At 62.4% G+C, this 49746-nt stretch carries 40 protein-coding genes and 3 pseudogenes; 19 read left to right on the top strand and 24 right to left on the bottom strand.

The window, feature by feature from the left end:
* Nucleotides 1–546 precede the first annotated feature (546 nt).
* The 3 genes from NDB2M1_RS17125 to NDB2M1_RS17135 all read right to left on the bottom strand — a co-directional run bounded on the left by NDB2M1_RS17125 (nucleotide 547) and on the right by NDB2M1_RS17135 (nucleotide 5274).
* Nucleotides 547–1542 (bottom strand): ArsA-related P-loop ATPase, encoded by a 996-nt coding sequence (locus NDB2M1_RS17125; protein WP_083554951.1) that lies wholly within the window; start codon nucleotides 1540–1542, stop codon nucleotides 547–549.
* 99 nt (nucleotides 1543–1641) lie between these two features.
* The gene (locus NDB2M1_RS17130; protein WP_072384083.1) at nucleotides 1642–4647 is read right to left on the bottom strand and encodes a Tn3 family transposase; all 3006 of its coding nucleotides are present in this window, start codon (nucleotides 4645–4647) and stop codon (nucleotides 1642–1644) included.
* 9 nt (nucleotides 4648–4656) lie between these two features.
* Nucleotides 4657–5274 (bottom strand): recombinase family protein, encoded by a 618-nt coding sequence (locus NDB2M1_RS17135; protein ID WP_015449304.1) that lies wholly within the window; start codon nucleotides 5272–5274, stop codon nucleotides 4657–4659.
* 186 nt (nucleotides 5275–5460) lie between these two features.
* On the opposite strand from NDB2M1_RS17135, the gene NDB2M1_RS17140 reads away from it, so the two are divergent.
* The 7 genes and pseudogenes from NDB2M1_RS17140 to NDB2M1_RS17175 all read left to right on the top strand — a co-directional run bounded on the left by NDB2M1_RS17140 (nucleotide 5461) and on the right by NDB2M1_RS17175 (nucleotide 12370).
* A complete protein-coding gene (locus tag NDB2M1_RS17140) occupies nucleotides 5461–5778 on the top strand; it encodes a BrnT family toxin (RefSeq protein ID WP_031290428.1) in 318 nt (105 codons plus the stop codon).
* A 37-nt stretch (nucleotides 5779–5815) separates the two neighbouring features.
* Nucleotides 5816–6043, top strand: a complete 228-nt coding sequence (locus NDB2M1_RS17145) for a BrnA antitoxin family protein (RefSeq protein WP_196490200.1) — start codon at nucleotides 5816–5818, stop codon at nucleotides 6041–6043.
* Between the two features lie 103 nt (nucleotides 6044–6146).
* Nucleotides 6147–6893 (top strand): annotated as a pseudogene (locus NDB2M1_RS17150) (IS110 family transposase); the annotation flags it as partial.
* Nucleotides 6894–7215: 322 nt separating this feature from the next.
* Nucleotides 7216–8129: pseudogene (locus NDB2M1_RS17160) on the top strand (integrase core domain-containing protein).
* A gap of 203 nt (nucleotides 8130–8332) precedes the next feature.
* A complete protein-coding gene (locus tag NDB2M1_RS22180; protein ID WP_143146822.1) occupies nucleotides 8333–8878 on the top strand; it encodes a hypothetical protein in 546 nt (181 codons plus the stop codon).
* A gap of 640 nt (nucleotides 8879–9518) precedes the next feature.
* Nucleotides 9519–11411: an FTR1 family protein gene (locus NDB2M1_RS17170; RefSeq protein WP_253185934.1), complete on the top strand. Its 1893-nt coding sequence runs from the start codon at nucleotides 9519–9521 to the stop codon at nucleotides 11409–11411.
* Entirely contained in the window at nucleotides 11408–12370 is a 963-nt protein-coding gene (locus NDB2M1_RS17175; protein WP_007015418.1) for an arsenic resistance protein, read from the top strand. Before NDB2M1_RS17170 ends, NDB2M1_RS17175 begins: the two co-directional genes overlap by 4 nt.
* 305 nt (nucleotides 12371–12675) lie before the next feature.
* Here NDB2M1_RS17175 and NDB2M1_RS17180 read toward each other — a convergent pair whose 3' ends face one another.
* The 14 genes from NDB2M1_RS17180 to NDB2M1_RS17250 form a co-directional block, all read right to left on the bottom strand.
* Nucleotides 12676–13209 carry a superoxide dismutase family protein gene (locus tag NDB2M1_RS17180; RefSeq protein WP_007015417.1) on the bottom strand — a complete coding sequence of 178 codons (534 nt, stop codon included), beginning with the start codon at nucleotides 13207–13209 and terminating at the stop codon, nucleotides 12676–12678.
* A gap of 112 nt (nucleotides 13210–13321) precedes the next feature.
* Nucleotides 13322–13891: a cytochrome b gene (locus NDB2M1_RS17185; protein WP_007015416.1), complete on the bottom strand. Its 570-nt coding sequence runs from the start codon at nucleotides 13889–13891 to the stop codon at nucleotides 13322–13324.
* A gap of 282 nt (nucleotides 13892–14173) precedes the next feature.
* Nucleotides 14174–14857: a ZIP family metal transporter gene (locus tag NDB2M1_RS17190; protein WP_039858502.1), complete on the bottom strand. Its 684-nt coding sequence runs from the start codon at nucleotides 14855–14857 to the stop codon at nucleotides 14174–14176.
* A gap of 10 nt (nucleotides 14858–14867) precedes the next feature.
* Nucleotides 14868–15275, bottom strand: a complete 408-nt coding sequence (locus tag NDB2M1_RS17195) for a hypothetical protein (RefSeq protein ID WP_235399129.1) — start codon at nucleotides 15273–15275, stop codon at nucleotides 14868–14870.
* Between the two features lie 84 nt (nucleotides 15276–15359).
* Complete coding sequence (locus NDB2M1_RS17200; protein ID WP_007015413.1) at nucleotides 15360–16778, bottom strand: TolC family outer membrane protein; 1419 nt, start codon at nucleotides 16776–16778, stop codon at nucleotides 15360–15362.
* Entirely contained in the window at nucleotides 16763–17512 is a 750-nt protein-coding gene (locus NDB2M1_RS17205; RefSeq protein ID WP_007015412.1) for an HAD-IIB family hydrolase, read from the bottom strand. Before NDB2M1_RS17205 ends, NDB2M1_RS17200 begins: the two co-directional genes overlap by 16 nt.
* 81 nt (nucleotides 17513–17593) lie before the next feature.
* Complete coding sequence (locus NDB2M1_RS17210) at nucleotides 17594–18094, bottom strand: hypothetical protein (RefSeq protein ID WP_007015411.1); 501 nt, start codon at nucleotides 18092–18094, stop codon at nucleotides 17594–17596.
* Nucleotides 18091–18546 (bottom strand): MgtC/SapB family protein, encoded by a 456-nt coding sequence (locus NDB2M1_RS17215; RefSeq protein ID WP_007015410.1) that lies wholly within the window; start codon nucleotides 18544–18546, stop codon nucleotides 18091–18093. Before NDB2M1_RS17215 ends, NDB2M1_RS17210 begins: the two co-directional genes overlap by 4 nt.
* A gap of 55 nt (nucleotides 18547–18601) precedes the next feature.
* Complete coding sequence (locus NDB2M1_RS17220) at nucleotides 18602–21106, bottom strand: heavy metal translocating P-type ATPase (protein ID WP_007015409.1); 2505 nt, start codon at nucleotides 21104–21106, stop codon at nucleotides 18602–18604.
* Nucleotides 21107–21838: 732 nt separating this feature from the next.
* Nucleotides 21839–22336 (bottom strand): SRPBCC family protein, encoded by a 498-nt coding sequence (locus NDB2M1_RS17230; RefSeq protein WP_039858486.1) that lies wholly within the window; start codon nucleotides 22334–22336, stop codon nucleotides 21839–21841.
* Between the two features lie 153 nt (nucleotides 22337–22489).
* Nucleotides 22490–22834: a DUF190 domain-containing protein gene (locus NDB2M1_RS17235; protein WP_039858483.1), complete on the bottom strand. Its 345-nt coding sequence runs from the start codon at nucleotides 22832–22834 to the stop codon at nucleotides 22490–22492.
* Entirely contained in the window at nucleotides 22831–26091 is a 3261-nt protein-coding gene (locus NDB2M1_RS17240) for an efflux RND transporter permease subunit (protein ID WP_007015405.1), read from the bottom strand. Before NDB2M1_RS17240 ends, NDB2M1_RS17235 begins: the two co-directional genes overlap by 4 nt.
* A gap of 3 nt (nucleotides 26092–26094) precedes the next feature.
* Nucleotides 26095–27258, bottom strand: coding sequence for an efflux RND transporter periplasmic adaptor subunit (locus NDB2M1_RS17245; protein ID WP_039858481.1), 1164 nt, complete (start codon nucleotides 27256–27258; stop codon nucleotides 26095–26097).
* A 97-nt stretch (nucleotides 27259–27355) separates the two neighbouring features.
* Nucleotides 27356–28624 (bottom strand): TolC family protein, encoded by a 1269-nt coding sequence (locus NDB2M1_RS17250; RefSeq protein WP_072384087.1) that lies wholly within the window; start codon nucleotides 28622–28624, stop codon nucleotides 27356–27358.
* Between the two features lie 963 nt (nucleotides 28625–29587).
* On the opposite strand from NDB2M1_RS17250, the gene NDB2M1_RS17260 reads away from it, so the two are divergent.
* On the top strand, nucleotides 29588–30850 hold the full coding sequence (locus tag NDB2M1_RS17260; RefSeq protein ID WP_072384088.1) for a mechanosensitive ion channel family protein: 1263 nt from the start codon (nucleotides 29588–29590) through the stop codon (nucleotides 30848–30850).
* Between the two features lie 48 nt (nucleotides 30851–30898).
* On the opposite strand, the gene NDB2M1_RS17265 is transcribed toward NDB2M1_RS17260, so the two are convergent.
* The gene (locus tag NDB2M1_RS17265; protein ID WP_200894525.1) at nucleotides 30899–31330 is read right to left on the bottom strand and encodes a hypothetical protein; all 432 of its coding nucleotides are present in this window, start codon (nucleotides 31328–31330) and stop codon (nucleotides 30899–30901) included.
* A gap of 220 nt (nucleotides 31331–31550) precedes the next feature.
* On the opposite strand from NDB2M1_RS17265, the gene NDB2M1_RS17270 reads away from it, so the two are divergent.
* The 8 genes from NDB2M1_RS17270 (at nucleotide 31551) to NDB2M1_RS17300 (ending at nucleotide 39824) form a co-directional block, all read left to right on the top strand.
* Nucleotides 31551–33308 carry a PHA/PHB synthase family protein gene (locus tag NDB2M1_RS17270; RefSeq protein ID WP_072384098.1) on the top strand — a complete coding sequence of 586 codons (1758 nt, stop codon included), beginning with the start codon at nucleotides 31551–31553 and terminating at the stop codon, nucleotides 33306–33308.
* Between the two features lie 3 nt (nucleotides 33309–33311).
* The gene (locus NDB2M1_RS17275) at nucleotides 33312–34730 is read left to right on the top strand and encodes a bifunctional enoyl-CoA hydratase/phosphate acetyltransferase (protein WP_072384089.1); all 1419 of its coding nucleotides are present in this window, start codon (nucleotides 33312–33314) and stop codon (nucleotides 34728–34730) included.
* The gene (locus NDB2M1_RS17280) at nucleotides 34727–35920 is read left to right on the top strand and encodes an acetate/propionate family kinase (protein WP_072384090.1); all 1194 of its coding nucleotides are present in this window, start codon (nucleotides 34727–34729) and stop codon (nucleotides 35918–35920) included. The genes NDB2M1_RS17275 and NDB2M1_RS17280 overlap by 4 nt, the downstream gene beginning before the upstream one ends.
* Nucleotides 35917–36075, top strand: coding sequence for a hypothetical protein (locus NDB2M1_RS22920; protein ID WP_206431254.1), 159 nt, complete (start codon nucleotides 35917–35919; stop codon nucleotides 36073–36075). Before NDB2M1_RS17280 ends, NDB2M1_RS22920 begins: the two co-directional genes overlap by 4 nt.
* A gap of 151 nt (nucleotides 36076–36226) precedes the next feature.
* Nucleotides 36227–37402 (top strand): hypothetical protein, encoded by a 1176-nt coding sequence (locus tag NDB2M1_RS17285; protein ID WP_072384099.1) that lies wholly within the window; start codon nucleotides 36227–36229, stop codon nucleotides 37400–37402.
* A gap of 20 nt (nucleotides 37403–37422) precedes the next feature.
* Complete coding sequence (locus NDB2M1_RS17290; RefSeq protein ID WP_072384091.1) at nucleotides 37423–38076, top strand: TerD family protein; 654 nt, start codon at nucleotides 37423–37425, stop codon at nucleotides 38074–38076.
* A 4-nt stretch (nucleotides 38077–38080) separates the two neighbouring features.
* The gene (locus tag NDB2M1_RS17295) at nucleotides 38081–39064 is read left to right on the top strand and encodes a hypothetical protein (protein ID WP_072384092.1); all 984 of its coding nucleotides are present in this window, start codon (nucleotides 38081–38083) and stop codon (nucleotides 39062–39064) included.
* Nucleotides 39065–39077: 13 nt separating this feature from the next.
* Nucleotides 39078–39824 carry a VWA domain-containing protein gene (locus NDB2M1_RS17300; protein WP_072384093.1) on the top strand — a complete coding sequence of 249 codons (747 nt, stop codon included), beginning with the start codon at nucleotides 39078–39080 and terminating at the stop codon, nucleotides 39822–39824.
* Nucleotides 39825–39941: 117 nt separating this feature from the next.
* On the opposite strand, the gene NDB2M1_RS17305 is transcribed toward NDB2M1_RS17300, so the two are convergent.
* Both NDB2M1_RS17305 and NDB2M1_RS17310 read right to left on the bottom strand, forming a co-directional pair.
* Complete coding sequence (locus NDB2M1_RS17305) at nucleotides 39942–41177, bottom strand: glycoside hydrolase family 130 protein (protein ID WP_072384100.1); 1236 nt, start codon at nucleotides 41175–41177, stop codon at nucleotides 39942–39944.
* Nucleotides 41178–42315: 1138 nt separating this feature from the next.
* Complete coding sequence (locus tag NDB2M1_RS17310) at nucleotides 42316–43617, bottom strand: NRAMP family divalent metal transporter (RefSeq protein ID WP_072384094.1); 1302 nt, start codon at nucleotides 43615–43617, stop codon at nucleotides 42316–42318.
* 410 nt (nucleotides 43618–44027) lie between these two features.
* On the opposite strand from NDB2M1_RS17310, the gene NDB2M1_RS17315 reads away from it, so the two are divergent.
* Nucleotides 44028–44777 (top strand): HAD-IIB family hydrolase, encoded by a 750-nt coding sequence (locus tag NDB2M1_RS17315; protein ID WP_072384095.1) that lies wholly within the window; start codon nucleotides 44028–44030, stop codon nucleotides 44775–44777.
* A gap of 62 nt (nucleotides 44778–44839) precedes the next feature.
* On the top strand, nucleotides 44840–45442 hold the full coding sequence (locus tag NDB2M1_RS17320) for a DedA family protein (protein WP_072384096.1): 603 nt from the start codon (nucleotides 44840–44842) through the stop codon (nucleotides 45440–45442).
* An 81-nt stretch (nucleotides 45443–45523) separates the two neighbouring features.
* On the opposite strand, the gene NDB2M1_RS17325 is transcribed toward NDB2M1_RS17320, so the two are convergent.
* From NDB2M1_RS17325 to NDB2M1_RS17335, 4 genes are all read right to left on the bottom strand, one after another.
* Nucleotides 45524–45949, bottom strand: a complete 426-nt coding sequence (locus tag NDB2M1_RS17325; RefSeq protein ID WP_072384097.1) for a flagellar hook-basal body complex protein FliE — start codon at nucleotides 45947–45949, stop codon at nucleotides 45524–45526.
* A gap of 1066 nt (nucleotides 45950–47015) precedes the next feature.
* On the bottom strand, nucleotides 47016–47141 hold the full coding sequence (locus tag NDB2M1_RS23335) for a hypothetical protein (protein WP_256374903.1): 126 nt from the start codon (nucleotides 47139–47141) through the stop codon (nucleotides 47016–47018).
* A gap of 80 nt (nucleotides 47142–47221) precedes the next feature.
* Nucleotides 47222–48772, bottom strand: a complete 1551-nt coding sequence (locus NDB2M1_RS17330; RefSeq protein WP_216234058.1) for a pyruvate kinase — start codon at nucleotides 48770–48772, stop codon at nucleotides 47222–47224.
* Nucleotides 48769–49374, bottom strand: a complete 606-nt coding sequence (locus tag NDB2M1_RS17335; RefSeq protein ID WP_039858464.1) for a cation efflux transmembrane domain-containing protein — start codon at nucleotides 49372–49374, stop codon at nucleotides 48769–48771. Before NDB2M1_RS17335 ends, NDB2M1_RS17330 begins: the two co-directional genes overlap by 4 nt.
* 118 nt (nucleotides 49375–49492) lie before the next feature.
* Here NDB2M1_RS17335 and NDB2M1_RS23190 point away from each other — a divergent pair.
* Nucleotides 49493–49746 (top strand): annotated as a pseudogene (locus NDB2M1_RS23190) (hypothetical protein); the annotation flags it as partial.

Consider the following 49746-nt stretch of genomic DNA (forward strand, 5'->3'; position numbering starts at 1 on the left):
ATGACGCTGGAAACCCTCGGCTCGGTGAGCCATAACCCCATTGTCAGCCTGCCAGCTCTGGCTGCCTGACCCGAACCTGATCCTACTGCGGATCGACGGTTCCTACACCACCCCGTGGGACACGACCGTAATGGCTGTGCTTGCTGGATCCAGGGAGCGTTTAGAAATTCGTTGGATGAGTCGTTTCTCAGGCCATTCTGTGTTGGGCTTTTGGTGATGTCGGAGATGTCGAGCCCGCGCTCCGACTCAATTCTAGATCGGGGTGGTCCGTCTCGCATATAGAGACTGACTTTTGTGCGGATTGGCCTGCTGCCAGTTTGATGGACACCGAGATGTGATGTTTCCACATACCGTTGTTCCACAATGCGACGAATGAAGTTCAGCCGCGAGTTCAAGCTTGAGGCGGCAAAGTTGAAACTGATGTGGCATTCCAACACTTCCTCAAGGCCGTGCTCGACAAGGCGCGGGCATAGCAAATTAGTATGCCAGCGACGGGGCGATCGCGATCCCCCTCGTAATGTGCGGACCGCGATCTGTGCGAGCAACTCAGAGGTCGCCGGTCGCCACCGCCAGCTTCATCGACTGCCTAACCAACGCCCGCAGGCGGGCTGCGCCCACAGGATCTTCGGCCAGCATCGGCACGATGGCATGACGCGTGGCAAGTCCGTTGCGGATCTTGGCGATCTCCGGCGCTTCGGTCGCAGCGCGCGCCGCCAGAACAGGATGGGTAGTTCCGGTCGCGGCGAGGCTCGCGTTGACGACCCAGGCCCAGGGATCAATCCCGGCGCGGCGAAGATCTTCCTGTAGACGTGCTGCTTCGAGCACCGGCGTAGTCTCGGGCAGGGTGACAATCAGAATCTTGGTCCGCTCTGGATCTTGCAGGCGCATCATCGGGGTGGTCATGTGGCTGGCATTCTCGCCCGCGTGCCGCATCACGTCTCGGTGATAAGACCCCGTGGCATCCAGAAGCAGCAGCGTATGCCCCGTCGGAGCGGTGTCCATAACCACGAACTTGCGGCCCGCCTCGCGGATCACTCTCGAGAAAGCCTGAAACACCGCGATCTCTTCAGTGCAGGGCGAACGCAGGTCTTCCTCCAGCATCGCGCGGCCCTGTGCATCCAGGCTCGCGCCCTTGGACGCCAGGATGTGGTCACGATAGGCTTGCGTCTCAGCCTCGGGGTCGATGCGGCTGACGGTCAAGTTGGGCACGTCACCGGCAAGCGTCTCGGTCAGATGGGCCGCCGGGTCAGTGGTGGTCAGCAGCACCTCGTGCCCACGCCCTGCAAGCTCTACTGCAACCGCGGCGGCAATGGTGGTCTTGCCGACCCCACCTTTGCCCATAGTCATGACCAGTCCCTTGCCGGACGCCTCGATCCCATCCACCAGCGCCGCAAACGTCGGCAATTCCGCTTCAATCGTGCGCACAGCGGCCGTCGAAAGGTCCACCGGCGCACCCATCCGGCGCAAGGCATCAAGCCCGACAAGGTTTTCAGGACGCAGCGCGAACCGGGTTTGCGGCAGGGCTGCGAGGCCAGCATCCATGCCCGCAATCGCGGCGCGGTCGCGAGCGATCAGCGCATTGGCCAGTGCATCACGGGGGTTGAGTAGCAACGGAACAGAAAACCTACATAAGGCGCGGCTTCAGGCATCGTCGATGCCCGTGACGCTGGGATCACGGAGCGGCCGCAGCTCGCCGCGCGCGACCATGTCGGGGATGGTGAAGGCGTAGCGCCCGAGCATGTTGATGTGTTGGGAGCCGAGCGGCGAGAGGCGCGCGACGTCCTCGTCGAGGATCACATGACCTTCGGTGCGGAGCTGGTTGAGCGCGGCGTCGATGTAGATCGTGTTCCAGAGCACGACCAGATTGACGACGAGCCCAAGCGCGCCGAGTTGATCTTCTTGCCCTTCGCGGTAACGCTGACGAAGCTCACCGCGCTTGCCGTGGAATACGGTGCGGGCGAGCTGGTGACGGCTCTCGCCCCGGTTGAGCTGGACCAGGATGCGTCGCCGGTAGGTTTCGTCATCGATGAACCGCAGCATGTAGAGCGACTTGATGAGGCGGCCAAGTTCCTGGAGCGCGCGCGCTAGCTTGGTCGGGCGATCGTTGGTCTGAAGGACACGGGTGAGCCCAGTCGCGCGCACGACGCCGAGTTTCAGCGATCCGGCCAGGCGCAGCAGGTCATCCCAGTGCTCGACGATCAGCTTGGTGTTGATCCTGTTCGACGCGAGGTCGTCCAGCACACCGTAATCGGCCTTTCCATCGACACGCCAGAACCGCGCGCCGCCGATATCGGCGATGCGCGGCGAGAACTGGAGCCCGAGGAGGTAGAAAACGCCGAAAATCGTGTCGGTATAGCCGGCCGTATCGGTCATGATTTCGCTTGGCCGCAATTCGGTTTCCTGGTCGAGCACGACCGCCAGCAGATGGAGGCTGTCGCGCAACGTACCGGGGACCGTCACGGCATTCAGCCCGGAAAAACGGTCGGAAACCAGATTGTACCAGGTGACGCCGCGTTCGCGCCCGAAATAGCGCGGGTTCGGGCCGGCGTGGATCGTGCGGACCGGCACGGTGAATCGCAGCCCATCGGCCGAGGCGACCTCGCCGCCGCCCCAGGCACGGGTCAGTGGAATCCTGTTATGCGCGGCGACCAGTAGCGCGTTGGCCGCCGTCAGCGTTTCGGCCCGCATGAAGTTCTGCTTCACCCAGCTCAGCCGCGACCGGCGCAAGGCGGGGACCTCCGAGCGGACAAGCGGCTCGAACCCGGTATTGGTTGCCTCCGCGACAAGCACTGCACAGATCGTGGTCGCTATATCCTCAGCGCGCGCATTGCCCTCACTGGCATGAGTGAACGCTGCCCCGAACCCCGTTCGCGCGTGCATCTCCAGGATCAGCTCGGGGAGATCGAGCCGCGGCAGTCGCGCATCGATCGCATTATGCAGGTTGGTGAGGCTCAATGGCTCGTCGATCTTATCGAGCGGTGCGATTGATAGGTCGGCGGCGCTCGCGGTCTTCGTAATTGTCACCGCATCGTTGTCCGGCACGCGCGCGGCTGTTTCGCGGTAGGCAAGATCGAGCCGCGCCGAAAGTTTGGCGATTTCCTCGTCGCCAGCGACCGCCACGCCGACCGTGCGGCATACCGTCGGTCGCGCCGCCTCCCAGCCAGCTCCCGTCAGTAGGCCCTTGCGAGGATCGGCATAGCGAAGTGAGCGAACGGGAAAGACGTCGCGGCGACGGATGGCGCGGCGTAGTCGGTCGAGCGTACAAAGCCGGTATCCGATCAGATCGAATGCACCGTCCGCGGTCTTCAGCTGGCGGGCCCAGGCCTTGGGTACGAAAGATGTTGGTACCGGTCCACGGCGCTTTTCACCCTGGTGAACTCTCCGCAGGTGATCGACCGCGTCCAACAGCGGCTGCCCCGCTGGCGCCGCCGCAAGATCGAGCCCAGCAAGCATCTTCGGCAGATAGCGCATCGTGCCAGCCTGCTGGCGCAACTCGACGAAGTAGCTCTCGTCGGTCGGCCGGGCGAGCAGGTTCACCTGCGCGACGGCCTCGGTCAGCGCTGCCCGGTCGACGAGCGCGAACACGGCTGCGCGGACCTCGGTGTCGCCGATACTGTCATCGAGCAGCACCGCCCCGACATCGCGAAGCCGGAGCGATGCGGCGTCGAGATCGCGCAGTGAGCGCATCCGCGCCTCCTTGGCGTTGATGCGCGCATTGGAGAACATCTTGGTCGACACGGCGTCGAACAGGTCGATGACATCGTCGCTGGCCGACGCTTCAAGCGTCCGGATGAAGGCAACCAGGGTCGCCGCGCGGCGATCGTCCGGCAACCGGGCGACGGCCTGCGCTTTCGCGGCGCCGGCAAATCGCGCTAATGCGGCGGCCTTGCCGGGCGGTACGCGGTCGAGTTCGGGCAAGCCTGTGGTGAATGTACGGATTTCGGTCAGTCGGTCGATGGCCCGGCTGATCTCAGGGCCGCTTTGCAGATATGGCCCATCACGGAGTCGATCGAGCGGGCTTTGCCGTCCATCTTCGGCAACAGCGACGAGCGTATCGAGCCGGGTACGTTGCTCTGACGTCAGCTTGTCGACCAGGCGGCGATGGACGTGCGCGGCGACTCGCGTGCGGACCCGTGCGATATCGCGCTCGAGGACGGACAATCCCGGTAACATCACCTTGAACTCGAGCAGCCATGTCGCGGCTGCGTCGAACAGGGCCGACGGTCGATCGGTGCCCGTCCAGCACAGCGCATACAGGAAACGATGCAATCGGAACGCGACGCCGGGATCGGAGAAGACTCGGTAGCCATAATGAATGCGGATGCGCGGGCCGTGCCGCCATCGTCCCTTGGTCGCGCAATATCGCGCCATTAGTTCGGCCGATCCGTCGATCGCCAGTTGGTCGCCAGCAAATCGCGTGACGGACGCAGGTATTTGCGCCGGATCTTCGAGAAAAGTGCCGAGCAGCCTCAACGAGCCAAGCTGCACCGCGACACCGAGCCGGTTGTGGTCGCCGCGGTGTGCGCCGATGAACGCCCGGTCCGCATCGTCGAGATGAAAGTGCCGCGCCAGCTGTTCCGAGGTCGGATCGCCTACGAAGCGACCATATCGCAGTGCCTGGTCGTCCGAGAGAAAGCTGACTGGCACCGCTTCACGCTATGCCGCTGCCGCGGATCTGGTCCCGCGCTTGGCCAACAGTTCGCTGGCCCGCTCTCGCGGCTGTCCTTTGGCGTCGACATAGGCATAGAGTGTCGACACCGATACTCCGAGCTGGACAGCGACGTCGCGCGCGGCATTGTCGCGGTCTGCCATCAACGCCATTGCGGCCTTCAACTTCTGTTTCGTCATCACCCGTGGCCGCCCGCCCGCGCGGCCACGGGCCCTGGCCGCAGCCAGCCCTGCCATCGTGCGCTCGTGGATCAGGTCGCGCTCGAACTCGGCCAGGGTTGCGAAGATGCCGAACACTAACCGGCCCGTGACGGTCGTCGTATCGATATCGCCGGTCAGCACCTTCAGGCCGACGCCGCGCTTCTGCAGATCTCCGACCAGCCCGACGACGTGAGGCAGCGACCGTCCAATTCGGTCGAGCTTCCAGACAACAAGAGCGTCGCCATCACGCATGATATCGATTGCCTTGTCGAGCCCAGGCCGTTCGGTCGTACGGCCCGAGCAAACGTCGTCGAAGATCCGGTTGCATCCGGCACGATCGAGCGCATCACGTTGCAGATCGAGATTCTGCTCGCCCGTCGACACCCGCATGTACCCGATCAGCATCGACGCCCGCTCCCTCTTGCATCAATCTATCGAACGATGGGTTTACCGGCTATAGGTTTCTGGACGGGTAGATGTGAGATTGAAGGCCGTCCAGTGGGTCGATCGCGTTCGTCGGACCGCTTCGCATCAAACCGGGGTTTGTTGTGACCGCATGGTTCAGCGTTGCATCTGGCCCTCGAGCAATGTATGCACGATAATGTCAATACAGGAAGTTTTGTGATATTTGAGTGGGACGACGACAAGGCCGCTGCCAACCTGCGCAAGCACCATGTCGCATTCGAGCTGGCTGAGCTGGTCTGGGATGATCCCGCCCATATCATCGTGTTTGATCGCTATGAAAACGACGAAGAACGCTGGCACGCGATTGGCTTGGTACGCGGCATATTGATCTTAACGGTCGTCCACACGCTCCCCACGGGTGACGATGAGAACAGCATACGTATTATCAGCGCCCGAAAAGCGACAGCCGATGAAAGGAAACGTTATGAAGCACAAGATGACTGAGGCTGACATAGCGGCCCAAATTGCGCAGCTAGTGGACATGCCTGACACTGACATCGACACGGCGGATATTCCCGAGGCACCGATTGAGAATTGGGCTTTGGCAAAGCGTCCCGGTCTTTACAAGCCGCGCAAAAAACCCGTTACCCTGCGGCTCGATACCGATGTGGTGAGCTGGTTCAAGGATCACGCGCAATCGGGGGGATACCAGACCGAAATAAACCGCGTGCTGCGCCGTTATGTCCATGACAACGCGGACCGGAGATAAGCGGCTGCTTGGCTTATGTAGGTTTTCTGTTCCGTTGCTACTCAAACCCCAAGTGGGGAATTTTCAAATGTCACTTCTGGGGCATTTTACTCCGCCATCAACAGCAGCCGATGCCGAGGCGATCTGCGAAGCAGTGACCAGACCAACGATGCGGTTCGTGGCGGTGAAGTCGGAAGAGCAGCAAGCTGCACTCATGCTGCACAAGACCCGCGACCTTCTGGTCCGGCAACGGACCATGCTGATCAACGCGTTGCGTGCGCACCTTGGCGAGTACGGGATCGTGAAGGCCCAAGGCCCTGCCGGCGTCAACTCGCTGCTGGCGCTGGTGCAGGAAGCGCAAGATGCCGTGCCGGTTCATGCGCAGTCGGCCCTGCGTAGCATCGTGGCTCAGTTCCATGCGCTTGGTCGCGAGATCGGACATCTCGAGAAGCAGATCCTTGACTGGCATCGCCGCGATGAGGTCAGCCAGCGCTTGGCGACGGTTCCCGGCATTGGACCGATTACAGCGTCGGCCATCGCAGCAACAGTACCAGATGCCTCGATCTTCAGATCAGGCCGCCAGTTCGCGGCCTGGTTGGGCCTTACACCGCGACCGCACAGCTCGGGCGGCAAGGAACGGCTTGGCGGCATCACCAAACAGGGTGATGGCTACCTTAGGCGGCTACTTGTCGTTGGAGCCACGGCCGTGATGCGAATGACCCGCAAGGACCGATCGAAGCAGCCGTGGCTGGCTAGACTGCTGGCGACCAAACCGGCGAAGATCGCCAGCGTGGCTCTGGCCAACAAGACCGCCCGGATCGCCTGGGTCATCATGAGCAGAGGAGAGGTATATCGATCGGCAGCTGCTTGAGCGCTGGGGAGTGAAAGGCAGCGCCCAAAGGCTGGTGCGGGGTGAATGAGTAGTGATGACAGACCGGTCAGACCGGGGATCGTGGAAACCCAAGGGGAGCAGGCGCTAACCAAGCGCGTTGACGTGATCAGGGAAACGATCCGCGGACTTCATCAGGGCCAGCAGCCATGCAGTGCTGCGCGAACAGGCCGGACACATGGATGCACCCGACCGGTGCTCATCAACACCCAAAAACCTCTTGCACCGCGGGGGCCGTCCACACATGCTCCCCTGAAATGTGACCGCTTTTTGGTAGAGTCCGCCGCGAAGGAGTCGGACGAAGATGAAGCGCAGCAGGTTCAACGAAGAGCAGATCATTGCGATCTTGAAGGAGCAGGAAGCGGGCATGGCAACGGCGGAGGTTTGCCGTCGCCACGGGATCAGCTCGGCAACGTTCTACAAGTGGAAGTCGAAGTTCGGCGGGTTGGAGGTGTCCGAGGCCCGGCGGCTGCGATCGCTCGAAGAGGAGAACTCCCGGCTGAAGAAGCTTTTGGCCGAGGCGATGCTCGACAACGCGGTGCTGAAGGATCTGGCATCAAAAAAATGGTGACGCCCGGCGCCAAGCGGGAGGCCGTCGCCCATGCCCGGGAGCATCACGGGGTGAGCGAGCGTCGGGCGTGTGCACTGGTTGGTGTGAACCGCAGGGTGATCCGTTACGAGCCGACGAGGCTGGACGACATGGCTCTGCGACAACGGCTCCGCGAGCTGGCGGCGGAACGTCGCCGGTTCGGCTATCGTCGCCTAGGCTATCTGCTGGCCGGTCATGGCCGCCTTGATGAAGCCGGCGGGCGCTACGCGCCCTTGTCTTCATCAAGGCAATCCGGTCCGTCGAGGGACCGCTTCCCAATGTGCTATGGCACCGAACTGACCTCGTCGGCCATCCTGCGCTGGTCGCAGGAGCGGCGGGTCGAGTGGCACTACATCGCACCGGGCAAGCCAATGCAGAACGGCTTCGTCGAGAGCTTCAATGGTCGCCTGCGCGACGAATGCCTCAACGAGACGCTGTTCACCTCGCTGGCCCATGCCCGGTTCGTGCTGGCTGCCTGGCGGCACGATTACAACACGGTCAGGCCGCACTCGAAACTGGGCGGGAAGACCCCCGCCGAGACCGCCGGCCAACGTGTCTGGGGGCATGCCCCCAGACACGTTGCCATCCCATCAAACACCCATCATGAAGGAGCCGGACTCTACCTCTGACTGGTAACAATCAGGGGAGCATGTCAAGATGGGTGCAGCCATTGCTGACAGGATTAATTATGCAAATTACTAACGATAAGTCCCCCGACGGGCGGGCGTTTGACTTGGGTTGGCATTCTGATCGACCGTTAAGTGTTTTCTTGGAGACTGCTCTTGTCGCGCCGCGACGAGGCGCAGTTCGTAAACTTTTGCGTCGTGCTCGCATGTCTCAGGCGCAGCGAACCGCCGACATTGCTTCTGCCCCCGATCGACTTGTCATGAGGGAGCACATTTTTCCGGAGGTCGCGCGTCGGGCTGGAAATATCCTATTCGTTGGTGTTCGTGCATATACGTGTGAATATCCGGCTCAATTTGAGGAACACGGCGGTGTTTGCTGGACGCTGGACAAGGATCCTCACGCATCCGTGTATGGCGTCGAGGGGCGACACGAGACAGGTTGCGTGACAAAGATTGGCGAACTGTTCCCTGATACCGTGTTCAGGACGATCGTTCTGACTGGAGTGCTTGGTTTCGGGGTAAACCGCTTTTCGGACCAGTTGCGCTCCTTGGCGGCTTGTGCTGGCGCATTGGAGCTCGATGGAACTCTGATTCTGGGCTGGAATGACCGGCGCGTTCATTCTTCCTTGCTGGAGGAGGCCGCGTGCAGATGGTTTGATTTTCGAAACTTCGCACATCTTCCGCCCCGAATTTGGGTGACAGGGTATGACCACAACTTTGCCTTCTTGCGGCGGCGAGGCAGCGGAATGTGAACTGAGCCGCGAATAGATTGCGCACCGACGAGGAGCATTGCTTCGAAGCGTCACCCTTCGTTCGATCCGTCAGGGAGGAGTTTTCCGTCTTGGTCACTACTTGGTGTCGCTCGACGGATGGGAGTCGGAATTCATTCGGTTTCGGCGCTCTGCCACCCGGGCGGGGAGAAGTTCGGTCGGCTCGGATAGGGCTGGGAAAACAGCGCTATAGATGATCGAGCGTTCTTCCCGGGGGCTTCCGACGAGGCCGGATTGCTCGCGCAGACTGAGATGGAATGAGATGCGCGATGCAGGCGCGCCGCCCAAGGCTCGGGCGATAGCACCGGCGCATCGACCGTCGGTGCCGGCAACGACCAAAAGTCGCACGCTCCGAAGGCGGGTCTGGTTCGAAATGGCAGTGAAAGCAGTGAGCGCTTGATCTTCGTCCATAGGCCATTCAATGGTTCAGTATTACTTGAAATGAAGCCGTCTGGACGAGCGGCGGGAACAGAGCGATCGGATGAGCAATAACCGCATCGCCGCGCGCGAACCCGCGATCGGCGCCGCTTCGTGGCGAAACAGGGAGCAGTCCTTTCTAGGTCTGCTAATGCGCTGCAGTCGCGACGCAATGCGACAAATCTTTTTGCTGTTTACGTTCCTGATGGCGGCATTTCCTTGCCTCAGTGCTCCGGCGTCGGCGCAGACGGCGCCCGCGCAAACCATCTGGCGGTTGCTTGACTATATCGCGGTCGATTATCCTGAAGCCGTCGAGAACGGAAAGGTGGTCAACCAAGCAGAGTTCGACGAGATGGTCGAGTTTTCGTCCACCGCGAGCAAGCTGATCGGCGAACTGCCCGCGTCATCCGCGAAGGCCGAACTTTCCCGACAGGCGGCCCGCCTCGAACGGATCGTCGCGTTTAAGTTGCCCGCACCGGCCATCGCTATGGCGGCGCGTGGCCTCGCCGCCGATCTCATCAAATCCTATCCGGTGCCCCTCGCCCCGACGCTTGCGCCGGACTTGGCGCGCGGCAAGGCGCTCTTTGCCGAACAATGCGCGAGTTGCCACGGCACCATCGGCAAGGGCGATGGTCCCCAGGCCGCGGGCCTCGATCCGCCCGCGATCGCCTTCACCGACGAAGTGCGCGCGCGCGAACGCAGCATCTTCGCGCTCTATCAGGTGATCGAGCAGGGCCTGGACGGTACCGGCATGGCAAGCTTCGCGAACCTGCCGCCGCAGGATCGCTGGGCGCTCGCTTTTTATGCCGGGTCGCTCGCCTATCCAGAAGAGCTGGTGGCAAGCGGTAAGGCGCTGTGGAATAGCGATGCCGATCTGCGCACACGTCTCGATCTCGAGAAGCTGGTCGGCACGACGCCGGCCGCGCTGGCTGCAGAAATCGGCGAGGACAAAGCCCAAGCGCTGATGTCCTATTTGCGGCGCCATCCCGAAGCGGTCGCTGCAGCGCAGGCGACTGGCACGCTGACGTTGGCGCGTGCGAAGCTGGATGAAGCGCTTGCAGCTTACGGACGCGGTGAGCGCAAGGCCGCGACCGATCTGGCGCTGTCGGCTTATCTCGATGGGTTCGAGCCGGTCGAGGCGGTGCTTTCTGCGCGTGACAATGCGCTGATGATCCGCATCGAGGGCGCGATGGCGGACCTACGCGCTGCGATCGCGCGCGGTGAGCCGGTCGATACGGTCAGGGGGCATGCCGCAACGCTCGACGATCTGTTCGAAGACGCGGAAGGCGCCTTGGCACCAGGCGAAGCCTCTGCAACGTCGAGTTTCGTGGCCGCCTTCACCATCCTCGTCCGCGAGGGGCTGGAAGCGATCCTGATCGTCATCGCCATGATAACGTTCCTCGCCAAGGCTGATCGGCGCGACGTGCTTCCCTATGTCCATGGCGGGTGGATCGCTGCGCTCTTCGCCGGGGCCGGCACCTGGGCAGCCGCAACCTGGCTCATTACCATCAGTGGGGCGAGCCGCGAACTGACTGAAGGCTTTGGTGGCGTCTTCGCGGCGTTGGTGCTGCTGTGGGTCGGCATCTGGATGCATGGCAAGAGCAACGCTGATGCCTGGCAACGCTATATCCGCGACAAGCTCGGCCGAGCCCTCAACCGGCGCTCGGCCTGGTTCCTGTTCGCCCTGGCTTTCATTGTCGTGTATCGCGAGGTGTTTGAGACGATCCTGTTCTACGCGGCAATTTGGAGCCAGGGGAATGGCGGCGCGGTCGTCGCCGGTGCGTTCGCCGCGATCGCGGTGCTGGCGGTCATCGCCTTCGTCATGCTGCGCCACAGCCGCACGCTGCCGATTGGCAAGTTCTTCGCCTATAGCTCGGCGCTGATCGCGGTGTTGGCGGTGGTGCTGATCGGCAAGGGTACTGGCGCGCTGCAGGAAGCGGGCTATCTGCCGATCACGCCTTGGCCCGGTTTCCCACGCAGCGACCTGCTCGGGATTTATTCGACGCGTGAAACGATCCTCGCGCAATTCGCTATGCTGGTGCTGCTCGCGCTCGGTTTCCTTTGGAACCGGCGTGCAGCGCAGGCGAGCGCCGCATGAGGCGAGAGGAACTGCGGGACCTGTTGGAGACGCGGCAGGTCGCGATGTATTTTGTGGCGGTCTGTCTCGCTGCAGTCGTCGCCGCGGTACTCAGCGGCACTGAGAGTCTGGAGCCAGCAATCAGTCCGGCGTTGGCACTCATGCTCTTCGTGACCTTCTTGCAGGTGCCGCTCGCCTCGTTGCGTGAGGCGTTCCGCAATGGCCGGTTCTTCGGGGCACTGCTTGCTGTCAATTTCGCGGCCATGCCCATCCTGGTGATGATCCTCGTTCAGTTTGCGCCGCCCGAGCCGCTTGTCCGGCTCGGGATCCTCATTGTGCTGCTCTGCCCGTGCATCGACTATGTCGTCACCTTCTCCCATCTCGGCCGCGCCGACGCCCGGCTGCTGTTAGCAGCGACGCCGGTACTCCTCGTCGTGCAGATGCTCTTGCTGCCGCTATGGCTCACCCTGTTCCTCGGGTCGCAGGCCGCAGACCTGATGCAGATGAGGCCGTTCGTTCACGCCTTCCTGTGGCTGATTGCCATACCGCTGGCCTTCGCCGTGCTCTGTCAGATGTGGGCGGCTCGCAGCGCAGCGGGCACCCGCGTTGCTGAAACGCTCGGGCTGCTCCCGGTGCCCGCGACGGCGCTCGTCCTGTTCATCGTCATCGCCGCCGTCGTTCCGCAACTCGGTCCGGCTGTGGCAACCGTGTTAGCGGTCGCGCCGCTTTACATCGCCTTTGCAGCGATGGCACCGCTGGTTGGCTGGGGCGTCGCGCGTCTCGTCAGGCTGGACGCGCCAGCGAGCCGCGCGGTCGCTTTCAGCGCAGCTACGCGCAATTCGCTTGTGGTATTACCGCTCGCGCTAGCTGTGCCCGGCGCGATACCGCTGCTGCCCGCCGTCATTGTCACTCAGACGCTTGTCGAGCTTGTTGCTTCGCTCATTTACATCAGGCTGATGCCGCTTCTGGGTAATAAATAGGATTCAATTGGAAATTGTCGTTCGTTTTCTCCACTTACTGGTTGATCTGCGCCGGAAGATATCAAGCTGAGCGCGGGTTGATTATGATCATATTATCCTACCTTCTAAATTTCACTCAAGTTGCGGGCCGGAAAGTTGCTGATTTTCTGGGTCGCCGCTTTTGCGGCGCGTAAACGCGTTATTCTCTCCATCCATTGGTCGCGCCGAACACGGCGTGGCTAAGGCGCACCTCGCCGAATTCGTTAAAAATCCGCCATGCGGTCGATCGGCGGACCGCACGCGTCCCGTGCTGGGTATGCTGGCGCTTACCGGATAACGGCACACGCAACGCGTGCGCCCGCCCCGCCGATCGGTTGCGTGACATGGTCATCGGGGCTGGCGTGAATAACCAGGGCGGACCCATCGGCATCGAGAAGGTTCGGCCGGGATGACGCTGCGTCCAGCGAGACAAGTGCCGAGAAGGCTTCGGCATTGACGGTGCCGTCCGCCGCCACATGAATATTCGGCAATTCCCCAAAGTCCGGCCCTTCCGGATTGAGAAGCCCGTGAGGTGTCTTGTGATCCTCGTGGTTGATATGCGCGCCCGATTTCTGGAAGCCTTGGTCGGAGCAATCGCCAGTCGCATGGAAATGCATGGCGTGCCAGCCAGGCGTCAGCCCGGACGCCGTCAGACGCAGAAGCACGCCACTGCGACCGTTGGTCAAGGTCACCTCTCCGATCTTGCCGCCGCCGGCCTGAACGATGTCGCTCTTGACGGCTTTCGGCGCGGAAGTTTGCGCAATCGCCGCGGTTGCCGTTGCGAGTCCCAGGATCGTCAAAGCCGCTATCCCATATTTCATCGCTCTATCTCCTTCCGCGTGAATTATTTACCCTCGTCCAATGGACTGCGGAGGGTCGCCGGTCAGTGCCCTTTCCGGACCCGGCCCAGACCGCTTGTCGCCGGAGGGATGGCTATGGGATATTCCTCGCCTTTTTGCGACCGACAAGAGGCAACATGCGATGCAGCACGAGGTCGCGATCTATGAAATGGTGTTTTAGAGCGCCCAACACATGTAAGGCGAGGACGACGTAGATCGCTTTAACCATGATCTTGTGCGAATCACCGAGCGCTCCTGCAACATCCTCGTCCTGCGGTAGTGGCAGGTTAGGGGCTGGCAGCACTCCATAGAGCGGGACTTCGGGCGTAGCGCCTGCTGACGCCGCAGCCCATCCCAGCAACGGGACACCGATCATCAGTACGTAGAAGACAATATGGGTGCCGCGCGCCAGCGCCCGTTCCCAAAACCACATATCTTGGGGGAAGGGCGGCCAGGGATGTGAGATCCGCCAACCCAGCCTGAACAGGCTCAACAGCAGCACCGTGATGCCGACAGACTTGTGGAGTTGGTAATAGCCGAGCTTTTGTGAAGGCGCCGCATCTTCCATCCAACCCCCGAACGTCGCATTGGCGAAGATGAGGATGAAGATCGTCCAATGGAGGATGATCGAAACAATGGAATAGCGAGATTTGGCTTCTTGCATCGATATGTCCCCGGCAGCCTCTGGCGAGGGTAGCATGAGTCCAAGCCCGTTGCTTGCAGCGCATGCTGACCGGTTACGCAGAAGCACTGTGAGCGCTTGTGCGGGCCGCAAGCCCAACGTGCTTCCGGCGCGCGCCGTGAGGTTAGCTTGGATCCCCAGACAATCACATCGCTGCTCTCGCCGGCAAACAGCAAACCAGATCATCCGGGCTAGACACGTGCGACCCAATGCTCGGCCATCACTCAATGATCTTTGCAAAGGCATCTTCTTTGGAAGGGACTTTTACATCAACTCATCGATCAGCAGCAAGCCAAGGAAGCCGACAAAGAACATCGCGCTAATGAGTGGACTGTCGGGTCGCTCGTGTGCTTCGACAAGCAACTCTTCGGTGACGAGGTAGAGCAGTGCCATCAGACCGAAACTCAGGAGGCCCACGATTACCGGCGTCGGTAACATGGCGACGGGCATGGCGACTGTGGTGCCTAGTGGCAAGAGCAGGCTGAGCCCGAATACGGTTGCGATCACGCGCAGTTTTGACGCGAGCGTCTCACTGAGTTCGGCCGTGACGGTGACACCGAGGAACAACACCTCCAGCGTCAGAGCAACGGTCAGAAGCACGCCAGCCTTCTGCCCAGCGATGAATGCCAGCCCGAGGACCAGGCCATCGACAAGAATGTCAATGCCGACAGCGCTGAGCATCGCCACCGGGCCTTTCGCGCGTCCTTCGAGCTCCTTTAGAAGCAACATAACGCCGACGCCGATCATGCCGCCGACGAGCGTGGCAAAGGGCGAGGCATCGTGTTTGATCTGCGGCAGGATTTCAGTCGCGGCCGCCGCGAACACCACGCCTGCGGCAAGATGCTGCATGGCGCTGACAAAGCTCGCGCTGGGCCTTCGCAACAGCGACAGGAGCGCCCCGGCCATAACGGCCGCGACCGGGATAATCGTATAGGCGATCGCTGGCATCAACACCCCCTCAGGCGCGAGCGCATTTGCGCGAGGGCTTACCCGGCTCGCGAACATCGATGTCCTTACCGGACACGGTAAGGGTCATGCCATTTCCGGCATAGGTGCTGTCGGGGGCGGGCGCTGTCAGCCGCGCTGACGGACCGGAAGACCCCTGCCTTACATTGATCGACAATTCGTCCTTGAGAAAATCCACATAAATGACGTCGCCACCGACGCACCGATAGGTATGGCTCGCAACGATCGGTGGCGGCATCGCGACGGGTGGAGCCTCCGCCTGGTTGTTGCTGGATGTGTCGGCCGTGTCGGTGCCGGAGCACCCGGCAAGCAAAGCGGCGCACGGCAATGCCAGCAGAATAAGGTTTCGCGCCCGCGCAGTCCGGCCCGGGAGGTCAGCTTCCTTGGAGGGGCATGTCATGGCAATCTCCTTTCGATGGTAGGTGCTTACGAGCGTGGGCATACCGATCCGACATGGGCAACAACGCCCGGTGCCGGACCGCGATCATTTGAAGCCCGGTTCGAACAGTGTGCCTCCAAAAAGGTTGAGGTCGCGCGCTTCGGCACGCCCCATCGCGGCCAGCAGTGTGAATCCGGCAACATATGCATCGCGTTCGGCGGTGACGAGCTGGACGCGGCTGTTGAGCAGTTCCTGCTCCGCGTTGAGCACGTCGAGAACATTGCGTGTGCCGACGCTGTTTTCCGCCCGAACCCCCTCCAGGGCGAGCGTGTTGGCCGCAATCGCGGTCTTGGACGACTGGATCACCGTCTGCGCGGCCAGATAGCGCGAATAGGCCGCGCGCGCTTCGGCAACGACGCGCCGTTCGATGAAGATGATTTGCTCGATCGCCTGGCTTTCGAGCGCGGTTGCGCGCCGCACCTGGGCGGCCGGCAGGCCGCCTTGATAGAGCGGGATCGTCGCTGAAAGCCCGATGGTCGCCGTCGTTTGGGCCTGCTGGAACACGCGTCCGGGGATGTTGCTCGCGAGCGTACCGAGATAATTGTTGTAGCCGCTGCTTCCCACAACCGAGAGCGTGGGCAAGCGCGAGGCCGCCGCTACACGGACATCGTAGCGCGCAGCCTTGGCATCGGCCTTCGCCGCGACAAGCTGCGGATTGTTTTCGACGGCAATGGCGACGGCATCGGCGGACGATCGTGGTAGACCCGGCAGCGCCGGCGGTGATTCCAGATCGCGTGCGGGCAGGCCGACGAAACGGAGATAATTTTCCAGGCTGGTATCGAGTTGCGCGAGCGCCGTTTCGAGCTGGCCTTGGGCCACGGCAAGACGTGCCTCCGATTGCGCGACATCGGTACGGGTCAGATCCCCGACCTCGAAGCGATCGTGCGTAGCCCGAAGGTTGGTTTCGAGGACAGCGACATTGCGACGGTTGAATCCTACGATCGCGTCATCGCGCATAACGTCCATGTAGACAGAGACGATTGCCGTGAAGAGATCGGCTTCGGTGAAGCGCAGGTTCGCACGGCCCGATTCCACGCGCGCATCGGCTGCACGGATCCCGTTCTTGACGCGGCCGCCCTGATAGAGCGGAAACGATACGTTGGCATTTGCGCTCGTGGCCCGCAAGGGCGCGGAGAAGCTATTGGCAGAACGCACGACAAATTCCTGATAGTCGGCGGTCGCGCTCAATGCCGGGCGCGCCGCCGCCTTCGCGATCGGCACACCTTCATCCGTGGCGCGCAAACCAGCCCGCGCCCCGGTCAGGCTGGGATTGGTGCGATAGGCATGGATCAACGCCTCGCGCAGGGTTTCGCCATGCGCGGGGCTCGCCGCGATAAGTGGTAGGGCAATCCAGGCGAATCTTGGGAATGAGTTCATAGCGTATCTCCATTTTTCTGAAAAGTAAGCAATCGCGCCGTCCTCGGCGCGGCGAGCGGCGGCAGCGAGGCTCAGCGCTTCAGACACGCGATGATCGCTGACATGACGGCCGCGGTCTCATCGACATCGCGCACTTTCACCACGTCCACGCCGGTCTGCGCGGCGGGATAGTCGTTGCCGCCCGGATAGATCGCATCGCCGAGGAACAGCATTCCCGCCAGCGGCACGCCGCTTTCCTCGCTTAGCCGCTTCAGGCCGTAGCCTTTGTCGACACCTTCGCGGGTCACATCGATCGACGTCGTGCCGCCAAGATTGACCGACAGGCCCGGCAGCGCCGCGCGCAGCGTCTCTTGAAGGGCGATGCGCTTGGCGCGGTCCGGGTCCCAGCTCTTCTTCGCGAGCAGTGGTGCGTTCTGGCCGAGGCCAGAGAAGGTAATCTGGCTTCCCCGATCTTCGACCCGAGCCCCCCAGGCCCGCTCATCGGCGACTCTCACTATTGACAGCGCGTGGTCAAAGGCAGCGCGGATCTTCGCCTTTTCCGCTTCATCGAACAACTCGGCATAGATTGTGCGCCACTCGCCGTTGATGAAGCGATAGAGCTTGGTGCCCGTGGTGGGCATCAGCCATAATCGATCACGCGCTGAGTCGGCCGGCAATCGCGAAGCGACTTGTCTATAGAATTGCGGCCAATCACCCCCCGAGATCACCGCGACATCCGCCAGCGCGAGCAGGCGGATGAGCAACGCTGCCATCTCGGCAGACAAGGGGCGTTTGCTTTCGGTAAGAGTGCCGTCGAGATCGAAGACGATCAGCCACTTCATGTCGCATCACCTGCTGGAGCGCGATCGGCGAGAAGGGGGTAGTGCATAGCTGACATCAGACTTTCTCTCGGCACAGATCCTTCATCGCAGCCACTGAATGACCGCCACTAAGATCAGGATGATTGCTGTGACGCCCACCACGACCAGCCTCTCCGCCCGCGGATCGCCGACATTCCTTATGCGCGCGGCGACCTGCCAGGCTGGCCGCAGCCGGACGCGCCAAGACCCCGCGACAATCCGGTCCAGTTCGGCGTCCGACAGACCGAAAAATGCTTTCACATCATCGCGCGCACGGCTTTTCAGGCCCATGACGCGCAGGATCGGATCGTCCCATGCGACGTCGATCGCACTCGGGCTGGAGAACAGCGGCCCTCGTTTGTCCTCGCCGGCCCAGGAGGGAGAGAGAAGCCCGATAATCTGGCGGGGATCGCGTTCCAGCAATACCGCCCAGCGGTCGAGCCGCACATGCCTATCCTCCTTGCGAACCTCGGGATCGGCCACACACCGATCGGCCCAAGCCCGATCGACCAGAACCCGCAGGCGCCGTTTCAGGCGGGCATCGGAGGACCAGATGTGCTTCACGGGCTGTCCGATGCGTCGATGTCGTCATGGGTTGCGCGCTTCAGCGGCCGCGAGCCGCGCAACGTCAGGAAGGTTGTCAGGCTAAGCACCAGCGCGATATCGTAAAGGCCGTAGCCCACCGCTGCCCCGAGAGCGCCGGTCGCCCACAGGCTGGCGGCAGTCGCCGTGCCAGACGCTTTCCCTTTATGCTTCAAGATCGCGCCACCACCGATGAAGCCGACGCCGGTAATCAAGCCCTCCAGCAGGCGCGCTTGTGCCGGCGAGGTGCGGCCGAGGATCGCGATCCCGACGAGCACGAAGCCGCAACTGGCGATCGCGACCAGCGGAAAGGTTCGAATGCCGGCGCTGCGTTCGTCCTTCTCGCGATCCCAACCAACGGGCAACGCGAGGGCATAGGCGATCGCCAGGCTGAAGATGTGCGTGAGGGATTCGGACCACGGTGGAAACGTCATTCGGCAGACCCCATCCGGATCGGGAATATGTCACAGGCTGCAGCCATGGATCTGTTCACCGTCGTCCCTCCGCATCGCGATAGGCGAGCAGTCGGAGAGCGTTGAACACCACGAGCAGCGTCGACCCTTCATGCACCGCCACTGCCGGGCCGATACCAAGTCCGAGAATGGTTGCCGGCACCAGGAGGGCGACCACACCCAGGCTGACGAACACATTCTGCAGGATCACCGAACGGGTGGTGCGGCTGAGCCCGACCGCAAAAGGCAAGTGCGACAGATCGTCGGCCATGAGCGCGACATCGGCCGTTTCCAGCGCGACGTCCGAACCCGCCGCGCCCATCGCGATCCCGACCGTCGCGCTCGCCATCGCCGGCGCGTCGTTGACGCCGTCGCCGACCATCGCGACTTTCGCTTCGGCGCGCAGCTTCTTGATCGCCTCCACCTTGTCCTCCGGCATGAGATCGCCCCATGCCTCTTCGATCCCCACTTCACGCGCGATCGCTTTGGCCGCCCGTTGATGGTCGCCGGAGATCATAATCATCCGCTTGATGCCGATTTCGTGCAGCCGCTTGAGCGCGGCCTTGGCCGTTTCGCGCGGCGTGTCGAGCAAGCCGATCGCGCCAAGATCGCGGCCATCGCGCTGCACGACCATGCTGGTCTGTCCACTCTCTCGCAATTGCTCGACGGCCTCCACCATCGCGGGAGACAGTGGCGGGATGCCATCGGCGCCGAACATTCCCGGCTTGCCAATCAGGACCTCATCTTCACCGACAAGGGCCGAGACGCCGCGACCCGTCAGGCTCTTCAGGCTTTCCGCCTGCGGGATGGAACGGTTTCCGACATGATCGCGCCCGTCACGTGCTATTGCTTGCGCCAGTGGATGATCGCTCAAGGATTCGACCGCTACTGCGATCGCCATAAGCTCCTGCTTGTCCACGCCGGTCGCCGGGATGATCTGCTCGATGCGCGGCTCGCCCATGGTGAGCGTGCCGGTCTTGTCGAAGGCGATAGCCTCGAGCGAGCCAAGCAGTTCGAGCGGGGCACCGCCCTTGACGAGAACGCCGCCTCGCGCGGCGCGGGCAACGCCCGACAGGACCGCGCTGGGCGTGGCAATAGCCAGTGCGCAGGGACTAGCTGCCACCAAGACGGCCATGGCGCGATAGAAGCTATCGCGAAACGGCTCATCCACGACTGTCCAGGCGAATAGGAGCAGCACGGCCAAAGCTAGGACCACCGGAACGAACACCCGCTCGAACCGATCTGTGAACCGCTGCGTGGGGGACTTCTGCGTCTCCGCTTCGCTCACCATTTTGACGACCTTCGCGAGCGTGCTTTCGCTAGAAAGACGCGTGACCTCGATATCGATCAGTCCGCTGCCGTTGATGGTCCCGGCGAATACGCGATAGGCTCGATCCAGCTTATCCGGATTGGCGCGTGCTGCATCGTCGTCTGTGACTGGCCGCTTGTCGACGGGCATGCTTTCGCCCGTCACCGGTGCCTGGTTGACCGACGTTGTGCCTTTGACGATGAAGCCGTCGGCGGGAACGCGCGTGTCAGGCCTCACTACGACGATATCGCCCCATACCAATTCCTCGACCGGCAATTCCTCGGTGCTTCCGTCGAGGCGACGAACGATAGCTGTCGGAGGCGTCAGCTCGGCGAGCGCTTCGATCGCCCGTCTTGCGCGACCCATCGCGTAATGTTCCAGAGCGTGTCCAAGGCTGAACAAAAAGAGGAGCAGGGCACCTTCCGCAAATGCACCCAGCGCCGCTGCACCCGCGGCTGCCACAAGCATAAGCGTATCGATCTCGAATTTGCGCAGCTTCAGATTCTCGATCGCCTCGCGCAGCGTGAAAAAGCCACCAAAGACATAGGCCGATACGTAGAGCGCGGTGGGGAGCCACAGCGGCGCGCCGGCAACGAGTTTCTCGATGGCAAAACCGATCGCGAGCAACCCGCCACAGGCAAGTGCGAAAATCAGCTCGGTGTTCGGGCCGAGGAAGGCGCCGTGAGCATGATCATGATCTGCATGATCCCTCCCGGCATGTTTGTGTCCGTCAGCCTCGCCGTGCTCTTCGCTGCCGGCCGGAGTCGGCCGGCTTGCAGTTGGCATGTTGCGCGGCGTTATTCCCAATTCAAGAAGTGCGTCTGAGATCTGTCGCTCGGTTAGTTTTTCCCGGTCGAACTCGACGCGGAGCTGGCCCGATGCGCTCGCGCCCGCTTCTATGATACCCGGAAGCGCCCGCAGCCGGCCGACGACTGTGCGGGCACGCCGCTGGTGGGCGATCCCCTCCACTTCATAGAAAAGATGCCCGAAACGTCCGGTGATCGCCGCACCTGCAGCGTGAGCACTTTCACGTATGCGGGATAAAGAGACGATTTCAGGATCATAGTGAATGCACAGTAGGGCAGGCGTACCATTGTCTGGTACCATGATGTGCGCTTGTTCGACCCCCGGCCGTGCGGCCAGTTCCGAGGTCAGACGCTCGACACACGCGTCGGAAGCGTCAGTGATCTCGGGCAATATGAGGGGAATATCGAGCTGAAGCTTTTGTGTCATGAGTGGTCCTGTCTTGTAGCAGGGCGCTGGCATGGCCCTGCACCCCTGGGATCGATCAGTGGGCTGTCAGGGAGGACGCGCTTGATCCTTGGGCGGGTCGAGCGGGGCTCGGCGGCAAACACGCGTAGGCTTGTCAGGGCGCATTATCGCGATGTCGCTGTTCGAAATTGCTACGTTCGCCTGGTCGCCAACATAGGTTAGGCCCATCGCAGGCGCTGTCAGGCGTTCAGGCTTGCCATCTGGCAGAACCCTGAGGTCGATTGTCAGCCCATCGAGTAGGAAATCTAGATCCACCCTCGAACGATCATCGCAGACATAGCTATGTCTGACGACTTGTCCCGCGATAGCTCTGCGATCATGATCGCTCTTGGCCGCATTGTCGGCGTCTGCTGAGCAACCTGCTGCACCGATGATGGCAATGATCCCGGTGAAGATAGCGATCGACCAACACGGCAGATTCTGCTGCTTCGAATGTTCTAAGAATCTCTTCACGGCCAGCCCCTCAGATGCAATCGCCGTGGGCGCCCAGGGTTGACGCCCACGGCGCGGACCCTTCTCACAAGCGCGCGGGGGGGCGATGGCTTGCGGGGGTCGATTGCCGACATGTCGTTAAAGCTGCTCTGGGAAAGAGTATTTGCGGCGGCGTGGGCGTGCTTTGTGGACCCAAGCATAACCGGGTAGGTAATGCTTGTATGGCGCAGGCTTTTTGCCACCGCTTTGATTTGGATCGCGCTAGTCATTGGCCCTGCCTGGCCGTGGTGGCATCTTGATAGGCCGCTGCCGATGCCGCGCAGATTGAGGCAATCTCGATTGCCTACGAAGAAGCGAGAGAAATGCAGCGTCCTGATGGCGCATTGTTCGCCGAAGTCCTTTTCGCATCAGTCGACCCAGCACCAGGCCAAAAATGCCTCGAACTTCGACGGCATGATGGATGCAAACTCCATTCGCGATCGGATCAATCTCGTAGTATTCGTCGAAGGTAAGGAAGCCGCGAACTCCCATTTCCCATCCTATTGTCCGGGGTTTGATGAGCTTGTTGATGATCATTTGTGTTTTCATCTTTCGATCCCCCCCAAAAAACAGCCACGTGATGTCCAATTCGGCTCCGTGCTCGATTTGGCCAGTGATGCGATAGACTGGATGCCAGCGAGCGAAGCCGTGGAGATCGGCGAGCAACGACCACACCCTGAGGGCGGACATGTTATAGTTGAATGCTGTTTCTTCCTTCATGGCTGTCTGTCCCAACGGTTCGCAGCCTCGCCGAACGGAAGGCCGCGTGAACGCGGCCTTCTTCCTCGCTCAGCATCGGATTCCTGCGATGAAGCAGGGCAGTCGGCATGCACGATCGCGCCGCCGTCCCTTGGAAATGGAACTCAAGGCAGGTCATGCGGCTGACTCTTTGACGGCAAGGTTGGCTTTGCCGCCGACGACCTCGACGGCCTCCAGCGTGATAAGCCCGATGTCTGCCGTCGCCGCGACCGTTGCGGCGAAGGGACGCAATTTGTCCTCGTCGTCAACGATCTCGATGACAACTGCCCGGTCGTTTTCGAAGACGTGGCGCTGATGGAGATGGGCCGAGCGGCCAAAGCCGAGCCGCGCTTCAAGCACGGTTACGCCAGCGAGCTTCCACTCTTGCGCAAGTGAGGCTACATATTCGAAAACCTTGCGGTCGCCAATGTAAGCTACGTCATCAGTATAAAGGCGAAGCAGTTTCATATTTTGATTCATTCTTTCTCTCCTTCACTTGTTATTGCCGAGGCGAGGGGTTCAACCTCTTTGCCTCGGCGTCGCCAGTTGAGTTTTACGCCCAGCACCACCTTGGCGATCGCGGGCAGTACGAGCAGGGTGAGAATGGTCGCCGCGATCAGGCCGCCGATGACCGTGGTTGCGAGGGGCTTTTGCACTTCCGCGCCAGTTCCGCGGGCGAGGGCCATTGGAACGAAGCCGATCGCGGGCACGAACCCAGTCATTACGACGGCCCGCATCTTTTCCGTCATGCCTTCCCGGATCGCTTCCACGAGCGACACGCCCCCGTCGAGGCGCTCGCGGATAGCCGTCATGACCACGAGGCCGTTCAGTACGGCAACGCCCGCTAGACAGATGAATCCCACGGCGGCCGAAACTGAGAAGGCGATCCCGGTCAGGGCCAGTGTGAAGACTCCGCCCGCCAGCCCCAGCGGCACCGCTAGAAACACCGCTGCCGCCCGCCCGAAGCCGCCCAACGCCATGTAGAGCAGCCCGAAGATTGCTGCGAAGCACAGCGGCACGACGATAGACAGGCGTTGTGAAGCCGCTTGCAGGCTTTGGAACTGCCCGCCCCATTCCAGATAGTATCCGGCGGGCAGCTTGACCTGCGCAATCTTTGCCTGCGCCTCGGCTACGAACGAACCTGCATCCCGTCCCTGGAGATTGGCTTGGATGACAACGCGCCGTTTGCCATTCTCACGGCTGATCTGGTTCAAGCCTTCGGTGAAGCGGATTTGCGCGACTTGCGACAATGGCACCGATCGCCTTACCTGCCCCTCTATTTGCGGAAGCAGGACGGGGAGAGCGAGTATCGTATCAAGATCGACGCGTGTCTTCTCAGGCACACGAACAGCAATGTTGAAGCGACGGTCGCCCTCGAACAGCAGGCCAGAGTCGCGCCCACCCATCGCGGCGGCCACGGTGTCCGCGACCTCCTGGACGGTAAGCCCGTAGCGTGCGATGGCGGCACGATCGAACCGAACATCGAGCGTTGGCGCACCGCCGGTTTGATCGGCCTTGACGCTTGCCGCCCCGGGGACCGACTGCAGCACCCGCACAATCTCGTTCGCTGACTGTGCCATCTTGTCAAGGTCGTCGCCGTAGAGCTTGATGGCGACGTCGCCACGCACCCCGGCGATCAACTCGTTGAAACGGAGCTGAATAGGCTGGCTAAGCTCGTAGAGCTGGCCCATCTTCCCGTTGGCCGCCTTCTCGACACGTTCGATTACATCGGCTTTGGACGTCACACCGCTCGGCCATTGATCCTGCGGCTTGAGGATGACGAAGCCGTCGGACACGTTAGGTGGCATGGGATCGGTTGCCACTTCGGCGGTGCCCGTCTTCGAGAACATCAGCTCGACTTCGGGCAATTTTGTCACGGCACGTTCTACGTTGCGCTGCATGGTAAGCGACTGTTCGAGGCTAACGGAAGGAACCCGCGTCGATGCGAGCGCCAGATTCTTTTCGTCGAGCTGGGGGATGAACTCCGAGCCCAACAGGCCGAAGGCCGGGATTGCGGCGACGAAGAAGGCGAAACCGCCGCCAATGAACAGCCACGGCCGCGCGAGTGCTTTGTCGAGAAGTGGCAGATAGCGTTCCTTGGACTTGCGGATCAGCCACACTTCCTTCTCGGCCACCTTGCCTCGGATGAGCAGGGCAACGAGCGCCGGAACGAAGGTGATGGCGAGCACAAAGGCCGCGACCAGCGCCAACATGATGGTGATTGCCATCGGCGAGAAGGTTTTGCCCTCGACACCGGTGAATGTCAGTAGTGGCGCGAAGGCGAGCAGGATGATGGCCTGGCCGAACACCGTCGGCTTGATCATCTCCTGGCTGGCCCGCATTGTTTCTTCGAGCCGTTCGCGCAGGTTCAGCAATCGTCCTTCATGCTCCTGCCGGTGCGCGAGCCGGGCCAGGCAGTTCTCGATGATGATGACGGCGCCGTCGACGATCAGCCCGAAATCGAGCGCGCCAAGGCTCATTAGATTGCCCGGCACGCGAAACGCATTCATGCCCATCGCCATCATCAGGAACGAGAATGGGATGACGAGGACGGCAATGATCGCTGCGCGCCAGTTGCCCAACAGCAGAAACAAAGATGCCGCGACCAGCAAAGCGCCCTCGGTCAAATTGCGCTGGACGGTGGCGACGGTGGCGTTGACGAGCTTGGCCCGATCGAGGACCACCTTGACCTCAACACCGGGCGGCAAGGTCGCTTTGACCTGATCGAGCTTTTCGCCAACCGCGCGGGCCACCACGCGGCTGTTCTCGCCGATCAGCATGAGCGCCGTGCCAACGACCGCTTCCTGGCCGTTCATGCTGGCGGCGCCCGTGCGGAGATCGCCGCCGATCCGCACATCGGCGATTTGTCCGATCGTGATCGGCACACCGCCGCGTGTCGCGGCCACCGCATTGCGGATTTCATCGACCGAGCGGATGCGTGCATCAGCGCGCACCAGATAGGCTTCGCCGCCCCGGTTGAAGAAATTGGCGCCGACCGCGAGGTTCGCCGCTTCGAGTGCCTGGCCAAGTTCGGTGTAGGAAATGCCGTAGCTGGTGAGCTTCACCGGGTCGGGTTCGACGACGAAGGTTTTTGCGTAACCACCGATCGAATCGACGCCCGCGACGCCCGGCACCGTCCGGAGCTGGGGCCGGATGATCCAGTCCTGGATGGTGCGAAGATAGCCAGCCTTTGCAACTTCGTCCGTGAGCCGGCTACCCTCGGGCGTCAGATAACTGCCGTCGGGCTGCCAACCCGGTTGACCTGCGACCTTGCGTGCGCCCCGGCCATCGGGTTTGCCGAAGCCGACCGTATACATGACGACTTCGCCGAGGCCCGTCGTCACCGGGCCGATTTGCGGCTGGACGCCCTCGGGCAGTGTTTCCTGGGCTTGGACAAGGCGTTCGCCGACCTGCTGGCGGGCAAAATAGAGGTCGGTCGAATCGGAGAAGATGGCAGTGACCTGACTGAACCCATTACGCGACAAGGAGCGTGTCGATTCCAGGCCGGGGATGCCGGCAAGCGCCGTTTCGATCGGATAGGTGACGAGCTTTTCCATCTCGACCGGCGAAAGCGCGCGGTCGACGGTGTTTATCTGGACCTGCTTGTTAGTGATGTCGGGAACAGCGTCGATCGGCAGTTTGGCGAGTTGCCACACGCCGATGCCAGCTATAGCGAGAAAGATGAACAGCACCGCCCAGCGCGCGCGGACGGACAGCGCCATGAGACTTGCGATCATGGCCTATTCCTCCTCGCCCGCGCCCTTGCCGAGTTCGGCTTTGAGCAGGAAAGCGTTACGGGTAGCGATGGTCTCGCCGGACTTGAGGCCGGAGACGATCTCGATGCGGCCAGCGCTGCGTTGCCCCAGAGTCACGAAGCGAGCGCGGAACCCTTGGGGGGTCCGGACGAAGACTGCATCGCGACCTTCAAAGCTTTGCACTGCGTCTTCGGACACGACAATGGAATCCGTCGGGGAACCCCGACTCGGCATCAGCCTCACGCGCACACCGAGGCCGGGCTGGAGTATCCCGCCCGGAACATCGAGCACCGCCGTTGCCGATCGGGTTTCGTTGTTGAGCGTGGGCGTGACGGCGCGCACCTTGCCTTCCACCGTGCGGCCATCGGCGAGTTCGACAACGGCGCGGTCGCCAGGAGCAAGGCGCGCAATATCGCCAGGAGTGATCGCAGCCTCGACCTGAATCTGGCTGGGATCGGCGACGCGGAACAGCTCGGCTTCAGGCTGGACAAAGGCACCTAGGCTTACCGATGCCGAGGTGACGCGGCCTGCGATCGGACTGGCGACGATTACGCCCCGACCGTCGCTGGTGACATTTGCGGCGCCGGCCGAGACTTGGGCTCGCCTTGCTTCAGCCGCTGCCGCTGCTGCTTCGGCTTGTGCCCGTTCGAGATCGACGCGCGCTGATACCTTCTGATCGAAAAGGTAGCGCTCGCGCGCGAGTGACTTCTGAGCCAGGTCGGCGCGAGCCGCCGCCGCCGTGCGATCAGCGGCGATCTGAGCCGCGTCTCGGCTCTCGACCACGGCGAGCGCTTCACCCGCTCGAACAGGATCACCGAGCCGTTTGAACACGCGCGTGACAGCGCCGCCAGCGCGGGCCGTTACCAGCGCCTCGCCGGTGGGGGAGGGCGATACGAGCGCCTGCGCAACGATCTCGGAGCCAAGGCCGCCAGCGCGCACCGCCTCAACCGCAATTTCGGCTTCGCGAATCGCCTGCGCACTCATTGCAAGGCTGTCTGGTGGCGTTTCGCTCTTTTTCCCGCCGACCTTCTCGGTTGATTGGCTGCTGACCGGATCCGCGGTGCAGCGCGCGACGCTGAAGCCACCGACTGCAGCGAGTAAAACCGCCCCTGCCACGCCCCCAAGGAGGCGCTTGTCTTGTGTTATCATCGAGTTTCTCCGAAATTGGATGAGCAGCGGGCGAGAACTACCTCGCTCGGCACTGCGAATGCAGTGGAGACAATGTTGAGCGTTGTGGTGAAGGCGATCATTGCGGTGTCTCCGCAATAACTGGCGCCGGGACCGTCAGACGTGCGAGCCGCGCTTCCGCGTCATGATAGGCAACGAGCGCATCGACGAACGCACCATTGGTGTCCGCTAGCGTCCGCTCGGCAACGAGCAGGTCGAGTTGGCTGAACCTTCCTTGCGCATAGCCAATCCTCGCGATTCTGGCGGCTTCCGTGGCTGCGGAGAGTGCCGGCCCGCCGGCCGCTCGCGCGCTTGCCGCCGCATTGGCGAGCTCTGCCTGCACGCTGGCGATGGTTTGTTCCGTTTCCAATAGGGTAACGCGCCGTCGCGCATCGACCTGGAGCCGTTCCGACTCGGCCTGGCTCACGGCGGCACGGCCATTATTGAAGAGGGGGAAAGGGATGCTAAGACCGAAAATCGCTGCTGTGTCACCGGAGGCTGAGAGACGGCGCGCACCCGCGTTGAGCGTCACGTCCGGCACGCGCTGCGAGCGGGCAAGCCTGACCAGGGCGTCGGCCGTCGTAACATCTGCCTCGGCCGCCGCGATGATGAGCGTCCCCTGCGCGGAGACGGGGACTGCCGGACCATAGGTTCCGACCCGATCGAACCAGGCAACGTCAAGCTCACCGGCGATTGGTTCGCCGATCAAGCGCGCCAGGTTCTCTTTCGCGACGACGGCCTCCCGAACAGCTCTGTCGAACGCGACATTGGCATTTACCCGCTCGACATCGGCGCGTTGTTGCTCGATCGGCGAAGCCCCCCCCGCCGTTACTCTCGTGCTGGCAGCGCTGAAGCCGCGATTGGCAAACTCCGCCAATTGCCGTGCTACGGCAACGCGGCGTTCTGCAGAAACGGCGGCGACATAGGCCATCGTGACCCGCTCGCGCAGGTCCGCCTCCACAATGGCGGCTTCGATCCGCGCGCGATCGCGACGCGAGTCTGCAACGGCGATGCGGGCCGACCGCTTGCCTCCAAGCTCGATCGGCAGGGCGAGCCCGGTCGTCGTTTCGGCGCTTTGCGTGCCCCGGTAGAGGCCTGATCCACCGACATTTTCAACCTGGACCTGGACCTGTGGGTTAGGCCGCAAGCCGGCCACGGTGCGCGCGGCACCTGCCGCCCGTACGCCCGCATCAGCGACTTCAAGGCTTGGGGACGACGCGCCCGCCGCAATGAGGGCGCGTTCCAACGTGAAGGGAGGTGAGGAACTTGGCGGCGATGGCGACGTCTGCGCGTGCGCGATAGCCGCGCAAGACGCCACGGCCAGCAGGGCCGCAATGACACGATGCATGAATGAGAGCTCCTGATAATTCCGGGAGGCCGCGAACGTTGCGGCGAAGTCGGAATATCAGGCTATTGGAGGTCGCAGCGCGGGGTCAGCTGTAGCGAGCGGGAGGTACTGGAAACCGAAAAGCGATGACGGGTTGTCCATGCCAAAAGCGATTGGCAGCACTTCGCTTTTCACAGCATCGCAAACTTAGTGGCTGTGACAGCCCCCATGGTGATGCGTGAATCCCTTATTTGCATCGGAAGGAACCTGGTCCCCGTCACCGTTGCTGTGTCCCATGCTGGCGGCTGTTGCACTGTCCACGCAGGAAATCGGCTCCATGGCGTGTGCAATCGATCCGCCAGTCAGAGACAGGCTGACATAAAGCGCTGCAAAAATGAGCAGGACACGCCGCATGATAGACGCGGATAGCACGATGAGACCACTTCGGAAAGGAATTCCTTCAGTGTTATGGGGATGGCGTCGCCTGGGGGTAGAAGCAATCCTCTGGGCCGGGCGGCGGCCGGCTATCAAGGTCGATTACGAACGTCTCGCAGCCAATCGAGCCAATTTGCCTGGAGGGTGTTCATCGTCGGTGCGTCTGGATGAGGCGGTGGTTCTCAACCTCACAGAATTATCTGGTGAACTTCGGGACTGGCGTTTCATGTAAGTGTGACGTGCAGGTTTCGACCGAGAAGCCTTCGCAAGCACTGCTCTGGATCGACCCTGACCTCTTGAAGTTCGGAGGCGATACAGGCCAAGGCGACGATCTACCAAAAAACCTGTTCGTGTGACCCGCCAGTCGTTTACTGCGCCGTCGTTACGTCGCCATGGTGTCAATCTGGTGTTGTTCCAATGCAATCTTGAAGGAGGGTCCGTTGCGAATCCAGCTTTCGTCGCTTCTATTTGTCGAAGTGGCGGCCCCATATTGGCTGCCGTTTATTGAAATCCTCGGCTGCGATGCAAGATAGGTTGCCGGCGAGCGCCATGATCGATTCGCAAACCTTCTCCGTCACTTTCCCCTTCGCGGCGGCCATGCCTTCATGGCTGGAGGCGATGCTTGGGGTCGCCCTGCTGTTTGCGGTTGCGGTCTTCGTCAACTGGATCGTCAAGCAGGTGATCCTTAAGTTCGCCTTGCAGCTGTTGCCCAAGGACGGTCCGACTCCCGCACCTATCGTCGCGCGGCTCGCCAATATCGTGCCTGCGCTCATCCTCGCCCGCGGCGTCGGACTGGTCGTGCATCTGCCAGCTGGTTTGGCGACGGCGATCCATAATGTGGCGAATGCCTTCATCATCCTGACGATCATCCTGGCGATGAACGCCGCGCTCAATCTTGCAAACCGGCTCTATCAGCGCCGGCCCGATGCCGACCACCGTCCCATCAAGGGATATATCCAGGTCCTCAAAATCCTGCTGTTTCTTGCCGGCACGGTGCTGGTGATTGCGGTGGTAATGGAACAGTCGCCGTTGCTACTGCTCTCGGGACTGGGCGCGCTGGCGGCAGTGCTCATGCTGGTGTTCAAGGATACAATCCTGTCGCTGGTCGCATCGGTGCAGCTCACCTCCAACGACATGCTCCGGGTCGGGGACTGGATCGAGATGCCAGCGCTCAATGCTGATGGAGACGTGATCGATATTGCCTTGCACACGATCAAAGTGCAGAACTTCGACAAGACGATCACGAGCATACCCACCTATCGGCTCATCTCCGACAGTTTCAAGAACTGGCGCGGCATGCAAGACGTCGGTGTGCGACGGATCAAGCGATCTCTCTTCATCGACCAGAGCAGTATCCGCTTTCTGGGCGAAGAGGACGAACTGAGCCTGCGCCGTTTCGCGCTGATCGACGAGTATCTAATCCGCAAACAGGGCGAACTGGCGCAATCGAACGATCAGCTCGTCGAGCATGGCGGGGATGTCGTGAATGGACGGCGTCTAACTAACATCGGCACGTTTCGCGCCTACGTTATCGCGTATCTTCGCGCACAAACGCGTGTGTCGGGCGATATGGCCCTGCTTGTGCGTCAGCTCCAACCTACCGCGCAGGGATTGCCGCTGGAGATCTACTGCTTCACCGCGACGACGATCTGGTCGGAATATGAAACCATCCAGGCCGATATTTTCGATCACTTGCTCGCGATCCTGCCTGAATTCGGCCTGCGCCTCTATCAGGCACCGAGCGGCCATGACGTTCAACGGATGTCATTGGGCGAGAATGCGAAGAAATCGATCGGGGTGGGAGATGGCTGAGCGTTCTCAAGCCGTCCAGGCGCTCGAGTTCCGTTGCGTCGCCATACTTCAATGGCGCCCCCGGACATAGAAACGGCCAATCAGGGACAAGCCGATAGGCAAAATGGCTAATGCGGCCATGCCGATTACCCAGATGACCACGACGGCGCCCTTGCCGGTGCTCTTTAGCATCCCCAGCAATTGTCCGGGCAGGCTGCTGGTATCGAGCGCGGCCAGTATGTCGCCGGCAGATTTGTTGCCCAGGGTTTTCGCGGTATCCTGTCCGCGATCCACGACGAGATCGAGCGAGGTGGCGAGCCAGGCGAGCACGGGGTCGGTAAAGCTGTAGAGAAGCCAGGAGAGCAGCGACCAGATTAGCATCGCGAGGCCGATCAGAATCCAGGCGAAAGGCCGCAATTTCCCGCTTCGGATCCGCGTGGCTCCCTCCTGCGGAAAGCCTTCGATCGATTGGTTTTTCCAGCGTCGCGAGCCATGTGACAAAGCGAATTCCCTTCATATTAGCCAGATGCGGGGTCTGGCCAAACGACCCAGCGGCCATCTTCACCCGTACGCAACAAAGACACAATAGGGAATGTCCCTATAGCGCGTCTGTTACCGAACATAGGAAAGGCGTGCCTCGATTGTGCTGCTCCGCTCCCGAGTCTCGGGGTCATGTGCGGAAGGCTTAGGAATTCGCCCGTTGATGAAAGGTTTGAAGATCATGGTCGAAGCCCAGATCCCCGGCGTGGGTGATCCGCTCGATGGCCTGGCGGAGACCATGGACCGCGCCGCGGGTGCCATGATTGCTCAGGCAACCTTCGGCTTGTCGCCAGCCACGCTGGCCCAGGCCGTCTCCGACTGGATGCTGCACCTTGCAGCCTCGCCGGGCAAGCAGACGCAGCTCGCTGCCAAGGCGCTGCGCAAAATGACGCGACTGGGACACTATGCCATGCGTAGCGCGACGGACGCGCAGGCGGCGCGCGCGATCGAGCCGCTGCCGCAGGATCGGCGCTTTGCCGACCCAGCTTGGGCGTCGGCGCCGTTCAACCTCGTCTCGCAGGCCTTTCTGCTCAACCAGCAATGGTGGCACGCGGCAACGACCGGGATCACGGGCGTTACCGCGCATCATGAGGAGATGGTGGCCTTCGCTGTCCGCCAGTGGCTCGATACGGTGGCGCCCACCAATTTCCTCGCCACGAACCCCGTCCTGCAGCAGCGTATCCTGGAGACCGGCGGACAGTGCCTGGCCGATGGCCTGCGAAATTGGATGACCGACGTCGAGGCGCTGATGCGCGGCCTGCCGCCGGCCGGTACGGAAGCGTTCCAAGTCGGCGAAACCCTCGCGACCGCCGAAGGCAAAGTCGTGTACCGGAACCGGCTAATGGAACTGATCCAATATGCGCCGACGACGGAGCAGGCCCGGCCCGAGCCGATCTTGATCGTGCCCGCCTGGATCATGAAATATTACATCCTCGACCTTTCGCCGGAGAACTCGCTGGTCCAGTGGCTCACCGCGCAGGGCTTCACCGTGTTCATGATCTCCTGGCATAATCCCGGCAGCACCGATCGCGACCTCGAGATGGCCGATTATCTGCAGCTTGGACCGATGGCCGCACTCGACGCCGTCGCCGCGATCACCGGCGGCGCTTCGGTCCATGCGGCGGGTTATTGCCTCGGCGGGACGCTGCTCGCGATCGCGGCGGCGGCCATGGCGCGCGATGGCGACGACCGGCTGGCCAGCCTCACGCTGCTCGCGGCCCAGACCGAGTTCTGCGAGCCTGGCGAATTGGGCCTGTTCATCGACGAAGGGCAGCTTAGCCTGCTCGAGAACATGATGTGGGGTCGAGGCTATCTCGACAGCGCCCAGATGGGCGGCGCGTTTCAGATGCTGCGCTCGAACGATCTGGTCTGGTCGCGCGTGCTCACCACTTATCTCATGGGCGAGCGCGAGCCGATGAACGACCTCATGGCCTGGAACGCGGACGGCACGCGGATGCCCTATGCCATGCACAGCCAGTATCTGCGCCGGCTGTTCCTCGAGGACGATCTCGCTGAAGGACGCTTCCAGGTCAATGGACGCCCGATCGCCCTGTCGGTGTTGCGCTGGCCGATGTTCGTGGTCGGCACGGAGCGCGATCATGTCGCGCCTTGGCGTTCGGTCTTCAAGATCCACCGGCTGACCGGGGCGCCGATCGACTTCGTGCTGACCAGCGGCGGCCATAATGCCGGGATCGTCTCGGAGCCGGGGCATCCAGGCCGGTCCTATCGTCTGCTTACTCGCGAGGCGGATGGAGCCGCGCTCGACCCCGACGCATGGCTGGATGCCGCGACGCGTCACGAAGGCAGCTGGTGGACCGCGTGGAGCGATTGGCTCGCAAAATTGTCGGGCAAAGCGGGCACGCCGCCGCCGATGGGCGCACCGGACAAGGGCTATGCGCCGCTCGCAGAGGCACCCGGCCATTATGTGCTGGAGCGCTGAGCGATGAATGACGAACCAATGATCGAGAACCGCACCTTCGACGAGATCGCGGTGGGTGATACGGCGAGCCTGGCGCGAACACTGCGCGAGGAGGACATCCAGCTCTTCGCGCTGGTCTCGGGCGACGTCAATCCCGCGCACGTCGATCCCGACTATGCCGCGACTGACCTGTTCCGCCGCGTGATCGCGCATGGCATGTGGGGTGGCGGGCTGATATCGGCGGTGCTCGGCACCGAACTTCCGGGTCCCGGCGCCATCTATCTCAGCCAGTCGCTGCGCTTCTCGCGTCCGGTCGGCCTTGGCGATACGATCACCGCCAGCGTAACGGTGGCCGAGAAGCAGACGGAACACAGCATCGTGATATTCGACTGCCGCTGCGTCAACCAGGACGGCGAGGAGGTGATCTCAGGCCGCGCGGAGGTCAAGGCGCCGAACGAGAAAGTGCGCCGCCCGCGCATTGCCCTGCCGGACGTCCATCTTGCCGAACGTCATGGTTATCGTCGATTGATGGAAAAAGTGGCTGGGCTCGCGCCGGTGCCGACCGCGGTAGCCCATCCGTGCAGCGCGTCGGCGATCGTGGCGGTCGTGGAGGCAGCCGAGCAGGGCCTGATCGCCCCCATCCTGGTCGGCCCGGAGGCGAAAATCCGCATCGCGGCCGAGGAGGCCGGGAAGGACATCACGGGCTTTCCGATCGAGTCTGCCGGCCATAGCCATGACGCGGCGGCCAGGGCGGTCGCACTCGTGCATGAGGGCAAGGCCAGACTGCTGATGAAGGGCTCGCTCCACACCGACGAACTGATGGGCGCTGTCGTTGCGTCCGGCACGGGCCTGCGGACGGAGCGGCGGATCAGCCATGCCTATGTGATGGATGTGGCGGACCACCTGGGACCTCTCATCATCACCGATGCGGCGATCAACATCGCCCCGAGCCTGGAGGAGAAGGCGGATATCATCCGCAACGCCATCGATCTCGCGCATGTGATCGGGATCGAGGAGCCGAAGGTCGCGATCCTCTCCGCGGTTGAGACGGTCAATCCGGCAATGGTCTCCACGCTCGACGCGGCAGCGCTCTGCAAGATGGCGGATCGCGGGCAGATCACCGGCGGACTGCTCGACGGGCCGCTCGCATTCGACAACGCGATCAGCCCTGATGCGGCGCGCGAGAAAGGCATCGTCTCGCCGGTCGCGGGACGGGCGGACATCCTCGTCGTACCCGATATCGAATCCGGCAACATGCTGGCCAAGCAATTGACCTTTCTGGGTGATGCGGATGCCGCCGGTGTCGTTCTCGGGGCGCGCGTGCCGATCATCCTGACCAGCCGTGCCGACAGCCTGCGGACCCGGTTGGCTTCGTGCGCGGTCGCTGTGCTTATGGCCCATGCGGCGACAAAGGCCGCGCCGGGGATGGCGACGCGCGCATGAAGGCCGTCGTCAGTCTCAATTCCGGATCATCGAGCATCAAGTTCGCGCTCTATACGCTCGGCAATCCTGACAGCCTCACCTTGTCGGCAAGCGGCAAGATCGAAAAGATCGGTATTGCACCCGCTCTCCGCATCCGCTCCGTCGAGGGTGAAGTCCTGATAGACCGCGACTGGCCGGATGGGGCGTCGCTGACCCATGCCGATCTGCTCGAAGATCTGTTTGCATGGGCCACGGACCATCTTGGTGACCGGCAGGTCGTCGCGATCGGCCACCGGGTCGTTCACGGCGGCACCCGCTTTGCCGCGCCGCAACGGGTCGACGCGGTCCTGCTCGACGCCCTGGAGGCGCTTTGCCCTCTCGCGCCGCTCCACCAGCCCCACAATCTCGCCGCTATCCGCGCCATTGCCCGGATCAACCCCGATCTTCCTCAGGTCGTCTGCTTCGACACGGCCTTCCACCATGACAAGCCGATGGTCGCCTCCCGGCTCGCCATCCCCCGCTTCCTCCACGATCAGGGTATCCGCCGCTACGGCTTTCATGGTCTTTCTTATGAATATATCGCACGGCGTCTGGGCAAGATCGATCCGGCGCTCGCGGGCGGGCGTGTGATTGCCGCGCACCTCGGCAACGGCGCCAGCCTGTGCGCAATGCAGAGCGGGCGCAGCATCGACACGACGATGGGTTTCACCGCCCTCGACGGGCTTGTCATGGGCACGCGCTGCGGCAGCATCGATCCCGGCGTCGTGCTGCATCTCCAGTCACAGCTAAGCATGCCGGTGGCCGAGGTCGAGGACCTGCTTTACCGCAAATCCGGTCTTCTCGGCGTATCGAACATCTCGAGCGACATGCGTGCGCTGTCGGAAGACGGGAGCGTCGAGGCGGAAGAGGCGATCGATCTCTTCTGCTGGCGGGTGGCGCGCGAGGCCGGCGGGCTTATCTCTTCACTTGGCGGACTGGATGCGTTCGTGTTCACCGCCGGGATCGGTGAAAATCACGCCGATGTGCGGCGGCGCATCTGTACCCGGTTGGCTTGGGCGGGTCTCGAGATCGACGACGACGCCAATGCGGACAACGCGCTTCGCATTTCGCGGGCCGGCGAAAGCCGCATCGACGTTCTCGTCATTCCGACCGACGAGGAGCGGATGATCGCGCTTCACACCCTGGCCCTTTTAGAAGCATTGCAATCATGACGTCACTTGTCGATCTTGACGGCAAACGCGGCCTGATTGTGGGCATCGCCAACGAGCACAGCATCGCGGCGGGTTGCGCAGAGGCGTTCACGCGGTCGCGCAGCGCCAATTTTCATCTTGATCAGGCACGATCTGCCAAGCGTCGCAGTTTGTGACCATTTTCAACGTGCTGGCCGCACTGCTATGCCGGGGGACGGGCGGTATCGCCGTTGCGAACTGCTCCGGGGTTGCGGCGCCTTATCCTCGCAAATTGCTGGTGCGATCATCGCTGCTAATATACTGTCGCCTGTGGGCGAAGGAGAAGTGATGAAGCCGACGATCATTGGATCCAACCCGGGCAGGAGCTCCGTCGAACTTCAGCAGTCGGCGGCTTCTCCCATACCGCTTGAAACCGGCGCCATCATCCTTCGTCCCGAGCAGCTGCCCGAGGCGGAGAAGCAGCTCGCGCAGCTTGACTTCGCCACCATGCGTTCCGGCGATGTGATCCGTATCGGCCTCGAAGCCGAACAAGCGCTGCAAAGCACGCTCGACGGCTTTCTTCAGCGGCTCGACAAGAACAGTGCTGCGGCGGTGTTCGCGCTGTTTGGGCGGCTGGAGAAAGGGGTCGAGGACGCTGACCTGCCTGCCATCCTTGATAAAATGCAGAACGGCGAGAAGCCGGGCTTCCTCGGCCGCCTGCTCGGGCGGTTGCGCGGTAAGCGGCCAGACCAGCTGATCGACGAGATGTTGACCGCGATCGGCGACCTGATCGCGGGGCGGACCAAGACGCTTGCAGACGAGATGGCCCGGCTGGAGGGTGAGCTCAGCAAGGAGATGCAGAAGCTGTTCGCCGAGCTCCAGAACCTCGATCAGCTGAAGAAAAGCTACGGCAACCACTTCGGCGAGTTCGCCGTCGCCGCCGGGGTGGCGCGCGCATTGCTCAACAAGGCGCAGGCCTATGTCGCAAATGAGGAGGCGGCGCTCGACCCGGCCGACCCGGTGGCACAGGCTCGGCTGACGGAGCTGAAGGACAAATTGCGCTTGCTCGAAAGCCGCGCGCTGGCGCTGGAGGGGAGCTACACCCGTCTTCCAGCCGACCAGCTGGTGATCCAGCAGATCGAGCAGGCCGGGGTCGCCACCCTGCAGGAAACCGCGACCACCGTCGCGTCGCGTTTCGCCTCGATTAAGATGACGCTGCTGTCGATCCACGGCGCGTTTGCGGTAAGAAGCGTGCAGCAAATCGCCGGCCGACAAGCCAAGCTCGATCGCCAGTTGACCGAGCTGCGCGGCCGCGCGCTGAAGGACGTGGCGGTGACTGCGGCGATCGCACCCGGCGATAACCGGGTCGCGCAGGCTCAGCAGATCGAGACGATCATTGCCACCACCAAGGAAATCCACGGACTGGTCGAAGTTGCGCGCAAGACTACCGACGAGAAGTTCGAGATAGCCCGCCGCAAGTTCGCGGACGCGCGGCGGGAACTCGCCACGCTTGCTCCCAATTGAAACGAAGGACCTGATCAACAATGCTCACCCTGTCGCTCGAGAAGCCCGGCGTCGCGGTGCCTAAGCTGCAACTTTCGCTGAATAAGGGCGCGCGCTTCACCGCCAAGGTGGAGTGGCGCTGCGACGCCGACCATGCGGACGACGTCGACGTCCACGCGCTTGAGGCGCGCAACGACGGCAATGGCGCCAAGGTGACCGAGCTGGTGAGTGTGCTCTCGACCTACAACACCACGCGGATGAACCCGCAGGGCGGCGCGCTGGCGTCTAACACGGACGGCTCGTTTGCCACCCCGAGCGGGGGCTTGTCGCACAGCGGCGACCTTCGCGTGCAGAACAGCAGCGAATCAATCATCATCGACGGATCGAAGTTGCCTGCGGGGGTCAATGAGATCCCTATTTTGGTAACGGTCCACGAGGCGGATCATGGCGGAGGGCATGAAGAGGGCGATGCCGATGAGGATGAGCCGGCGTTCGGCGACATCGACTTGTGCACGATCACGCTGACCGATGGCAGCGGACGCGAGCTCGGCGCGTACCAGCTGTCGTCCGAGTTCAAGGAGTTCAACGTGGTCCAGCTCGGCAGCCTACTGCTTGGCCCTGAAGGCTGGGAATATGCCGCGGTGGGACGTGGCTTCAACGGGACATTTAACGACGTGCTCGCTCATTTCTCCTGAGCTGGTGCCCGACGACGCGCCTCCCAACCGCGGGCCGACCCGGCTGCGCCCGACGGTCATCGGTCCGATCGCGCCCGGCCAAAAGACTTCGCGCCGCCCCGCCGACCGCGCGTCGCCGCCCGTGTCCGAGCATGCGACCCGCCCTGTCGTAGCTCCCACCGCTATTCCCGGCGTCGAACGCAGGCGCATCGCCGTCACCGTCGCCGATATCGCCCGGCTGTCGCCCGGCGTCGCCCCCGCCGTCGCCGCCACCGCGGTGCGGCTCGTCGAGGGCTTCGTGGTCGAGGGTGCGCGCGACCGCACCATCACCCTGTGGGGCCACGGCGCGCAACAGGAGTACGCCGATCTTGTCGCACGGACGCTTGACCTGGCGCGGGCTGACGAACTGGGCCGGGTTCGGGCGTATGTGACGCGGATGATCGACTTGCTCGGTGCGATTGATCTGCCGGTGATCTGCGGCATCGGCCGGCCGGCCGGGGTGTTCGACCGGCTGTTTGGCGGAACGGGCCGGATCGATACACTCTGTGCGCTGGAAGACGCACGGGCCGAACTCGACCAGCTGGTGCGGCTGACGGCCGCCGCACTCGATCCCCTTCTGCGGCTGCGCGACCGGCTGAGCGAACAGGCGCGCCGGATTGAGGCCACCGGCGGCGACATCGAGGCGGCGGCGCTGGCGGCGGGGTTCCTGGCTGACCATCTCTCGATCACGCAGCCAGCGCTGTCGCAGCGGTTCCTGGAGCGCGCGATGAGCCTGACCCGCTCAGTCGCACAGCTTCGAGGCGACGATCCGCTCCGCGCCGCGCAGGCCGAGCAGCCGCTGCACCTGATCGCCGCGATCCAAGAAGCGGTGCTGGTGGCAATGCCCGCCTGGCTCTCCACCATAGCTGCATTGACCGCCACTGCGAGTGGGGCGCGCTCGCCCAACCCGACCGAGGCCGGCGAACTCCAACACCGCCTCCAAACTATTCTGCAGCAGCTCAAGACATGAAGGGCCCAAGACCATGACGCTCCAGCTCGACCTCCAGAAATCCGCCCGTACCCTGCGCGTCTCGCTCGAGAAGGCCGGTGTTGCCGCCGACGTCAAGGCCGAGCTGATCTTCGACATGGACGTATCGGGCTCGTTCGAGCACGAGCATGAGGAGGGCACCACCAGCCGGCTTATCGAGCGGCTGGTGCCCTTCGGCATGGAGCTTGATCCAGACGGGCGGATGGACGTCTTCACCTTCAGCGACGGGAAGCGTAGCGTGCACCACGTTGGTACAGTCGCGCCTGACGATTGCCGAGGGTATATTGTCCGCAACGTAGTAAAGCGCGTGCCTGGCTGGAACGGCGGCACAACTTACAGCTACGTGCTCGAACGGAATCTCCAGCACTTTGGTTGGCTGCCAGCTGAGGCGGGGGGCGGGTTCCTTAGTCGCTTCTTCGGGGTCGGCCAGGAGCCAGAATTTCGTACGAAGAAGCGTTCGATCGTCATCTTCGTAACCGATGGCGAGAACGACCCATCCGACCATGGCCGCACGATTCAAATCCTGGAGGAATCTGAACGGCGGGGCGATCAGGTTTATTTCCTGTTCGTCGGCGCATGCGAGCACGACGTCGATTTCGGCTTCCTGCGCCACATCGCCGCCCGCTTCCGTAACACGGGCGTTGTCATCATCCGCGATCTCGACGCCTTCGTCGAATTGTCCGACGAACAGCTCAACACTCAGCTGCTCGGCTCAGAACTGCTCGACTGGCTTAAATCCTAGGCGGTCATTTTACAATCAAATCACTTGGCAATTGATCGTAGCGTTATGACGTAGGATATTGCTGAGCCTCATCGGTCACGGCACGCTATTCTCCCGGGCGCGCGAAGATCGAACGGCCTACCGCATCACGCTGAGCAGATCATCGACGCTCGCCACCGCGAACGCGGAATATTCGTCGGCGACGGCGTAGGGCAGCAGCACACGCCGCCGGTGGAGCAGCGCGCCGCAGCTGTAGGTGACGTTCGGCACGTAGCCGCCATGCTCCTCGCCGCTCGGGAACAAAAGCGGAGAGGGTGTCCGCGCAAGCACCTTCGTAGGATCGTCCCGGTCGAGCAGGCAGGCGCCGATGCAGTAACCGCGGACCAGTCCCACGCCGTGGGTGAACACCAGCCACCCTTCGTCGATCTCGATCGGCGAGCCGCAATTGCCGATCTGGACGAACTCCCACGGGTAACGAGCCGCCATGATGGGCACGCCTTCTTCCCATCGCTCAAGCGTGTCAGATTGTAGAAGCCACAAGCTCTCACTATCCTGCCGTCCGAGCATTGTGTATCGCCCGTCGATGCGCCGCGGGAACAGCGCCATGCCTTTGTATCCCGCCATGGCGCCGACGAGTGGACGCATTTCATACGTGCGCACATCGATACCGCGCAAGAGCTCGGCGCGCGCCGTGCTGCCGTCGAAAGCTGTGTAGGTGCCGATTACGCTTTGCGCACCATCATGATCTGTAAAGCGGACCAATCGCAAATCTTCCACGCCCTGCCGCTGGCTGGGCAGGATGGGAAAGATGACCGTTTCCGAAATATCCTCGCTGTCATCGGACCGCAGTCGGACCCATCCCTGCTCCTGGCGCTCTATTCGGGGTGGCACGCCTTGGCCGCTCGCCGTATCGATGACGAGGCCGTCGCCACCGTCCCAGCTTCCGGAGCGGAAGGTGACCGACGAGACGTGACCCTCGCCAACCCCGCGCAACGAAAGAAGGAAGCGTATGCTGCCGTCGCCTGGGTCGCGATGGGGAATCTCGACGATGCTGGGGTTGAACAGCGCCGCGCTTTCGAAGGCGTATTCTTGGCTGAAATAGGCACCGACGAGCAGCCGATCGTCTTGGTCGACCACGTTGATCCCAAGCCCGCCTTTGACTTCCTCGAAGCGGTGCAGGAACACATTGTCGACGCGTCGATGACGCCTTTGCATCGCGCGGCGCAGCAACGCCAGCATCCGCCGCCGATAGGTAGGATCGAGCGCCATCAGCCGGGCCGCAACAGCTTGGCTCCTCGGCGGCCGGCCCGCTGCAAACGCCGCAGGATAGTCGAAACCGAAAGGGCGGATGACCGTCCGGGAGGGATCGGGCATCAGCTTAATGTCGAGCTTGGTAAAGACATCGGCTGCCTTGAGGGTGTCGGTCACTGCGTCATCCCGCGAGCTTTAGACGCAGCCGGACACGAGCGTACATCATGTCGGCTTCGCCTAGATAGGGCACTGTGATGCGAAGAGAAGTCAGCGCCATTTTCCCCGGTTGTAACTCCAGGCCGCAAAGCCCGCGCGATAGAGCGCGGCTGCTCGGAAGCTGAGGTAAAGCGCGAGACGGGGGTGGATCAAACCAAATCGCCGCGTCCGGCTTGAGGTAGCCATCATGGCCCGTGCGGCAAGCAGCCAAACGCCAGCCGGCAACAGCGCAACAACAACCGATGGTCGCTTTCTCATTCGAGTGCATCTTCCGAGTTCGTCATCTCGCTTGGCCGTCGACGTGCCGCCCGCTACTGCCGCGTGAAGTGACATTGATATCGAAATCAGCGGGAGAACCCCATGCGCGTTGTGGCCGCGCGAGTATATTGGGATGGCGTAGTCGCCCGGAAGCTCGCACCGGGCGCACTGGGTACCGGCGACCGAAATCGAACGGACGGTGCGTACATTGTCCGCATGGTCTGTCATGCTCGCGCTTCTGACATCGGCTACAGCGCTTTCCAGTGTGAATTTTCCCGGCATTGTAGGTGTGACGGCCAGGTTCGGCTAAGGCATTTTTCTTCTCGCCATGGGCAGCCTCTGCGCGGCGATCTGTCTGCGTCTGCGCCGACAACGCTGGGTGTAGCGTTTGAGAGAGCGGTCGGCGATCACACCTCTTCATTGTCCCCGCCACCGGCACCTTTAGGCCGCGCCGGCCGGACCGGTGGTGGCAGGTTGGCCGACAGGCGTAGCTTTGCGATCGTGATTTCCCTTTGGAGCCGGGCGTTGTCTGCCCGGATCGAACGGAAGGTGAAATGGCATAGAAAAGGGTGAACAGCGACAGTAGCGAACTCGCGATCAAACAGGCGCGCGGATACAGGCCCAGAGAACCCAGGACCATGATCGTGCCAGCGGCTGCCAGTCCCAACACCGTGACGATGATCGAGCGGCGTCGGAATGCGGCGCGGCGGGCCTGCGATCTCCTCTTTTCCTTCATGAGGCTTGATCCTCAATCTTCAAGTTATAACACGGCAGGTGTTTGCGGGCGCTACGGCAGGAGCACGGACGCGAGCGCCGCGCCGGCCATGACAATCGTTGCGAGGCAGCCAAGCACCAGAAGTGGACGCGAGGCTGTGAAATTGCCAAGCACCGATCGGCGATGGGCGATGGTCATCATCGTCGCCATGATCGGGACGGCGACAAAGCCGTTGATGACCGCGCTGTAGATAAGCGCATGCATCGGATCGATCGGTGACCAGCTGATCGCGAGCCCTACCAGTGTCGCAAGGCCGATGATGGTGTAGAAGCCCACCGCATGCCAGGGCTTTTCTTCGAGGCCGCATTTCCAGCCGCGGCTCTCACCCACGGCATAGGCGGCCGATCCCGCCAACACCGGAACCGCCAGCATGCCGGTGCCGATGATGCCGAGGGCGAAGAGCGCCAGGGCGAACTTCCCCGCGACCGGCTCGAGTGCCTTTGCGGCATCGGTCGCGGTCTGGATCGATGTCTGACCGGCGGCATTCAAGGTCGCGGCCGTGCCGATCATGATCGCAAGGGCCACCACAACCGAAATCGCCATGCCGGCGAAGGTGTCGATGCGGATGCGCTGAAACTCGCGCCGCGCCTGGCCGGGCGCCTCTTTCAAAGGTTTTGCATCAGGGTCCTGGGAGACTTGCTCGACCTCTTGCGCGGACTGCCAGAAGAACAGATAGGGACTGATCGTGGTCCCGAGGACGGCGACGATCATCGTCCAGGCACCGACGCCGGCCACCTTGGGCCAGACGAGGCCTACCAACACGGCGGACCAATCGATCTTGACCAGGAAGAGGACGGCAACATAGGCAAGCAGGCTCAGGGTCACCCATTTTAGCAAGGCAGCATAGCGCTTGTAAGGGACGAACAGCTGCAAGGTCAGTGAAACCAATGCCAGGCCAACGGTCAGAATTTTGCCATCGAAGCCGACGATGAGCCCCGCCGCCTGACCCATAGCGGCGAGGTCGGCGCCGATATTGATCGTGTTGGCGATAAACAGCAGTGCCACGAGGCCCGCGACAAGCCATTTGGGCAAGGCGTTGCTCATATTCTTGGCAAGACCGCAACCGGTGACACGACCGATATGGGCGCTGATGAGCTGGATCGCGGTCATCAGCGGATAGACGAGGACCATGACCCAGAGGAGCTGGAAGCCGAAGCGCGCGCCGACCTGCGAGTAGGTGGCGATCCCGCTCGGGTCGTCGTCGGCCGCGCCGGTGACGAGCCCGGGGCCGAGCTGTTCAAACAGCGCCACCGATCGCAAGCGGCGATGGAACTTCTGCAGGGGTTTTGGGCGTGACCGCTGGAGGGCGTGCATTTGGACCGACTCAATCTTTCCGAGCTAGGTCGAAAATCGCCACCGTCGTGCTCGATCAAGCCAGTGGAAACTCAAGGAATCACTAAAACTACTGCGTGGGTTGCTTCATTTCGCCCATTGCGTCCACGGCATTCTTCCCGCCGTGCGCGACCGCATTGGTGTTGCAGTGCTGCATAGGATCAGCGCCCGCTGCGCCGTGTACGGCTTTGTCGATATGTCGAATGGAATTGCATACGTCGAATAACTGCTAACTGAGCCCAGAGAGCCCCGAATAAACCGCGAACGGGCCGCCGCAACGGTGGCACCTTGGACGGTCTGGTGCATTCCACCAACTTTGGGTGCGCGCGAAGCGGCTAACCGACCCGGTCGACGGGAGATGAGCGCGCGGCTAGACAGAGGAAGGATGTGGCATGAAGCGACTGATTGCGTTCGATTTGGACGGCACGCTGGCGGAAAGCAAACAGCCTTTGTCCCAAGAGATGGGCGCCGCGCTATCGAGCCTTCTGGAGGTCGCGGATGTGGCGGTGATCTCGGGCGGTGACTGGCCGCAGTTCGACAAGCAGGTTGCATTGCGCTTGCCGGCCGACGCTAAGCGAGAGCGGCTCTGGCTGATGCCGACGACCGGCACCAAACTCTATCGGTTCGACGGGAGCGCGTGGCAAACGATCTATGCGGACCTGTTCGAAAAAGAGGAGAAGGCAAAGATCCGCGCAGCTTTCGACCGGGCGCTGGCGGAGGCCAATTTGACCGATGAACGCATCTGGGGAGACCGGCTCGAAGACCGCGGCAGCCAGTTCACCTTTTCGGGGCTCGGTCAGCAAGCGCCGCTCGAAGCCAAGGAGGCATGGGATCCGGATCGCGCCAAGCGGACGGCGCTGCAGGCCGTTCTTCGCGAAGCGCTACCCGGTCTTTCGATCAACCTCGGCGGCACTACGTCGATCGACGTCACGCGCGCAGGCGTGGACAAGGGCTACGGACTCAAGCGGTTGAGCGCGGAAAGCGGCATCGGGCTGGATGAAATGCTGTTTTTGGGCGATGCGATCTATCCGGGTGGTAACGACTATCCGGCGGCCGAGATTGGTCTCGACACCGTAAGGGTTCGTGACGTCGCGGAGACGGTCTCGGTGATCACCGCGATCGTCGCTTGCCTGAAACGATGATCGCGCGGAGGGATTGTTGATGGAAGTAACCGACACGGCAACGCTCGCTTGGAGAAAGAAGAATGTATGACGCGATCGTCGTGCTGATCTCCAAGCTGGGTGGCCTTGGCGTATTTCTGCTCATGTTTGGGGAGAATCTTTTCCCGCCTGTCCCGTCCGAGGTCATCCTGCCGCTGGCCGGCTATACGGCAGCGCAGGGGCGCGGCTCGCTGCCGGTCGTGATCATGGCCGGCACGCTGGGGTCGGTCGCTGGTGCCACCCTCTGGTATTATGTGGGGCGCTGGATCGGGATCGAGCGGCTCAAGCGGTTTGCCGCGGATCATGGCCGCTGGCTGACGTTGACACCCGAAGAAATCGATCGGGTGGACAAATGGTTCGATCGCTATGGTCGCTGGGCGGTGCTGTTCGGCAGGCTGTTGCCGGGCATCCGCACGCTGATTTCGGTGCCGGCTGGTGTCACCGGCATGGCGCTGGGGCCATTTTTGGCCTGGACCACCATCGGATCGGCGGCGTGGACTGCCATGCTGGCCATCGCAGGCTATGAGTTGGGCGAGCGCTACGGCCAGATCGCCACGATTGTCGAGCCGGTCAGCAATGCCGTGCTGGCGTTGGCAGGAATCTGGTATCTTTGGCGCGTTGCGACCTTCGGTCGGAAGCATCGCTAAGTCGGACCGGCGTAATCAGGCATTGGGTGTGAGCAGGCCGGTGTCTCACCGGTGAGCGCTAAGCAGTGAAGCCATAGCGCCTCAAATCGACATGTTCATTATGTCCTTATAGGCTGTGAGCAGTTTGTTGCGTACCTGCAGAGTCGCTTCGAACTGAATGGACGCCTGCTGCTGAGTGAGCATGACGCTTGCGATGTCGGTTGTTTCTCCGCGCTCATAGGCTTCCGCCGCGGTGTCCTCGGCGTCCAGTCCGGTATTGACCCGGGCCAGCAGGCTTGAAAGCGTCGAGGCGAAACCGGGCACGGGACCCGCGGTTTCGGGGGGAGGAGTCCCGCCTATGTTCGTTGCACGAAGGGTAGAAGGAGCGTTTTGGGCATTCACCAATGCCGTAGCGAATTGTGCGCCTCGTTGGGCATCGACTGGTGAACGCTGCACCGCGGCACGCAGGGCGGCATTGCCCTGGATGATCGCGTTGCGCGCGGCCATGATGTTGCCGATATCGCTCATTCGTCCTGCTCCTTGAGGCGAGAAAATTCTCCTTCATTAAGGTTAACAAGCAGTGAAGGACTGCCCATTGCCTATCTCGGAACGGGCTTTCAAAGGAGCGATAGTCGGCGAAAGTCTACCGAGTCCCGTATGGTGAGCCTGAACGTTTTTTAGAGCCGTTGCGAGCCTCTCGGTCGGTAGGTGTGGGCTTTGCCGGATCAGCACGGGGGGTGAGATAGGGCGCCCGACGCGGGTAGCGTTCGGTCGTAGTGGGGGTGGAATTGCCCTTATAGTCGACGCCCGAGTAGGGGTGGCCTCCGTCCCAGTTGACGCCGCCATGTGACCCGGTCCAATTCACGCCGCCGCCATGCTGTCCGGCAAGTGCCGGCGCGGCCAGAAAGAGAGCCGCTGCCGATCCGGCCAAAAGCGACAAAGCACGCCTGTTCACGACAACCTCCTGACTTTAGTCAACCGTGGGCGAGCAGCGTGGCATCCTTTGGTTGAATTGACGGTGAATGACGCTGACGCCCCGTAAAGCCAGCACGCTGCGCAGTTTGCTATGCGAAGGAGGCTCTGTGGTGTATCGTGAACATGCGGCCTTCGGGGAGGCACGCCGGAAGGAAGAACAATGTTGTTCACGAGATCGAGGCTTGCGGGAGTTGGTTTGCTGGCCGTACTTGCTTTGAGCGGATGCGCCACCACGCCGCGCGGACCAGGGTATGTCTATTACCGCGTGCCCTGCACGACCCCGGGTTCGATAGCCGCGGAGCCGATTGCGCCCGTCACCAGATCGCCGTCGCCTCCCGCGACCCCGACTGAAGGAGGTGTGACGGCGGCGCCGACCTGCCTGCTTGTCCTCTCTCCGGCGGTAGCCTCGCGCGGCTATTACCCTGCCGGTTATTACGGCCAACCCTATTTTGGTGCCTTCGGCTACGGATCGGCGTTCGTTGGCTTGGGGCACCGATCGATCGGCCATGGATCACGCGGCCATCACCGCATGAGCGGTGGCCATCATAATTCCGGACACGGCTCAGGCCACCACTGACAAGGACCCGGAGCTTAGCTGCGGTGCAATGATCGTAAAGCACTACTCTTCCGGCAGGTCTTCGACGCTTTCCCGGCCATCGTGATCCGGCTGCGGAAGCTGTTCCGGGGTCTGGTTGGGGCCGCGGGGTGGAGAGTCGGGATGCGGATCGGGTGGAGTGCTGGCCATGGCTATCTCCTTGCATCCCCAGAACCGGCGAGAGCGCCTGACAGTTCCAGATACCTCATTGGGCTAATGTGTGTCGAAGGCTACCAGCTTTTCAGAGCACGCAGTTGCGGTGTCTTCTTGTGCTGGTGCTCGCCCATGCGGCCGAGCAGGGTGTGGAGAACCTCGATCGCCTCGAGGATATGTGGGCCCTTGTTCAGCATCACGCATTCGGCGCGCGCGGCCATCGCCGCGTCGGTCATTTCGCCACGAGAAGGCCGGCCCTTCTTGACAAGGTTCTCCAGGACCTGCGTCGCCCAGATCACCGGCACGTGAGCAGCCTCGGCCAGCCAAAGGATCTCCTCCTGCATTTCGGCCATGCGGGCAAAGCCGATCTCAACGGCAAGGTCGCCCCGCGCGATCATCACGGCGGTAGGCTGCCGGCTGGCGGCGTGAACCATGATCTCCGGCAGATTGTCGATCGCCCGGATGGTCTCCACTTTGAGCACAATCGCGAGTTCCTGCCAGTCGTCGCGCAGTTCCGCCAACGCCTCCTGCAGCTGCATCACGTCGGCGGCGGACTGGACGAACGAGTATTGGACGCCGTCGGCATGGGCGGCAATGAACTTCAGGTCGCGGCGGTCCTTTTTCGTGAGCGCGGCGATGCCGAGATCGGCGTCGGGGAAGTTGAGGCCCTTTTCGGGTTTTAGCCTGACGCCCTTCTCCGGAGCCTGTTCGATAAGCACCAGCAGTCCGTCGTCGCCCGCTTCCTCGATCACGCCGCCGAGCTTGCCGTCGTTATAGAAAACATGGTCGCCGGTCCGGCTACTGCGCACCGCTTCGCCGAGCGTGCATTCGACCGCCGTCACCGCCTCATCCGTGTTGTGGGCACCCAGCGTACCGGGTTCGACGATCCTCAGGCGGTCGCCCACGTGCAGACGCCTCCTGCCGCCTTCCATGTCGCCGGTGCGGATCTTCGGACCGGCGAGATCCATGAAGATGCGCATCCTGTGGCCGGTCTCTTGCTCGGCTGAACGGGCGTGTTCGATCATCCGCAACCATCTGCGCGGACCGTCATGCGCGCAGTTGATGCGCAGTGCTTCGATCCTGCGGTCGGCGAGGTCTCGCATGAACGCAGGGTCTTCCGCGGCTTCGCTTGGACAGGTCACCATGATTGCGGTCGCGCGCAGATCGCCGGTCGCACCGAACAGGGCCTGCCGCCGCTCGGTCAGGCAGCGCTCGCCGGCGAAGAATGCTTCCGATGGCGGCCGCTCGTCCGGTTGCCTGCCGACAATCGCCGCAAGCGCCGCGCGGGTCGCCTGAAGTGCGGGGAGGACGTGCCCCTCCGATCGCCCCAACGAGGACAGGCCGAGCATCGTCAGCCCGCGCTGGAGCGGCCGCAGATCGTGTCCGCGCAGGGCGAGATAGTCCGCCAGGTTGGCGGCGCAGGAGGCCAAGCCAGGCACATCTCCAATGTTCCATCGGGCAAACTTCTCCGCACCTTCCCGCCGCACCTCGGTCGTGAGCGCGTCCAGGCGGTCGAGAAGCGCCGATGGTTCGGTGATGGCGGCGTCCGGTTGCGGCTGCCGCGCCTTTGGCCCGAGATGCCGATGGCGGCGCGCATCGCCCGCCGAGGAGTGCTTAGAGCTTTTCATGCACTGGCCCTTTTTGCTTCACGTGCCTCGCACCGCGCGTCGCGCAGAATCTCGATGCCGCCCTTGATCGCGATCACCGCGGTGAGAAAACCGACCAGGAGGTCGGGCCAGTTGGATCCCAGCCACCAGACCAGAGCACCGGCGACAAGGATCCCGCCGTTCGAGATGAAGTCGTTGAAGCTGAAAGTGGTCGCCGCGCGCAGGTTGACGTCGGGTTCTCGCAGCCGTTGCAGCAGTTTGAGGCAGACGAAGTTGACCACCGCCGCAATCGCCGACATGGTCATCATCGTGACGCCAATTGGCTCGCTGCCCTGTAGATAGCGGCGGCCGACGTCGAGCAGGATACCGCCGGCGAAGATCAGGAGCATGAAGCCCGAAACGGCCGCCGCCCGCGTCTTCCACTTCGCCCCCCGGCTGAGAGCGATCAGGCTCAAGGCATAGACCGCCGCGTCCGACAGGTTGTCGAGCCCGTTGGCGAGAAGCGCGCTGGAATCTCCGCTAATGCCCGCGATCAGGAACGCGATCGCGATCGCGAGGTTGAGCACCAGGACGATCCACAGCGTCCGTCTCTCGTCTGGCCCTTCCGGCGCTCTGTCGTTCATGCGGCGCCTTTCGGATCGCTTGTCGGTCATGCGCGAGACGTCACGCCCTGGGTGATACGGCCGGCACGCCCTGCGGTTCCTCCGTGCCACGTTCCAGCAAGCTTGACCACAGCCACTCGTGGCGGGAACCTCCGAAGGCGCCTATGGTTGCAGCGTCATGCGGCTTCCACCGATTCCCTATTGCGGCTCCGCGCCCCTTCCCGTCGAGATCTGGACGCGCTGGAATCCGGATCCGCTGGCAATAGGGGGTGACTACACGAAAGTGACGTATCTGCACGCTAAGGGCGAACAAATCCGGTACGATGCCAGCAGATGCTATTCGCAGGCTTTCCTGCCCCTTTTATGTGGTGCCGCCCTACGGGCGCCGATATG

The sequence above is a fragment of the Novosphingobium sp. NDB2Meth1 genome (genome assembly GCF_900117425.1).
GTDB lineage: Bacteria > Pseudomonadota > Alphaproteobacteria > Sphingomonadales > Sphingomonadaceae > Novosphingobium.

What these genes read in the sequence shown, in the direction of transcription:
- NDB2M1_RS17125 (WP_083554951.1), bottom strand. Translation starts at nt 1,542, where the DNA reads ATGGATGCTGGCCTCGCAGCCCTGCCGCAAACCCGGTTCGCGCTGCGT.
- NDB2M1_RS17135 (WP_015449304.1), bottom strand. Translation starts at nt 5,274, where the DNA reads ATGCTGATCGGGTACATGCGGGTGTCGACGGGCGAGCAGAATCTCGAT.
- NDB2M1_RS17140 (WP_031290428.1), top strand. Translation starts at nt 5,461, where the DNA reads ATGCACGATAATGTCAATACAGGAAGTTTTGTGATATTTGAGTGGGAC.
- NDB2M1_RS17145 (WP_196490200.1), top strand. Translation starts at nt 5,816, where the DNA reads ATGCCTGACACTGACATCGACACGGCGGATATTCCCGAGGCACCGATT.
- NDB2M1_RS22180 (WP_143146822.1), top strand. Translation starts at nt 8,333, where the DNA reads ATGTCTCAGGCGCAGCGAACCGCCGACATTGCTTCTGCCCCCGATCGA.
- NDB2M1_RS17170 (WP_253185934.1), top strand. Translation starts at nt 9,519, where the DNA reads ATGGCGGCATTTCCTTGCCTCAGTGCTCCGGCGTCGGCGCAGACGGCG.
- NDB2M1_RS17175 (WP_007015418.1), top strand. Translation starts at nt 11,408, where the DNA reads ATGAGGCGAGAGGAACTGCGGGACCTGTTGGAGACGCGGCAGGTCGCG.
- NDB2M1_RS17180 (WP_007015417.1), bottom strand. Translation starts at nt 13,209, where the DNA reads ATGAAATATGGGATAGCGGCTTTGACGATCCTGGGACTCGCAACGGCA.
- NDB2M1_RS17185 (WP_007015416.1), bottom strand. Translation starts at nt 13,891, where the DNA reads ATGCAAGAAGCCAAATCTCGCTATTCCATTGTTTCGATCATCCTCCAT.
- NDB2M1_RS17190 (WP_039858502.1), bottom strand. Translation starts at nt 14,857, where the DNA reads ATGCCAGCGATCGCCTATACGATTATCCCGGTCGCGGCCGTTATGGCC.
- NDB2M1_RS17195 (WP_235399129.1), bottom strand. Translation starts at nt 15,275, where the DNA reads ATGACATGCCCCTCCAAGGAAGCTGACCTCCCGGGCCGGACTGCGCGG.
- NDB2M1_RS17205 (WP_007015412.1), bottom strand. Translation starts at nt 17,512, where the DNA reads ATGAAGTGGCTGATCGTCTTCGATCTCGACGGCACTCTTACCGAAAGC.
- NDB2M1_RS17215 (WP_007015410.1), bottom strand. Translation starts at nt 18,546, where the DNA reads ATGACGTTTCCACCGTGGTCCGAATCCCTCACGCACATCTTCAGCCTG.
- NDB2M1_RS17220 (WP_007015409.1), bottom strand. Translation starts at nt 21,106, where the DNA reads ATGACACAAAAGCTTCAGCTCGATATTCCCCTCATATTGCCCGAGATC.
- NDB2M1_RS17230 (WP_039858486.1), bottom strand. Translation starts at nt 22,336, where the DNA reads ATGAAGGAAGAAACAGCATTCAACTATAACATGTCCGCCCTCAGGGTG.
- NDB2M1_RS17235 (WP_039858483.1), bottom strand. Translation starts at nt 22,834, where the DNA reads ATGAATCAAAATATGAAACTGCTTCGCCTTTATACTGATGACGTAGCT.
- NDB2M1_RS17240 (WP_007015405.1), bottom strand. Translation starts at nt 26,091, where the DNA reads ATGATCGCAAGTCTCATGGCGCTGTCCGTCCGCGCGCGCTGGGCGGTG.
- NDB2M1_RS17245 (WP_039858481.1), bottom strand. Translation starts at nt 27,258, where the DNA reads ATGATAACACAAGACAAGCGCCTCCTTGGGGGCGTGGCAGGGGCGGTT.
- NDB2M1_RS17250 (WP_072384087.1), bottom strand. Translation starts at nt 28,624, where the DNA reads ATGCATCGTGTCATTGCGGCCCTGCTGGCCGTGGCGTCTTGCGCGGCT.
- NDB2M1_RS17260 (WP_072384088.1), top strand. Translation starts at nt 29,588, where the DNA reads ATGATCGATTCGCAAACCTTCTCCGTCACTTTCCCCTTCGCGGCGGCC.
- NDB2M1_RS17270 (WP_072384098.1), top strand. Translation starts at nt 31,551, where the DNA reads ATGGTCGAAGCCCAGATCCCCGGCGTGGGTGATCCGCTCGATGGCCTG.
- NDB2M1_RS17275 (WP_072384089.1), top strand. Translation starts at nt 33,312, where the DNA reads ATGAATGACGAACCAATGATCGAGAACCGCACCTTCGACGAGATCGCG.
- NDB2M1_RS17280 (WP_072384090.1), top strand. Translation starts at nt 34,727, where the DNA reads ATGAAGGCCGTCGTCAGTCTCAATTCCGGATCATCGAGCATCAAGTTC.
- NDB2M1_RS22920 (WP_206431254.1), top strand. Translation starts at nt 35,917, where the DNA reads ATGACGTCACTTGTCGATCTTGACGGCAAACGCGGCCTGATTGTGGGC.
- NDB2M1_RS17285 (WP_072384099.1), top strand. Translation starts at nt 36,227, where the DNA reads ATGAAGCCGACGATCATTGGATCCAACCCGGGCAGGAGCTCCGTCGAA.
- NDB2M1_RS17290 (WP_072384091.1), top strand. Translation starts at nt 37,423, where the DNA reads ATGCTCACCCTGTCGCTCGAGAAGCCCGGCGTCGCGGTGCCTAAGCTG.
- NDB2M1_RS17300 (WP_072384093.1), top strand. Translation starts at nt 39,078, where the DNA reads ATGACGCTCCAGCTCGACCTCCAGAAATCCGCCCGTACCCTGCGCGTC.
- NDB2M1_RS17305 (WP_072384100.1), bottom strand. Translation starts at nt 41,177, where the DNA reads ATGCCCGATCCCTCCCGGACGGTCATCCGCCCTTTCGGTTTCGACTAT.
- NDB2M1_RS17310 (WP_072384094.1), bottom strand. Translation starts at nt 43,617, where the DNA reads ATGCACGCCCTCCAGCGGTCACGCCCAAAACCCCTGCAGAAGTTCCAT.
- NDB2M1_RS17315 (WP_072384095.1), top strand. Translation starts at nt 44,028, where the DNA reads ATGAAGCGACTGATTGCGTTCGATTTGGACGGCACGCTGGCGGAAAGC.
- NDB2M1_RS17320 (WP_072384096.1), top strand. Translation starts at nt 44,840, where the DNA reads ATGTATGACGCGATCGTCGTGCTGATCTCCAAGCTGGGTGGCCTTGGC.
- NDB2M1_RS17325 (WP_072384097.1), bottom strand. Translation starts at nt 45,949, where the DNA reads ATGAGCGATATCGGCAACATCATGGCCGCGCGCAACGCGATCATCCAG.
- NDB2M1_RS23335 (WP_256374903.1), bottom strand. Translation starts at nt 47,141, where the DNA reads ATGGCCAGCACTCCACCCGATCCGCATCCCGACTCTCCACCCCGCGGC.
- NDB2M1_RS17330 (WP_216234058.1), bottom strand. Translation starts at nt 48,772, where the DNA reads ATGAAAAGCTCTAAGCACTCCTCGGCGGGCGATGCGCGCCGCCATCGG.
- NDB2M1_RS17335 (WP_039858464.1), bottom strand. Translation starts at nt 49,374, where the DNA reads ATGAACGACAGAGCGCCGGAAGGGCCAGACGAGAGACGGACGCTGTGG.